The sequence below is a fragment of the Rhizobium sp. BK060 genome, assembly GCF_014193145.1.
Taxonomy (GTDB): Bacteria; Pseudomonadota; Alphaproteobacteria; order Rhizobiales; family Rhizobiaceae; genus Rhizobium.
Genome location: NZ_JACHYW010000018.1, coordinates 1 through 57,366 on the forward strand (window position 1 = coordinate 1; position 57,366 = coordinate 57,366).

The 57,366-nt window shown below is 59.4% G+C and carries 52 protein-coding genes, 2 tRNA genes and 1 pseudogene (1 of these 55 only partly in view); 37 read left to right on the forward strand and 18 right to left on the reverse strand.

Features of this window, described 5'->3' with window-relative positions; all coding sequences use genetic code 11:
• Nucleotides 1-306: 306 nt before the first annotated feature.
• Nucleotides 307-945, forward strand: a complete 639-nt coding sequence (locus FHT71_RS19720) for a response regulator (protein WP_183721568.1) — start codon at nt 307-309, stop codon at nt 943-945.
• A gap of 68 nt (nt 946-1,013) precedes the next feature.
• On the opposite strand, the gene FHT71_RS19725 is transcribed toward FHT71_RS19720, so the two are convergent.
• Nucleotides 1,014-1,886 (reverse strand): alpha/beta hydrolase, encoded by an 873-nt coding sequence (locus FHT71_RS19725; protein ID WP_007788533.1) that lies wholly within the window; start codon nt 1,884-1,886, stop codon nt 1,014-1,016.
• 400 nt (nt 1,887-2,286) lie between these two features.
• On the opposite strand from FHT71_RS19725, the gene FHT71_RS19730 reads away from it, so the two are divergent.
• Complete coding sequence (locus FHT71_RS19730) at nt 2,287-4,503, forward strand: PAS domain-containing protein (protein ID WP_348649315.1); 2,217 nt, start codon at nt 2,287-2,289, stop codon at nt 4,501-4,503.
• 50 nt (nt 4,504-4,553) lie between these two features.
• Here the strand turns inward: FHT71_RS19730 and FHT71_RS19735 are convergent, their stop codons facing one another.
• The 4 genes from FHT71_RS19735 to FHT71_RS19750 all read right to left on the reverse strand — a co-directional run bounded on the left by FHT71_RS19735 (nt 4,554) and on the right by FHT71_RS19750 (nt 7,525).
• On the reverse strand, nt 4,554-4,919 hold the full coding sequence (locus FHT71_RS19735; RefSeq protein ID WP_246718064.1) for a response regulator: 366 nt from the start codon (nt 4,917-4,919) through the stop codon (nt 4,554-4,556).
• A 215-nt stretch (nt 4,920-5,134) separates the two neighbouring features.
• Nucleotides 5,135-5,338: a hypothetical protein gene (locus FHT71_RS19740; protein WP_183721571.1), complete on the reverse strand. Its 204-nt coding sequence runs from the start codon at nt 5,336-5,338 to the stop codon at nt 5,135-5,137.
• A 66-nt stretch (nt 5,339-5,404) separates the two neighbouring features.
• A complete protein-coding gene (locus FHT71_RS19745; RefSeq protein WP_246718065.1) occupies nt 5,405-6,400 on the reverse strand; it encodes an adenylate/guanylate cyclase domain-containing protein in 996 nt (331 codons plus the stop codon).
• A 375-nt stretch (nt 6,401-6,775) separates the two neighbouring features.
• Nucleotides 6,776-7,525, reverse strand: coding sequence for a glucose 1-dehydrogenase (locus FHT71_RS19750; RefSeq protein ID WP_007788521.1), 750 nt, complete (start codon nt 7,523-7,525; stop codon nt 6,776-6,778).
• 94 nt (nt 7,526-7,619) lie between these two features.
• Between FHT71_RS19750 and FHT71_RS19755 the strand changes: the two genes are divergently transcribed.
• Both FHT71_RS19755 and FHT71_RS31235 read left to right on the forward strand, forming a co-directional pair.
• The gene (locus tag FHT71_RS19755; protein ID WP_183721577.1) at nt 7,620-8,552 is read left to right on the forward strand and encodes a LysR family transcriptional regulator; all 933 of its coding nucleotides are present in this window, start codon (nt 7,620-7,622) and stop codon (nt 8,550-8,552) included.
• 53 nt (nt 8,553-8,605) lie between these two features.
• Nucleotides 8,606-8,857, forward strand: a complete 252-nt coding sequence (locus tag FHT71_RS31235; protein ID WP_210294230.1) for a hypothetical protein — start codon at nt 8,606-8,608, stop codon at nt 8,855-8,857.
• On the opposite strand, the gene FHT71_RS19765 is transcribed toward FHT71_RS31235, so the two are convergent.
• The 3 genes from FHT71_RS19765 to FHT71_RS19775 form a co-directional block, all read right to left on the reverse strand.
• Entirely contained in the window at nt 8,841-9,257 is a 417-nt protein-coding gene (locus FHT71_RS19765; protein WP_007788514.1) for a hypothetical protein, read from the reverse strand. The two genes, FHT71_RS31235 and FHT71_RS19765, sit on opposite strands and share 17 nt — an antisense overlap.
• Nucleotides 9,250-9,507 (reverse strand): prevent-host-death protein, encoded by a 258-nt coding sequence (locus FHT71_RS19770; protein WP_007788512.1) that lies wholly within the window; start codon nt 9,505-9,507, stop codon nt 9,250-9,252. The genes FHT71_RS19765 and FHT71_RS19770 overlap by 8 nt, the downstream gene beginning before the upstream one ends.
• Before the next feature lie 890 nt (nt 9,508-10,397).
• Nucleotides 10,398-10,474: transfer RNA gene (locus FHT71_RS19775), tRNA-Pro, on the reverse strand.
• Nucleotides 10,475-10,811: 337 nt separating this feature from the next.
• Between FHT71_RS19775 and FHT71_RS19780 the strand changes: the two genes are divergently transcribed.
• The 3 genes from FHT71_RS19780 (at nt 10,812) to FHT71_RS19790 (ending at nt 13,361) form a co-directional block, all read left to right on the forward strand.
• Entirely contained in the window at nt 10,812-11,117 is a 306-nt protein-coding gene (locus FHT71_RS19780) for an ETC complex I subunit (protein ID WP_007788506.1), read from the forward strand.
• Nucleotides 11,118-11,167: 50 nt separating this feature from the next.
• Nucleotides 11,168-11,244 (forward strand) — tRNA-Arg (locus tag FHT71_RS19785).
• Between the two features lie 860 nt (nt 11,245-12,104).
• Nucleotides 12,105-13,361, forward strand: a complete 1,257-nt coding sequence (locus FHT71_RS19790; RefSeq protein WP_348649316.1) for an NAD(P)/FAD-dependent oxidoreductase — start codon at nt 12,105-12,107, stop codon at nt 13,359-13,361.
• 98 nt (nt 13,362-13,459) lie between these two features.
• Here the strand turns inward: FHT71_RS19790 and FHT71_RS19795 are convergent.
• The 6 genes and pseudogenes from FHT71_RS19795 to FHT71_RS31850 form a co-directional block, all read right to left on the reverse strand.
• Nucleotides 13,460-14,612 (reverse strand): annotated as a pseudogene (locus FHT71_RS19795) (aldo/keto reductase).
• A 448-nt stretch (nt 14,613-15,060) separates the two neighbouring features.
• Nucleotides 15,061-15,462 (reverse strand): FAD:protein FMN transferase, encoded by a 402-nt coding sequence (locus FHT71_RS31835; RefSeq protein ID WP_348649317.1) that lies wholly within the window; start codon nt 15,460-15,462, stop codon nt 15,061-15,063.
• A gap of 17 nt (nt 15,463-15,479) precedes the next feature.
• The gene (locus tag FHT71_RS31840; protein ID WP_246718073.1) at nt 15,480-15,938 is read right to left on the reverse strand and encodes an FAD:protein FMN transferase; all 459 of its coding nucleotides are present in this window, start codon (nt 15,936-15,938) and stop codon (nt 15,480-15,482) included.
• A gap of 14 nt (nt 15,939-15,952) precedes the next feature.
• Nucleotides 15,953-16,942: an aldo/keto reductase gene (locus FHT71_RS19805; protein WP_183721582.1), complete on the reverse strand. Its 990-nt coding sequence runs from the start codon at nt 16,940-16,942 to the stop codon at nt 15,953-15,955.
• Nucleotides 16,943-17,015: 73 nt separating this feature from the next.
• The gene (locus FHT71_RS31845; protein WP_246718076.1) at nt 17,016-17,759 is read right to left on the reverse strand and encodes an MFS transporter; all 744 of its coding nucleotides are present in this window, start codon (nt 17,757-17,759) and stop codon (nt 17,016-17,018) included.
• A gap of 8 nt (nt 17,760-17,767) precedes the next feature.
• On the reverse strand, nt 17,768-18,385 hold the full coding sequence (locus FHT71_RS31850; protein WP_246718077.1) for an MFS transporter: 618 nt from the start codon (nt 18,383-18,385) through the stop codon (nt 17,768-17,770).
• A gap of 132 nt (nt 18,386-18,517) precedes the next feature.
• On the opposite strand from FHT71_RS31850, the gene FHT71_RS19815 reads away from it, so the two are divergent.
• The 6 genes from FHT71_RS19815 (at nt 18,518) to FHT71_RS19840 (ending at nt 23,690) form a co-directional block, all read left to right on the forward strand.
• Nucleotides 18,518-19,411, forward strand: coding sequence for a LysR family transcriptional regulator (locus FHT71_RS19815; protein WP_183721585.1), 894 nt, complete (start codon nt 18,518-18,520; stop codon nt 19,409-19,411).
• 141 nt (nt 19,412-19,552) lie between these two features.
• Nucleotides 19,553-20,785: an NAD(P)/FAD-dependent oxidoreductase gene (locus FHT71_RS19820; protein WP_132592783.1), complete on the forward strand. Its 1,233-nt coding sequence runs from the start codon at nt 19,553-19,555 to the stop codon at nt 20,783-20,785.
• A 153-nt stretch (nt 20,786-20,938) separates the two neighbouring features.
• Nucleotides 20,939-22,021 carry an alpha/beta fold hydrolase gene (locus FHT71_RS19825; RefSeq protein ID WP_348649177.1) on the forward strand — a complete coding sequence of 361 codons (1,083 nt, stop codon included), beginning with the start codon at nt 20,939-20,941 and terminating at the stop codon, nt 22,019-22,021.
• A 48-nt stretch (nt 22,022-22,069) separates the two neighbouring features.
• Nucleotides 22,070-22,486, forward strand: a complete 417-nt coding sequence (locus FHT71_RS19830; protein ID WP_132592787.1) for a carboxymuconolactone decarboxylase family protein — start codon at nt 22,070-22,072, stop codon at nt 22,484-22,486.
• A 32-nt stretch (nt 22,487-22,518) separates the two neighbouring features.
• Nucleotides 22,519-22,992, forward strand: a complete 474-nt coding sequence (locus tag FHT71_RS19835; protein WP_007788481.1) for a cytochrome P460 family protein — start codon at nt 22,519-22,521, stop codon at nt 22,990-22,992.
• On the forward strand, nt 22,989-23,690 hold the full coding sequence (locus tag FHT71_RS19840) for a DUF4405 domain-containing protein (RefSeq protein WP_183721591.1): 702 nt from the start codon (nt 22,989-22,991) through the stop codon (nt 23,688-23,690). Before FHT71_RS19835 ends, FHT71_RS19840 begins: the two co-directional genes overlap by 4 nt.
• 231 nt (nt 23,691-23,921) lie before the next feature.
• On the opposite strand, the gene FHT71_RS19845 is transcribed toward FHT71_RS19840, so the two are convergent.
• On the reverse strand, nt 23,922-25,088 hold the full coding sequence (locus FHT71_RS19845; protein WP_132592793.1) for a dihydrodipicolinate synthase family protein: 1,167 nt from the start codon (nt 25,086-25,088) through the stop codon (nt 23,922-23,924).
• 259 nt (nt 25,089-25,347) lie between these two features.
• Here FHT71_RS19845 and FHT71_RS19850 point away from each other — a divergent pair, with 259 nt between their 5' ends.
• Genes FHT71_RS19850 through FHT71_RS19870 form a run of 5 tightly spaced genes read left to right on the forward strand, consistent with a single transcriptional unit; the run spans nt 25,348 to nt 31,295 of the window.
• Nucleotides 25,348-26,394, forward strand: coding sequence for a LacI family DNA-binding transcriptional regulator (locus tag FHT71_RS19850; protein WP_132592795.1), 1,047 nt, complete (start codon nt 25,348-25,350; stop codon nt 26,392-26,394).
• On the forward strand, nt 26,391-27,395 hold the full coding sequence (locus FHT71_RS19855; protein ID WP_132592797.1) for a Gfo/Idh/MocA family oxidoreductase: 1,005 nt from the start codon (nt 26,391-26,393) through the stop codon (nt 27,393-27,395). Before FHT71_RS19850 ends, FHT71_RS19855 begins: the two co-directional genes overlap by 4 nt.
• Before the next feature lie 9 nt (nt 27,396-27,404).
• Nucleotides 27,405-29,018, forward strand: a complete 1,614-nt coding sequence (locus FHT71_RS19860; protein WP_183721594.1) for an acyl CoA:acetate/3-ketoacid CoA transferase — start codon at nt 27,405-27,407, stop codon at nt 29,016-29,018.
• Nucleotides 29,011-29,790 carry an enoyl-CoA hydratase/isomerase family protein gene (locus tag FHT71_RS19865; RefSeq protein WP_007788471.1) on the forward strand — a complete coding sequence of 260 codons (780 nt, stop codon included), beginning with the start codon at nt 29,011-29,013 and terminating at the stop codon, nt 29,788-29,790. Before FHT71_RS19860 ends, FHT71_RS19865 begins: the two co-directional genes overlap by 8 nt.
• Nucleotides 29,784-31,295, forward strand: coding sequence for an aldehyde dehydrogenase family protein (locus tag FHT71_RS19870; RefSeq protein ID WP_183721597.1), 1,512 nt, complete (start codon nt 29,784-29,786; stop codon nt 31,293-31,295). Before FHT71_RS19865 ends, FHT71_RS19870 begins: the two co-directional genes overlap by 7 nt.
• A gap of 214 nt (nt 31,296-31,509) precedes the next feature.
• Here the strand turns inward: FHT71_RS19870 and FHT71_RS19875 are convergent, their stop codons facing one another.
• Nucleotides 31,510-32,553, reverse strand: a complete 1,044-nt coding sequence (locus FHT71_RS19875; protein ID WP_037081647.1) for a LacI family transcriptional regulator — start codon at nt 32,551-32,553, stop codon at nt 31,510-31,512.
• Nucleotides 32,554-32,900: 347 nt separating this feature from the next.
• Here FHT71_RS19875 and FHT71_RS19880 point away from each other — a divergent pair, with 347 nt between their 5' ends.
• The 9 genes from FHT71_RS19880 (at nt 32,901) to FHT71_RS19920 (ending at nt 43,691) form a co-directional block, all read left to right on the forward strand.
• Nucleotides 32,901-34,160: an ABC transporter substrate-binding protein gene (locus FHT71_RS19880; RefSeq protein ID WP_132592801.1), complete on the forward strand. Its 1,260-nt coding sequence runs from the start codon at nt 32,901-32,903 to the stop codon at nt 34,158-34,160.
• An 80-nt stretch (nt 34,161-34,240) separates the two neighbouring features.
• Nucleotides 34,241-35,194 carry a sugar ABC transporter permease gene (locus tag FHT71_RS19885; protein WP_007788465.1) on the forward strand — a complete coding sequence of 318 codons (954 nt, stop codon included), beginning with the start codon at nt 34,241-34,243 and terminating at the stop codon, nt 35,192-35,194.
• Entirely contained in the window at nt 35,191-36,135 is a 945-nt protein-coding gene (locus tag FHT71_RS19890; protein ID WP_132592803.1) for a carbohydrate ABC transporter permease, read from the forward strand. Before FHT71_RS19885 ends, FHT71_RS19890 begins: the two co-directional genes overlap by 4 nt.
• 4 nt (nt 36,136-36,139) lie before the next feature.
• The gene (locus tag FHT71_RS19895) at nt 36,140-37,255 is read left to right on the forward strand and encodes an ABC transporter ATP-binding protein (RefSeq protein ID WP_183721600.1); all 1,116 of its coding nucleotides are present in this window, start codon (nt 36,140-36,142) and stop codon (nt 37,253-37,255) included.
• Nucleotides 37,256-37,274: 19 nt separating this feature from the next.
• Complete coding sequence (locus FHT71_RS19900) at nt 37,275-38,780, forward strand: GMC family oxidoreductase (protein WP_183721603.1); 1,506 nt, start codon at nt 37,275-37,277, stop codon at nt 38,778-38,780.
• Nucleotides 38,777-39,556 (forward strand): 3-ketoacyl-ACP reductase, encoded by a 780-nt coding sequence (locus tag FHT71_RS19905; protein ID WP_132592807.1) that lies wholly within the window; start codon nt 38,777-38,779, stop codon nt 39,554-39,556. Before FHT71_RS19900 ends, FHT71_RS19905 begins: the two co-directional genes overlap by 4 nt.
• 12 nt (nt 39,557-39,568) lie before the next feature.
• Nucleotides 39,569-41,224, forward strand: coding sequence for a GMC family oxidoreductase N-terminal domain-containing protein (locus FHT71_RS19910; protein WP_132592809.1), 1,656 nt, complete (start codon nt 39,569-39,571; stop codon nt 41,222-41,224).
• 36 nt (nt 41,225-41,260) lie between these two features.
• Nucleotides 41,261-42,520 (forward strand): glycerate kinase, encoded by a 1,260-nt coding sequence (locus tag FHT71_RS19915; protein WP_132592811.1) that lies wholly within the window; start codon nt 41,261-41,263, stop codon nt 42,518-42,520.
• A 403-nt stretch (nt 42,521-42,923) separates the two neighbouring features.
• A complete protein-coding gene (locus FHT71_RS19920; protein WP_183721606.1) occupies nt 42,924-43,691 on the forward strand; it encodes an SDR family NAD(P)-dependent oxidoreductase in 768 nt (255 codons plus the stop codon).
• Between the two features lie 84 nt (nt 43,692-43,775).
• Here FHT71_RS19920 and FHT71_RS19925 read toward each other — a convergent pair whose 3' ends face one another.
• Nucleotides 43,776-44,987, reverse strand: a complete 1,212-nt coding sequence (locus FHT71_RS19925) for an MFS transporter (RefSeq protein ID WP_037081644.1) — start codon at nt 44,985-44,987, stop codon at nt 43,776-43,778.
• A 109-nt stretch (nt 44,988-45,096) separates the two neighbouring features.
• Here FHT71_RS19925 and FHT71_RS19930 point away from each other — a divergent pair, with 109 nt between their 5' ends.
• The 10 genes from FHT71_RS19930 to FHT71_RS19975 all read left to right on the forward strand — a co-directional run bounded on the left by FHT71_RS19930 (nt 45,097) and on the right by FHT71_RS19975 (nt 57,156).
• Nucleotides 45,097-45,915, forward strand: coding sequence for a helix-turn-helix transcriptional regulator (locus FHT71_RS19930; protein ID WP_132592815.1), 819 nt, complete (start codon nt 45,097-45,099; stop codon nt 45,913-45,915).
• Between the two features lie 212 nt (nt 45,916-46,127).
• Nucleotides 46,128-47,645, forward strand: a complete 1,518-nt coding sequence (gene glpD, locus FHT71_RS19935; protein ID WP_132592817.1) for a glycerol-3-phosphate dehydrogenase — start codon at nt 46,128-46,130, stop codon at nt 47,643-47,645.
• Between the two features lie 41 nt (nt 47,646-47,686).
• Complete coding sequence (locus FHT71_RS19940) at nt 47,687-48,763, forward strand: ABC transporter ATP-binding protein (protein WP_007788441.1); 1,077 nt, start codon at nt 47,687-47,689, stop codon at nt 48,761-48,763.
• An 11-nt stretch (nt 48,764-48,774) separates the two neighbouring features.
• Nucleotides 48,775-49,845 (forward strand): ABC transporter ATP-binding protein, encoded by a 1,071-nt coding sequence (locus tag FHT71_RS19945; protein ID WP_007788439.1) that lies wholly within the window; start codon nt 48,775-48,777, stop codon nt 49,843-49,845.
• Nucleotides 49,846-49,847: 2 nt separating this feature from the next.
• A complete protein-coding gene (locus tag FHT71_RS19950) occupies nt 49,848-50,714 on the forward strand; it encodes a sugar ABC transporter permease (protein ID WP_007788437.1) in 867 nt (288 codons plus the stop codon).
• Between the two features lie 26 nt (nt 50,715-50,740).
• A complete protein-coding gene (locus tag FHT71_RS19955) occupies nt 50,741-51,556 on the forward strand; it encodes a carbohydrate ABC transporter permease (protein WP_338009955.1) in 816 nt (271 codons plus the stop codon).
• Between the two features lie 16 nt (nt 51,557-51,572).
• Complete coding sequence (locus tag FHT71_RS19960; RefSeq protein ID WP_183721609.1) at nt 51,573-51,854, forward strand: DUF2160 domain-containing protein; 282 nt, start codon at nt 51,573-51,575, stop codon at nt 51,852-51,854.
• A gap of 78 nt (nt 51,855-51,932) precedes the next feature.
• The gene (locus FHT71_RS19965) at nt 51,933-53,657 is read left to right on the forward strand and encodes an ABC transporter substrate-binding protein (protein WP_183721612.1); all 1,725 of its coding nucleotides are present in this window, start codon (nt 51,933-51,935) and stop codon (nt 53,655-53,657) included.
• Between the two features lie 150 nt (nt 53,658-53,807).
• Nucleotides 53,808-55,322 carry a glycerol kinase GlpK gene (gene glpK / locus FHT71_RS19970; RefSeq protein WP_132592821.1) on the forward strand — a complete coding sequence of 505 codons (1,515 nt, stop codon included), beginning with the start codon at nt 53,808-53,810 and terminating at the stop codon, nt 55,320-55,322.
• 172 nt (nt 55,323-55,494) lie between these two features.
• Entirely contained in the window at nt 55,495-57,156 is a 1,662-nt protein-coding gene (locus tag FHT71_RS19975) for a phosphoethanolamine--lipid A transferase (protein WP_132592823.1), read from the forward strand.
• 87 nt (nt 57,157-57,243) lie between these two features.
• Here FHT71_RS19975 and FHT71_RS19980 read toward each other — a convergent pair whose 3' ends face one another.
• Nucleotides 57,244-57,366: the end of a response regulator gene (locus FHT71_RS19980; protein WP_007788424.1), read on the reverse strand. It continues 237 nt past the right edge of the window; 123 of the gene's 360 nt are visible here — the last part of the coding sequence; its start codon lies off the right edge, out of view; the stop codon is at nt 57,244-57,246.

Genomic DNA, 57,366 nt, shown 5'->3' on the forward strand with positions numbered 1-57,366 from the left:
CACCGTCACAACATCCGATAGGAGCCGTATGCGGTAGTGCCGCACGTACGGATCTGGCCGGGGGGCGATGGGTAACCATCGTCCCTACCGGGACCCCTTTTTCGGAGTTGGTCGGGTGATGAACAGTTCCGCTGTCGCTGCCGCTGCACGCATGCATGGGTCAGGCGCTGGAGAGCAAGTAAACCAAGGTTCATCATCACTAGGCTTGGCGTTCGTGATAATCAGACCCAGCGGCGGCACCCACTTGGCATCGACGTCATTCCGCCCCTCATAAGAGAGGGCGCCGCAGCGAGTGGAGGATCGATCATGGAAAAGCTAGATACGAAACAGGATTTATCCGCCGAACCTATTGTCTATGTCATCGATGATGACAAGCACATGCGAGACGCTCTTCTCGACCTCTTCATGGTAACGAATAGGCGGGCTTCCGCTTACTCCAGTGGACCTGAGTTCATGAGCACGGCCGATACGACCGCCCCTGGCTGTATCGTTGTCGACCTTCGAATGCCCGGAGGCACCGGCCTCGATGTCCAGAGCCAGTTGATCTCGCTCGGAAGTAAGATGCCGGTCATTTTCCTGACGGCCCATGCCGACGTTCCGGCCAGCGTCAGGGCGATGAAAGCCGGCGCTACCGATTTCCTCACCAAACCGTTCGTTACGCGGGATCTGCTCGACGCTGTAGACCACGCCATTCGCCTGGACGGCGAGAGACGCAAAGTTGAAACCGAACGCGAGCAGATTCGGAGGCTGGTCGATAAGCTGACCCCGCGAGAGCAGCAAGTGATGCTCGGCGTCGTCAGCGGGCTTATGAACAAGCAGGTCGCCTATCAGCTCGGGATCAGCGAAATGACCGTGAAGCTGCATCGGATGAGCGTGATGCGCAAAATGCAGAGCCGTTCCATTGCCGATCTGGTTCGCAAGGCCGAAAAACTGCAAAGGAACTGAGGGCGCCCGCAGAGCGCGGGCTGAACCGAATGGCGCGGAGGATGCATGAAGCACCCTCCGCATTATTTTTATACGGCAATGAATCTCAGCAGATCGAGATTGATGATATCTGCATGGGTCGTCACCATCCCGTGCGGCAGTCCCTTGTAGATCTTCAGTGTCGCGTTCTTCAGAAGTTTGGCGGAGAGAGGGGCGGAATCTTCAATCGGGACGACCTGATCGTCATCACCATGGAGAACGAGAGTCGGAACCTCGATCGTTTTCAGATCTTCCGTAAAGTCGGTTTCCGAGAAAGCCTTGATACCCAGGTAGTGAGCGTTTGCCGCGCCCATCATGCCTTGTCTCACCCAATTCTGGATAATCGGCTCAGAGGCAACGGTGGCGGGCCGATTGAAACCGTAGAAAGGCCCGCTGGCTACGTCGTAATAGAACTGGGCTCTGTTCGACGCCAGCGCAGCACGGTATCCGTCGAATGCCTCGGTCGGAAGTCCGCCTGGATTGTCGGGTGTCTTCACCATGATGGGCGGCACTGCGCCGATGAGTACCAGCTTCAGAACGCGGCCTTTGCCATAGCGGGCGACATAGCGGGTAGCTTCGCCTCCGCCCGTCGAATGACCGATGTGAACAGCGTTCCGCAAGTCCAGATGTTCCACGACGGCGGCAACATCGGCAGCGTAATGATCCATATCATGGCCGCCGCCGACCTGTTCCGATCGGCCGTGTCCGCGACGATCGTGGGCGATAACACGGTAGCCTTTTCCCAGAAAGAAGAGCATCTGGGCGTCCCAGTCGTCGCCGCTGAGGGGCCACCCATGATGGAACACGATCGGCTGCGCCTCCTTCGGCCCCCAGTCCTTGTAGAAGATGCGGGTTCCGTCCATCGATGTCACGTAGCCATGCCCGGCCTTTTCGGATGTCGTGGTTATTGAGTTGACGTTCATTCCGAACTCCTATTGCTAGTCCTGTTCCAGTGCCGAAACACCGGCCGCAACGCTAGCATCTCCACGTTGGCGCAAAAGCTATACGTACGTTTGATCGGTGACAGCCGCCTCGATGCCCCCTTGCGATCCCATCGTTTCCTGTCCTGGACCTGTCGAAGGATGCCCGCGGTCGATGGCCTTCCGTTGCGGAAGGAACTTGTGCGTCGTCAGCCAATCGTGTGCCTACGTTGGACTGACGCGCGGCGCGGGCGTAAAACATGTCGAGCGATCACAGCGAAGCTCCGGATGGAGAGCAACCGATGACGCCTGATACTGTCACAGCTGGCAATTCGCCTATCGAGGCCGCAAAGACCGTCGAAAACTTGACCGGCGTCGGTTGGGCATTCGATGCGAGCGGCAGGTGGATTTACCTCTCACCTGTCTTACAAGCCGCTCTAGTCTAGGCAAGACGCCAGACGAGTTGAACGCTTGGTGGAGCGAGGGAGAGGTCGCTTGGAAGCAACTGCTCTATCCCGATGACTATGAACGCGTTGCCGGAGAATGGCGTCACTCCATTCATTCCGGACAACCCTTCGACAGTGAGTTTCGTATCCGACGCCGGGCCGGCTACGGTTGGGTTCGAAGCTCCGGAAGGGCTGTGCGGGATCGCACCGGCGAGATTCTCGGATGGTATGGCACGTCAATCGACATCGAGAGCTTCCGGGCAACCGTTGAGACGTTGCACGGCCGGGAGCTTGAACTTTCGCAACTCGTCGACACGGTTCCCGGCCACTTGTGGCGTCTGACACCTGAGGGCGAGCCGATCTTCTTCAACCGGAGAATGATCGACTATCTCGGCCGAAACGTCACAGACATCGAAAGGCCCGGTCTGAGCCGACTGGACGCCATGATCGAGATGGCAATTCATCCCGACGACGCGGCTGAATTCGGAAGCACTCTGAATCAGAGCCTTGTCACGGGAGAAAGCTTCTTCATGAGATACCGCCTGCGTCGTTTTGACGGGGTTTACAGATGGATGTCCAGCCGAGCGGAATCCATGCGGGACCACGACGGCCGCATCGTCCAGTGGTGCGGCCTCTGTCACGACGTCAACGACCAGGTTCGTACAGAGGAAGCTCTCAAGCGATCCGAATGGCACTTGCAACGACTGATCGACGCGCTGCCGGTAAACATCTGCAGTTGGACGCCTGAAGGAGCACTCTCCTACGTCAGCAAGCGATTTCTGGAACAAGCAGGATTGACGAAGACGGACCTCGCTGAGTTCGCCAAAGCGGCATTGGATTTAATCCATCCCGACGATGTCGGGCAAGTGAGAGATCAGGCAATTCGGTGCATTCGGTCAGGCGAAGCATTTTCTATGAGATATCGCCGACGCGGAAAGGATGGCTTATTTCGGTGGACGGACGATCGGTTTGAGGCGCTGCGCGATGCCGATGATGCGATAGTGGAATGGTATGGCCTATCCATCGATGTCGATGACGAGATGCGAACTCAACAGTCGTTGCGTGATAGTGAGCATTCGCTCCATGAACTCGTCGAGACGCTGCCGGCGTTGATCTACTGCCTAGCGCCTGACGGTGCGCCGATCTATCGTAGTCACAAGCTGAGCGAGTATCTGGGATTCGAAATCGAAGATAAGGACGAGATCGGCAAGCACCGCCTGGATGTGACCCTGGACGCCATTATCCATCCGGACGAGCTAGCCGCCGTCAAACACAAATACAGCCAGTCGCTCCCGACCGGCGAGCCGTACACGATGAGGCATCGATTGCGCCGGTTCGACGGCGAGTACCGATGGATGGAGACGCGGGCCTTGGCGATGCGCAACGCCGACGGCGATATCGTGCAGTGGAACGGCGTATGTATCGACATAGACGATTGGCTTCGCGCACAAGAGGAGCTTAGGGTCGCACAAAGAAATCTCGCAAAGGCCAGTGAAGCGGCGAGCTTGGCCGAACTCACCGCATCGATCGCGCACGAAATAGGCCAACCTCTGGCGGCCATGGTATCGAGTTCAGATGCCTGCCAGCAATGGCTCAGCGGCGACCCTCCAAACGTAGAACGGGCACAGAAAGCCCTCGAACGCGTCGTTCGCAGCGCAAATACCGCAACAGAGGTGGTCGGTCGAATCCGTGCCCTTTTCAAGCATACCCCGGAGGCGCGCAGGACACAGGCGCTTGACGCTGTGGCGGTGGAGGCCCGCGATCTGATGGCTGAAGAAGCCACGCGACGGGGCGTACGGATGGAATGCCGAATTGAGCAAGATCTTCCGCCGTTGTTCTTCGATCCTATCCAGATACAACAGGTCTTCGTCAATCTCATCCGGAATGCATTGGAAGCAATGGACCTTGCTGCAGATCGCGGGATGCTCCAATTGAGCGTACGACGCGACAGCGAGCGGATTTACACGGAAATATCCGACACCGGGCCGGGCGTCGAAGATCCAGAGCGAATATTCGAACCATTCTACACCACAAAGGGGCAGGGGATGGGGATGGGTCTGGCAATATGCCGATCAATCGTCGAAGCGCACGGCGGCAGGCTCTGGGTGGAGAAGAATGATCCGACCGGAGCGAAGTTCATCTTTGATTTGCCGGTCGAGGGCCAAGAAGCTTAAGGATCCGTCGTGCAGATTACGCCGCCCACATTTGAAGCTTCGTGCATGCGCTAGATCTCAATAGCGGTTTCGATCGCCCTTCGAAGTTCCGCGCCAGCAAAAGGCTTGAACAAGCAGATTCCTGCCCGTTTCGCTTCGTTGATCAGCGCCTCTTGTGCATGGCCTGTCATGAATACGACGGGTATCGCGATCTTTCGCCGGTTCAGTTCCTTATAGAGGTCGATGCCGCTCATGCCTGGCATTGAAATGTCGAGGAGAAGACATCGCATTTCGGGGATCCGGGGCGATTCCAGAAAATCGGCAGCAGACGCGAATGTCACGACGGAATAACCGGACACGTCGAGCAGATCGAGCAATGATTCCCGAACCACTGCGTCGTCGTCTACGATGGCAACCAGCATTTGAAGCATTTCCATGTGATGTAGAGCTTCTTTGCTCTATTGGAGGCATGCTCACCGGCCAAAGGCAAAATCGCACTTGCCGAACCAAGCACAGGTAGTCGGGCCGAGACCGCGCCTTCGATCCCTACGTTCAAGAGGAACGATCATCGACCTATGGGAGTATTGGCGTCAATCCAAACCTAAGTATGCTACCGGCGTTTCCAGCGCGCTCTTACTGCTCGCGGCGGTCATCAGCGGGGAAGGGAATTGGCGGAAACGTGGAATTCATCGCTGTCGCGAGCAAGACCGACAGGATCTGCATCCGACGGTCCTGCAAGAGCCGCATCCGCGATTTCCATCGCGACCAACCTTCGAAGTTGGCGTTCTTCTGAGACCAGGCTAACTTTGATCGAGTTTGCGGCGAGGACGTCCGCTATCTTCGTCCGGGTCGTCATGTCGTGATCCAGAACAAAGACGTGTTTTCTGGCTGCCCCAGCGTTCCTCAAGGAGTACCGTTGGGATCAGCAAGGCATTTGAGAGGCGTTCAACCGCAACGCGTGAACACCGATCGGAACATAGAAGCCGGAGACCCTTTGCGGACCCAGGTAGTCGGTTTGATCAAAGCATGCGGCTGCTTGTACGAAATCTCCCGAGAGCAGGACTGGACGATCTAGTGTTTTGGTGAGCGCCTCGAGTTTGAAGGCCAGATTCACCGCGGATCCGATCACGGTGAAATCGAGACGCTTTTTGGAGCCGATGTTCCCGTACATGACTTCACCGAGGTGGATGCCGGTGCCAAAGCGGACCAGTTCGGCAGTTCGTCGCAAGCAGGACGCGCTTTGATATCCTTCCTGCACCGCCGCGAGCAGATGCTGGCAGGCATCCGTGCCATCCATTGGAAATACCGCTAGGAGGCCGTCTCCGATGAATTTCAGTATCTCGCCGCCGTGACGTTCAATCGGCTCCGCGACGACATCGAAGTACCTGTTTAAGATTTCGATCAGTTCGTCACGCGGAAGACTGTCAGACAGACGAGTGAAGTTTCGCAGATCACAGATCAGGATGGCTGCAATGATCGTCTCTCGACTGCCACGCGTTATGGCGCCGTGCAGTATCTCGTCGGAGGCGTGCGCACCCACGTAAGTCTCCAACAGCGTTCGAGCCAGTTGGTCCTTTACCCGTACTTCGGTGACGAGCGAGTACCACGGCACCAGCGTGTCGAGGAGCGCCAATTCCTGATCCGAAAAACCATCGGGACGATCGGTAGCGAAGGTAATGAGGTGGCGGCGACCTTGCGTGTGATTGAGGGGCCAAGCCACGTAGTCGGTATGGCCGTCGTGTTTCAGCTCCTCGTATATTGCAAAAATATGCGGGCCGTTGATCTGGAGCTTCTGCCGAACACGCTTTCCGCTATCGATCGCCACCCGAAATGGGCTGCGTAGAAATACGTCGGTTGCCTCGACGTCATGGGCGATCGTCTGAACGCTGGCATCGGGCTGGCCGCGCATCCAGGTCATCCGCGTGCCCAGCCACTGCGGATGGTGGACCCGAAGATGCAGCGTCGCTCTGCTAAGAGGAATCCCACATGCAACGATGCGGGCACAGAGCTCCGCGAAGACCTTTTCCCCCCGCGGCTGGTACCGAATCCCGGCCGCGAGCCAGTCCAGAATCTGCACTCGAAATCTAAGGTCTAGTTCGACACCCATAGTCTCCAGCATTTACGCGGACGCTATTGCAGCGGTAGATATACGAGCGTTCTAGTTGGGCACATCATAATCTCACCCGCAACAAGGGACTTTGAAGCCGGTGCTGCCCCTGAGCGACAGGGTTCGCACACCAGCTTCTCGAAGTAGGGCAGAACTCAGGATCGGATCGCGTTCACTGCCTTGTTGTCACACGAGCCCCATCCCACCATCGACGTGGAGCTCGACACCATTTACGAAGCTTGCTGCATCAGAGGCGAGAAACAGAGCTGCTTTTGCCAGTTCGTCGGGGCGACCCAAACGGCCGGCTGGTATTGCTTTCGATAGCTGGTCGATCATCTCCGGCCGATTTTCTTCCGACACGCCTAGTTTGCCTAGAATTTCAGTTTCTACGGGCCCCGGACTGAGGACGTTCACGCGGATCTTTCGGGACTTGAACTCGACAGCCCAGTTGCGAGCGAACGCTGCGATCGCCGCCTTCGTACCTGCATACAACGTGTGATTTGGAAGTATCCTCGTCGCCGCGAGCGAACTTGTCAGGATAATGGTGCCCCCGATCCGAATAAGCGGCGAGATGGCCTGAACGCCGAAGAATACGCCGCGGGTGTTAATCGCAAAGTGTTGGTCGTACTCGTCCTCCGTGACTTCGTCGGAGGGCAAGAGATTGATCACTCCGGCGTTCGCCATGTAGATATCAAGTGCGCCAAAACGCCGGCGGATGTCTTCTGCAAGGTCATGATGATGGCCCCTGCTCGCTACGTCACCGATGACGCCAATGGCTCCATTGCCGATATCCTTGGCTGCCTGATCGACGACATCCTTCCTTCTCCCTGTAATGATGACTTGAGCGCCTTCTTGGGCGAAGAGCATGGCAGTCGCTTTGCCGATGCCACTATTGCCGCCGGTAATGACCGCGATCTTATCTTTGAGACTAGGCATTTTCGTTCTCCATGTTGACAGGGCGAACGTATGCTGCTGCCTGTATGGATTTTAGCCGTGTCGTCGGCACAAAACCTTTTCCTCGGAGATTCAGGTGACCCATTTGCTGAATGAGATGTCGGGATTGATCGCGTTCGTGCGCACGGTCGAAGTTGGATCGTTCAGTGCGGCTGCTCGGGATCTGAAAACATCACCCTCCGCCATTTCGAAGAGCGTCGGTCGGTTGGAAAAGCTGGTCGGATCCCGTCTTTTTCTCAGGTCGACACGCGCCCTTACGCTGACCCCCGACGGGCAGATGCTGTTCGAGCGGATCGGTCCACTGCTGCGGGAACTCGATGCATCGGACGATGGGCTATCAAGTAGCAGCGGACTAACCGGACGATTGCGATTCAGTATGCCCGTCGAAATGTCAGAGCTGTTTCTCGGGGCGATCTTCACCAAGTTTGCCGAGGAATACCCTGACCTAACGCTGGACATCGGGTTGACAGACAGGTTCGTCGACATCATCCGGGACGATTACGATGTCGTCTTCAGGGTCGGGGAGGTCGTGCAACCCGATCTGGTTGTTCGGCATCTCGCGGATCTCGACATGGTTCTGGTTGCAGCTCCGTCGCTTCTATCAAAATGGGGCGTGCCGAGGACAATTCATGACTTTCAGAGCATGCCCTTTGCGCGGTACTCCGTTGGCGGCCGAACGGCACACATCGCCTTTGCCGACGGGTCCAAGATCCTCCCAACCGGGCGAATAGACTGCGACAGCGGCATCGCTCTACATTCGGCAGCGCGGCACGGCCTCGGAGTAGCCTTGCTCTTGCGTTGTGTGGTGGCAGACGACTTGGATTCGGGAATATTGATTGATGTGACACCCTCGGGCGCGCTCAAGCCGATGCGCTTCAGTGCTGTTCACGCGCTTGGTCGGACCGTGCCGTCACGTGTCAAGCTGCTTTCCGATTTCGTAGCGCTTGAGGCCCAGAAACTCTCGATTCGTGCTCAGTCACCTGGAGATGCCGCTGCAGCGAGGGATTGACGCTGCGCGACAATCACAGCCCGACCAAGTGATCCCATACCTAGGAACCTTTCTTGCCGACGGCACACGAGCGCGTCACCACAATGGTCGTCGCGGGGAACGTTCCTTTGGAGTTTAGGATTCGTGCAATTCACACGAATGAGTTCGATTGCATCTTCAAGGCGCTGAAGAGCCAGTCAGCGCTCACGTCGATCAATCCTAAACTCGTCCGTGCGCTCGCTGCTCGGACGATGAAGCTTATCCGTCACGACATCCCATGGAAGGCATCGCAAAAGGGCGGACCTCCCCTCAATCGGTTCGACTGACCCGCGCACTCGGCTGAGCAAGGAAGGGCTTGAAAGCGGCTGCGATCTTCGCAAGAAATCCCTTGCTGAACGATCCCAAAACCTCTGCACTCGGGTCGTAGTAAAAGGACTGCTCGGCTATGTCATGATTGAATTCAGAGACGGTAATCCACGCATCCTTCCACTCACGGATTCCAGCGCGGCGGCATTCAAGCTGGGGAATCTCCAAGGCGGTTTGATCGGAGCGGGGCGGGGTGCCTGAGATAGCCAATAAGATCAGGTTTGTCTGATTGCCTTTCGGGATTGCCAGAACCATGCAAACCGGGCGTGCCTTCCGCCCCTCAGTTTCTCCCTTGTCGCGCTGCCATGTCCAGAGATAAGGATAGCGGATGATCGAACCATTGGCCGGAGTATCAGCCATTGGTCTCGCTTCCTTCCTCTATCAGTCGGTCCAGTTCCGGACCGATCAACGCTGCCAGTTCAGGGGGGGCCTCATTGGGGCCATAAGCCCTGCGCGGATCGCCTTTTTGCTTCATGGCCTCAAAATCGTCGTAGGTCATGAGGACGTAGCGGGCCTTGCGATGTTGAGTAATAGCGACCGGCTGGCGATCTGCCGCCATGGTCACGGTCTTAATATCGCGCAGCAATTCTACCGTGGAGAATTTTTCCATCGTGGCGCTCCTTCAAATTATACGAAATATACAATTCATTTGATTATTTGACAAGGGTAACGCCACGGGCAGCCGCCTGTCCGCTTGGCCCAAGCCGCAGGGCGTAGAGAGCCGTACAGTCGATGTGCATATCGGACGGTTGCGTTGTCGCCAGGTCGAGGAGCGTCCTGCTGCGCGGACGCAGGTAGGCGCCGCCGTCGTCGTCCGCTTGGAAAAGTGCGAGGGCAAGGTCCTGGGGGAGTCGCGTCGCGGGTGCGGGCCGCCCTGGAGGGGCACGGTGTTGTGTTCATCGAGGCGACGTCGGATGGTGGGCCGGGAGTCGCTCTCGCCAAAACTCGCGCTGCCGACCCCGCCGGTCACGCCTAAGAGAGTCGCCGGTTCGTCGAAACAAGTGAGAGAGCTCGTGTTGAGTGCGATTTCATTTCGGAGTGCCGGGGGTCTCGAGACGTCTACAGTCGATGACCATGCCTCGACATTTAAGAATATCTAGTGCTTGCTCCTTCCATAGGAGCAAACCATCCGGACCGCGTTCCACGTGGCGACCTCGAGATCACCCCCACGAAAGCCCGAGAAACCAATCGACCGCCCGACCAGCAACGTTTCCTTGGCTCCGAAGCTCCTTGCCGGTAACAATGTCCTCCACGTCTTCTTCGGAGCGCGTCGCGCCATGCGCAATAACATTTGTGTCGAATATCCGCTAGCTCTTTCGCATCGACAGTTCGATCCGCTGTGACGGCGACAGCGCGTGCGCCGCGACTGCGTGCCCGGCCTCGTGCATGGATATCCATCTCGGCGCGTACCATGCCGGAGAAATTGGCCGGAAACGGTGGCGGATCCGGTGGCGCCAATGAGCGCCGTCATGGACTAGCCCGTGGAATAATGGGGAAAAATGGTCGGAGTGGAGAGATTCGAACTCCCGACCCTCTGGTCCCAAACCAGATGCGCTACCAGACTGCGCTACACTCCGTGCCGACGAGGGAGGGCAATACACGGTTCGCCTCGCGCCCGCAATACATAAATCGCGTATCCCCATGCTTGGTTTAAGCACCCCATCGTTCAGCTTGCTGTGCGGAGTGATTGATATGAGCACGAGTTATCGAGTGATCGCGAAAAGAGGAGGGCTGCCGGAAAACGATCGGAGATCCAGCGCTCCGCCGCCTTGGCTTTTTTCTTGAAAAGAAAGGGATTCGTCGGTAAGCAAAACTCATCTCTTTGTGCGATGGTTTGGATGAAGAGAAGCCTCGGATATGGGGCAGAGTGAAGTTTCGAGTGCGAAAGCCCGCTAATTCGGAGGCGTTGCAGCAATGTCTGCCAAGATCTACCGCCCAGCCAAGACCGCGATGCAGTCCGGCAAGGCAAAGACAAATATTTGGGTTCTTGAGTTCGATCAGGAGACGCCGCGTACCATCGATCCGATCATGGGTTACACGTCTTCCTCGGACATGCGCCAGCAGCTGAAGCTGACCTTCGAAACGCAGGAACTCGCTGAAGCTTACGCGAAGCGCAACGGCATCGAGTATCGGGTCATCGCCCCGAAGGATCCGCAACGCCAGACTGTGGCTTACCCTGATAATTTCCGCTATACGCGGACTCAGCCTTGGACGCATTGATCCGCTTTCATACGCGATGATTTGACCAGGGCATGAAGCCCGGGTCACGCGGCCCCTTAGCTCAGCTGGATAGAGCACCTGCCTTCTAAGCAGGTTGTCGCAGGTTCGATTCCTGCAGGGGTCGCCACTCTCTTCAGGGACTTGCGACGCCGCGGTTGCGACTCGAACAGCTTCCGCTGACAATTCGCTCCCGGTCCTCCGCCGCCTTCCTCTGCACGGATATCGGAGAGGGAATTTGACTTCACCTCGAAAGTCCTGAGCAACGTTGCAAGTTACTCTGTGGACACGGGTCACAGCCGCAATTAGGGCACCTGCAGACAAGATACCGTCAAGGACGCCGCGATCCATGCCGTGTTCTCTTCGTCCGCAAAATCCCGCTCGTGACCAGATGTGCCGGTTTACCGCAAGCGACTTGGCTGGCAGAATTTTGCAAGGCTGGTAGCGCGGACACGAAACACTTGATTCCTGCAATGGATTGAGAGAGCTATTCCGCGATTGAGGGAGAGTCTCTATTTACCAACCCCGATTTGCGTCACAAAGCCGGCCGCCCGTGATGAAATTGAAACGTAGCACAGATAAGAGTTTCAATGACCGGAATTGGGCGCTTGCCGGCCAAGGCCTCTTCCGCTATCGGGCCCGAAGCCGCCGTTGAACCCGGCGCACCAGTCAGACCCGACCACCCAATGCTAGCCGAGAGGCCAATCCTGCAAAGGCGGTGGCGAGGAAATAATTGGGTAGTCGAGCAAACTTCGGCGCGAGTTTCACATCGCTTTTTGCACGGCCATCCGCACCAGCGACGAAGTGAACTGCCTCGCATCAGGCGACCTTGCCTTCCGGTTTGGCGAGCGCGCTGTGGCGCAGTTTCATGCGGTGACTGGGGCTGGCGAAATCGAGTGCGCTCGGCCAGTCGGGTGGAGATCCGCCACGCTGGACTAATTGTCGTGAACAAGGCTTGATGCCGCGCGGGGATGGCTGGGGATGCCGATCATGAGATCACCGCGGCAAATGAATGGTAGTGCCGATGTTCTCGATGCTGTCGTCGTCGGAGCCGGCTGGGCGGGCCTCGGCGTCAGCTATTGGCTGGCACGAAGGGGCTTGCGCCATAGCGTCCTGGAGCGGGGCCGCATAGGAGAGACCTGGCGCACGCAGCGATGGGATTCCTTTCGGATGAACACCCCAAACGTGCAGACCGTCATGCCGGGCGACTGCTATGACGGTGAGGATCCATCCGGTGCCCTGACGCGCGACCAGTTCGTCGCTCTCCTCGAGGACTTCGCCAGGCGCAACGCGCTCCCGATCGAACCGGATACTGCGGTGAGCGAACTCAGGCACGAGAATGACGCGTATCGGCTGACCACTTCACGCGGCATGCTTTTAGCGCGGAACGTGATCGTTGCAAGCGGCAGCCTGAATTGTCCGGTGCGCCCAGTTTGGGCCGCTGCGTTACCGCCCGTCCTTCGCCAGATCGACGCCTCCGGCTACCGCAGCGCTGCGGATCTTGCCGACGGCGCGGTGCTGGTGGTCGGAAGTGGCCAGTCGGGTGTCCAGATCGCGGAGGAGTTGGCGGAAGCAGGCCGAACAGTCTTCCTTGCCACCAGTCGTGTCGGACGGCTCCCGCGGCGCTACCGAGGCCGCGACATCATGGTCTGGCTCCTCGAATGTGGGTTTCTCGACGTGCGACGGGAGGAGGTCATTCGACTTGCGGGACGCATCCCGCCTCGAGGTGTGCTTGGGTCGGTGCACACGATAAGCCTTCAAGCGCTCAGCGCCCAAGGTGTCGTGCTTCTTGGGCGATTGACTGGCGTCGAGGATGGCGACCGCCTCTCGTTCGCCGACGATCTCGAAGCGAATGTTCGCTTTGCGGATGAAGCCTCCAATCACATCAAACGCCATATCGACGAATATGTCAGCCGCGCTGGAATCGATGCACCCGTTTCGGAACCCGACCCGGCGGAGACGGTCGCGATGCAACAGCCGAACCCGACGGTCGCTTCGCTTGATCTCTCCCGGTCCGGCATAACGACCGTGGTGTGGTGCACAGGCTTCAAGGGCGATTTCAGTTGGATGAGGCTTCCCGGTGCGCTCGATGCCGCGGGACAGCCGGTCCACGAGGATGGCGTGGCCACCCTGCCGGGCCTTTACTTCGCCGGGTTGGATTTCGCCTCTACGCGCAAGTCAGGCATAATATTGGCGATCGCCGAGGAAGCGCCCCGCCTTGTCGAACACATCGTAGGGCCTTCGTGACGCCTTTGGCGCTCTGCGGACGAGGCTGTTGTCGCCTTCGGGCCCAAAGCTGACAAAGGGCTTCGGGCGGGATGGTCGTAATCCGAAGGTTCCGAGGACTAGGACTTCGCAGGAGCTTCGACATCCGAGAATGCCTGAACGGCGTCCGGAAGCCTCGCACCCTTGATTTGGATGGCCGCGAGGGAGGCATTCAACTCCGCGATCTCGTAGGATGTAAAGGTGATGCCAGTCGCGTCGATGTTCTCCGTCATGTGAGCCATCTGCGTCGTGCCGGGGATCGGGACGATCCACGGTTTCTGAGCCAGCAGCCCAGCGAGCGCGATCTGTCCGAGGCGTGATTGTTTCCGGTGCGCCCACGTCTTTAGGAGTCCCACGAGCGCAAGGTTGGTCGGCAGGTTCGCAGGCGCGAAGCGCCCTTCGATGCCGCGGATATCACCCTGAGCGAACCGTGTACGAGCGTCGATCGCGCCGTTGAGGAAACCAACGCCGAGAGGGCTCCAAGGGACGAATCCGACGCCCAGTTCCTCGCACACTGGGATCGCGCCCTTTTCAGGCCCCCGCCACAGCATCGAGTATTCGCTCTGAACCGCGGTCAGAGGCAGCGCTGCGTGGGCGCGCCTAAGCGTGTTGAGACCCATCTCGGAAAGGCCCCAGTGCACGACTTTCCCCTGCTTCATCAAGTCATTCACCGCTCCTGCCACATCTTCAATCGGCTTCCTGCGGGTCGACGCGGTGTTGATAGAGATCAATGCGGTCGGTTTGCAGGCGCTTGAGCATTCCCTCGACGGCCGACTTGATATGTTCGGGACGGCTGTTGAGGCCCGGAAGCCGTTCTCCAGTCTCGAGATCGATGTTCCAGCCGAATTTGGACGCGATAACAACCTGATCCCGGAACGGTTGAACGCCTTCGCCGAGTATCCTTTCGACCTCATGTGGGCCATAGGCCTCTGCTGCATCGTAGAAAGTCAGGCCCCGGTCGAAAGCGGCCCTTATGATGTTATGCATTTCGGCACGCGTTGGAATTGTTTGCTGGTAGGTCCGGCTCATGTTTTGAACGCCAAGACCCACGCTGGATACCTCCAGGGAGCCGAGCTTTCGCCGTCCGATTTCGGTGACGGACGTTGTGTCTGAGGCATTTTGCTTGGTCGTCGCCTGAGCATTGGCTACCCCGAGATTGGCGGCCACGGCCAACGTACCCGCTGTCAGCAGCAAGCCTCTGCGGTTGAGTTCAATTCCGTGCCTCGTAGTCATCTTTACACTCCTCTGATTTTCTTGACTGCGGGGGTGCTAAGCGGAGGGCCGTCACCGACGAGCCGCCTGGCGCTTGATCTGGCCTATGGCGTCGTTGAATCCGCGCGAAGTTCCGCTTGAACCCGCCAACTTGCCAACGTTCACTTGATCGATCGGGCGCCCTATGACGACCTTTGGAACCGCCGCCGCAAAGCGTCGCTGGAGTTCCAGCGATTCCGGCACATATGCATGGGGGAGTGACCTCCACCGCGGTGATCACGCCATCAGTCAGGGTCACCTTTAAGGTTATATGCGACGGTTGGCCGCCGTATGTCCCGGTCGCTGTGTAGACGCCGTCTGCATACTGACGGGGCTTGCCGCCTTGGGCCTCTGCCGTCGAGGACACCATCAGGGTTAGCGCCGAAGCGACGAGCGCGTTTCTGATCTCGCGGGGCATTTTGTTCCTTTCTCAGGTGAAGGCTTCGCCGTCGAAATTGTCGGACACCTCAGCACGGCCATCGGCGAACATCCGAACGAAGGAGAAGTCGAAGCTTGGCACCAGCCGGGAGGCAGGAACAACGAAAAGCGCCGTGGCCAGCCCGTCTGCCGTCGCGGCATCCTTCGCAACGACCCATGTAGCAACCACGTCCTTCACGGGCCTTCCGGTCCTGGCATCCAAGATATGATGAAGGTTGTCTCCCCATTTCCGGCGATTGACCGCCGAGGCGCAAAGCGAGGCGTCTCGGAGGTGGGCGACGCCCACCACCTTCGTAGGATCAAACGGATGCTCAAGTCCGACACCGAGCGCCGCTTCTCCGCGATGCAGCATGTCGCCGCTGCCATCGACGACAAAGTCTTCGAGGCCTCTCACCCCCAAAACACCTGAGATCAGGTCGACGAGATGGCCTTGCCTACCGCGCCAAGGTCGATCAAAAGCGGACTTCGAGTGATCAGCGTCGAGCCCTGGCGGAAAACGTCGCTGCCCCAGCTCGTGCGCTTGCTTGCATAAGTCGACACTTCCGCTGGCTGCGGCACAAGCGAGTATCGACGATCGTAGCCCAGAAGCTCCAGATCGCGTCGGACGAGGGGATCGAGACCGCCTCCGGTTATCTTGTGAAGCCGGTCGTAGAGGTCGAACATCTGCGCGGCCCCAGCCGGAAAAACGAACGTGCCGCCGTGCTCAGCCTCGGCGATCTTCGTGATCAACGAGTCGTCGCGGAACCTCGAATAGATCCTGTCGAACCGTTCGACGAGTTCGAGGATTTGCCGCCGGGTCTGGTGACACAGCGGCGTCGGCGTGTCGATTTCCCAGGAGGTGCCGATCGCATCGAATTCGAACCGGGACATCGGAAACTCCAACTTTAGAGACCGGTCATCTTGAGGACGGCTTCGGGCAGCCGCTCGCCGACGACTTCAATCTTGGACAGCGCGGCCTCGATTTCATGGAGATCGGTCGCATCGAGTTCGAGTTCGACTGCGCCAAGGTTTTCCTCAAGCCGATGCTGTTTCGTCGTCCCCGGGATGGGGACGATCCAGGACTTCTGAGCAAGCAGCCAAGCCAGTGCGATCTGGGCTGGCGTTCCATTCTTCCTGTCCGCAATTGCTTTGAGCAGGTCTACGAGAGCGAGGTTCGCCTTGCGAGCCTCCGGCGTGAAGCGCGGCACGAGGTTGCGGAAGTCGCTGGCATCGAACTTAGTGTTCTCGTCGATCTTGCCGGTCAGGAAACCAGCACCCAGCGGGCTGAACGGCACGAAGCCTATTCCAAGTTCTTCGAGTGCCGGAAGCAACTCTGCTTCGGGGCCTCGCCAGAACAAGGAATACTCGCTCTGGACTGCCGTCACCGGATGAACAGCGTGTGCGCGGCGAATGGTGTTGACGCCTGCCTCGGAGAGGCCGAAGTGCTTCACCTTGCCGACGGCGACGAGGTCCTTGATCGCTCCTGCGACGTCCTCGATCGGGACGGCCGGGTCAACGCGATGCTGGTAGAAGAGGTCGATCCGGTCTGTCTTGAGCCTTTTGAGGCTTGCCTCGGCGACGGCCCTGATGTGCTCGGGACGACTATTTGTACCCCCGCTACGCTCGCCCGTTTCCATGTTGATATCGAAACCGAATTTCGTCGCCACGACGACCTGTTCCCGGATCGGCGCGATCGCTTCTCCGACCAGCTCTTCGTTGACGAACGGTCCATAGGCTTCGGCGGTATCGAAAAGGGTGACGCCTCGTTCGTGGGAGAAACGGATCAACTTGATCATCTCGGCCTTGTCAGCGGGCGGACCGTAAGCCGAACTCATGCTCATGCAGCCGAGCCCGAGGGCGGAAACTTCGAGGTCTCCAATCTTCCTGATCTTCATGTTCATCTCCTATGGTTGCTTGCCGACACGGGCGGCCAGATGTGCGGGAAATTCATTCGCTTATCTCCTTGAGTTATGCCGCGCTCTCGGCGGCCAAGGATTCAGCTTCGTGGGCGTCAGACTGTTGACGAGATGCGGCCGGCACCATGGTGGTCACAGCCACGACCAGCGCGAATATTAGCATCACCGTACCGGCGTCGAACGCATGAGAAGCCCGGTATGCGGTTAGCTCGGTACCTGTCAGGCCGACCGACCCCACCGCGGCAATCGCGATCAGAACGCTCAGGCCGACCGAGCTTCCCATTTGGTGAGCGACGTTGACAGCGCCGGACGCAGCACCTGCATCTTCGGTGGAAACCCTGGCGACGCCCGACGATGTCAACGGGCTGAGAGTGAGGCCCTGGCTCACGCCGATCAGCACCATTGGCAACGCCACTGTCGTCCAGTAGTTCGATCCGACGCCCGCACGGCTGAGCCATGCCATCGCGACGATCCCGATGACCATTCCGACAAGGAGGATCGCATTGCGGCCGAAGCGGCGTATGAGGCGAGGCACGACGATGGCAACGGGAACGTGAAGCATCGTCGCCGGCACGAAGGCGAGGCCGGTGAGCGCAGGGCGGAAGCCCGCGACTTCCTGAAGGTACAGCGTCGTGAAGAAGAAAAAGCCGACCATCGCTCCGAGGTAAAGGACACGCGCCGCGTAAGCTCCCGAGCGCTCCGCGTCGGCAAACAGGCGGAGCGGCAGGATCGGCTGCGCGGCGCGGTTTTCGATGCGGACGAAGAGCGTCAGCAATACGGTAGCTGCGATAATCAAAGCGAACGTTACCAGGTCCCAACCAGTTTGCCGGGACGTTGCTCTGTCTCAGTGATGTAGGTGCGCGAAGCGAAGATCATTGCGATCCCGATCGGCAGGTTGATCAAAAAGCCCACGCGCCAGGACAGCCAATCGGCCAGCAGGCCGCCCGCAATGAGGCCGACCGTTGCGGAAACTCCTGCGGCCGCGCTGTAATAGGATACCGCGCGTGTCCGTTCCTCGCCATCCTCGAAGTTCGTTTGCAGCAGCGCAAGTGTGGAGGGAGCGAGGATTGAAGAGCCTAGTCCCTGGATCGCACGCCAGGACAACATCCATGGGGACGACTGCGAGGCACCGATGGCAACCGAGGCGACCGTAAAGATCGCCATCCCGACAATGAACATGCGGCGTCGGCCAAGAATATCGCCAGCTCGTGCCCCAAGGAGGAGGAAGCCACCGAACGCCAGGGTATAGGCGCTCTGCACCCACGCGAGGCTTGCATCCGAGAAACCGACTTCGTGATGAATTTTGGGCAGGCCCGTGAGCACCACGGAGATATCCAGGACAATCATCACGTAGCTAATCAATATGATCGCGAGAATGGCGGATTTATTTGGATTGGAGGCGGCTGGTCGAACGTCTGGCATGGCTGTTTCCATCTGGCGATTTGCAGAGCCGTCCTCCCGGCGAGGCTGCGCGTTGATGATGGAAACTTAGCCCTTGTCGATCCTTCCGATTAGATGCAGTAATCGGGATGAAGCTATAAGGACCGCTAATGAATGCCGCAGGAAAACTTCAACGACCTCGTTGCCTTCGTCACCGTCGCCCGTGAGGAAAGCTTTACGAAAGCCGCTGTCAAACTCGGCGTTTCCCAGTCAGCATTGAGCCAAACCATCCGCGGACTGGAGGAGAGGCTGGGCATCAGACTTTTGACAAGAACCACGCGGCGTGTGTCGCCCACAGAGGCAGGGCAGCGTCTTCTGGAGACAGCAGGCCCACGTTTCGAGGAAATTCAGGCTGAGATCGCGGCATTGGGCGAAATGCGCGATAGGCCGACGGGCACCATCCGTATCACCACCGGCGAGCATGCAGCGATCTCGGTTCTTGCGCCCGCACTGGAGAAAATTCTGCCTGATAACCCCGATGTTACGGTCGAAATCATCGTGGACTACGGCCTCACTGACATCGTCGCAGAACGTTTCGACGCGGGCGTTCGCTTGGGAGAGCAGGTCGCCAAGGATATGATCGCCGTCCGCATCAGCCCGGAAATGCGAATGGCGGTCGTCGGGGCCCCTTCTTACTTCCGGGAGCACCTCTGGCCGGAAACGCCTCAGGACCTGACGGAACACAACTGCATCAACATGCGGCTCCCGACACATGGCAACATATTCGCATGGGAGTTCGAAAAGGACGGGCGCGAACTCCGGGTGCGGGTGGAGGGGCAGCTGGTATTCAACAATCTCGCGATGCGGCGGGACGCGGCACTGCGCGGCCTCGGCCTTACGTACATTCCTGAAGACCAGGTCGTGGACCATCTCGAAAAGGGCGAGTTGATCAGGGTGCTAGAGGACTGGTGTCCGCCGTTTCCAGGATACCACCTGTACTATCCGAACCGACGCCATGCCTCTCCCGCTTTCGCATTGGTGGTGGACGCGCTTCGTTTCAAAGGCTGAGCCGGGCGAACCACATTCATGAATTCCAGACATGGCCACAAGCACTATTCGATACCTAAACGAATGCCTGGTGTTCTAGAATGCCTTCATTGAATTGAGGCGGTACCCTGATGCTGCGCCGCTGACGCGGAAGGATAGAGCATGGTTCAAGACGCCGACGTGATTATTTTGGGTGCCGGAGCGGCAGGAATCGCAGCCGCTCGAAGACTTTCAGGGGCTGGTCTGTCGGTCACTATCCTGGAGGCTCTGCCTCGAAGCGGAGGACGGGCTTACACAAGTTTGGCCGCAGGGCTACGGCTTGATCTGGGATGCGGATGGCTCCATTCGGCGGATCGAAACCCGTGGACCGAGATCGCGGTGGAGGCAGGACTATCTGTTGATCGGAGCCCTCCCGCTTGGGGAACTCAGTTTCGCAACCTCGGCTTTTCTCCACCTGAGCAACAGGCCGCGCGGGGTGCCTACGCGGCTTGGTACCAACGCATTTCCGAGCGCTCGCCCGAAAGTGACTCTGCTTCAGACGCTTTGGAAGACGGCGAATGGACCGGCTATATTGAGGCTCTGAGCGGCTTCACGAGCGGCGACGGGTTGGAACGTATTTCCGTCCGCGACTACCTCTCCTACGATGAAGCGTCCAGCCACATCGACTACCGGATCCGCGAAGGGTATGGCACTCTGGTCAGTTCTGCTATTCCCGCTAAGGCCGAACTCTTTCTCGCGACACCCGTGGAGGCGGTTTCGGTTGCCGATCGCAAAGTCGGTTTGACAACGGCATTCGGGACCATCAATGCGGAACGGGTCGTGGTGACTTGTTCGACAAACATTCTCGCGGGCGACACCATCAGGTGGCCCTCGGGCCTCGATCCGTGGCGGAACGCTGCGGCGTCCCTTCCGCTCGGCTACAACGAAAAACTGTTTCTCGAAGTCTCAGGCAGCAGCCCATTCGAGGCAGAAACGCTCGTGCTAGGTGATCCGCGAGACGCAAGGACCGGAGCCTACTACATCCGACCTTTCGGCTGGCCTGTTATCGAATGCTTCCTCGGCGGAGCCTCTGCCAAGGAGGCGGTGGATGCTGGGCCAGACATTGCGTTTGCTGGTGCGATCGGCGAACTCGCGCATCTCTTTGGTTTTGAAGTAAGGAATAACCTTCGCCCGCTTGTGTGTTCGAACTGGACATCCACTCCATCGGTCGGCGGTGCCTACAGCCACGCGCTCCCTGGTCAGAGCGATGCTCGTCGCCAGTTAGCCCGTTCATTCGATGGACGGATTTTCTTCGCAGGCGAGGCCACCGATCCGAGGGACTTTTCTACGGCGCATGGAGCGTTTCAAAGCGGCTTGAGAGCTGCAGACGAAGTACTTTCAAGCGTTCATGCATGACATCCGCCTCGAAAATCGCGAGTTTCAGATCACATTCCGATAAACGATTTTTGATTAATAAGCCTTGCTAATGGCTTCATGCGATTTTCGCCACCTAATCAGCCCATGGTTGCTGGCGTACCCTTCCCATATAGCGCCATGGGGATGGATATCGTGAAAACACGTCTTACTAAGCTCGCTCTACTTCTGCTGCTGTCGTTGCAAGTCGGCATCACCGGAGCATTGAGCCAGACAGCGGATCAGGCTGGTCCTCTTATCATACACAGACAGGGCAGCTTTGCGGTGGGCGGCAAGGTCGCGGCTATGCCCGGAACCTACAACAACAACGCGCCGACCGCGGAAGGCCAGAGCCTGCACGGGGATCACCTCTACGCTTTCTACCAGATACCGGAGAACGCGAGGCCGATGCCGATCGTCATGCTGCACGGTGCCTACCAATCAGCGCGAAGCTGGGAGACGACGCCGGACGGCCGCGAGGGCTTTCAAAACATATTCCTGCGCCGCGGCTTTCCCGTATATCTCGTCGATCAGCCCCGGCGTGGTCGGGCTGGCAACAGCACCGTCGCGACGACCATCGAGCCGACGCCTTACGACCAGCTCTATTTCGATCAGTTCCGGCTGGGCAAATGGCCGAACTTCTTCGAGGGCGTTCAGTTCGACCGGAACCCGGCGGCTCTCGACCAATTCTTCCGATTCGTCACGCCGAATACCGGGCCCTACGACGCAGGAGTGATTTCGGATGCAATGGCGGCACTCTTCGACAAGATCGGACCCGGCATCCTCGTCACGCATTCGCAAGGCGGCGGACCCGGCTGGCTGACGGCGATCAAGACCCAAAACGTCAAAGGTATCGTCGCTTTCGAGCCAGGCAGCGGTTTCATATTCCCGGAGGGCGAGGTGCCTGCGCCGATGCCAAGTGCAGCGGGCACGTTGTCGCCAGAGACGGTGTCTATCGCGGACTTCGAGAAGCTGACCCGCTTGCCGATCATCATCTACTACGGGGACAACTTCCCGACAGAGCCCACAACGGAGCGCGGTCGGGACAACTGGCGGGTCCGACTCGCGATGGCCAAACTCTGGGTCGCTGCCGTCAACAAGCTCGGGGGAGACGCCAAGCTCGTCCATCTCCCCGAAATCGGCATCCGCGGGAACACGCACTTCATGTTTTCCGATCTGAACAACGTCGAAATCGCCGACCAGGTGTGGGCATTCCTCAAGGAAAAGAAGCTCGACTGAACGTTGCCGCTTGACCGCGACCCGACATCTCAATCCCGGAGACCCAACATGAGGCATCTACTCGTCAACGCGTGCCTGACGTTAGCCATTGTCGTGACGGCACTCCCGGGCGTGGTTTGCGCCCAATCCCCAAGCGAAAAAGAGGACAGGACCATGCCGACAAGAGCACAACAACTGATGGGTGCGACCGCGCCCAAGCTGGCGGAACTAACGGACAACGTCCTGTACGGCGACATATGGGAACGGCCTGAACTTTCGAAGCGGGACCGCAGCCTCATAACCGTCGCGGCGCTGGTAGCGATGAACCGCCCGGATCAGCTTAGGTCCCACCTTGCGATCGCACGCACGAACGGCGTCACCGAACAGGAGTTGACCGAGGCGATCACCCATCTTGCGTTCTATGCCGGCTGGCCGAACGCAGTCTCGGCGGTTGCCGTCGCAAAAGAAGTCTTCGCGGCCGATTAACCGTCGCTCTAACCAGCAAGGGCTCCTCACTCGTGCGCAAATTCATCCTTCGTCTTCCGCTTCTCGCCTCGGTGGTGGGTGCCATCGTTCTTGCCGGCTGGCAGGTCGATGCCGAACCAAATCGAGCGACGATGCCGGACATCGACAGTCTCGTGCACTATACGACCGTGACCCGGGGCGAAGTCACCGAACACATCATGACAACACGGGAGGCAATCGAAGCCGTGAAGAACGGACAGGCCATACCCGACGGCACTCATTTCGTGCTGGTCGACTACCGCGACGGGGACATCTACCGCTATTTCGTCATGGAGAAGCGTTCCGGCTGGGGTAACGACTACGGCGAAGAGCGCAGAACTGGCGATTGGCAGTTCCAATGGTTCAAGCCCGACGGGACCATTAACATGGCCGAGAACACGGCGCGCTGCCAGCGATGCCATAGCTCCAGGTCTGACAGGGACTTCCTGTACACCTTCAATGACATCCGCAGATTCGAGTTCGAATGAATCTGATGTTGCGTTTCCGCCTGCTCCTCGATTTTGTTGCGTTGTCGCTGATTATCGCGTGCCTGGCCTACTGGTGGCTGGAGAACTTCGCGCACGAGGTATTCGGCACGGTGCTATTCACGCTCGTGATCGGCCATAACGTCTTCAACCGGCTCTGGTACGGGCGCGTCGCTAGAGGGAAGTACGATGGCGTGCGGTGGCTCAACATCATCACGATCGCGGTTCTCAAGCTGGTGATGACGATCATGATGGTTACAAGCGTGCTGATCTCCTGTGACTTGTTCACCTTCCTGGCGCTTGATGGAGCCTTCGCCATGCGTGACGTGCATATGTTCGCGGCATACTGGCTGTTGTTCATTGTCTCTGTCCACCTTGGGACACGATGGGGCGTAATCATGAACACCTGTCGCGCGGTGTTTGGTATCAGGGATGCCAACCCGGTCTGCACAAGGTCGCTCCGCCTTGCGGCTACGGCGGTTTCACTCTGGGGGATCAAAAGCTGGGCTGAGATGACATTCGGATCGAAGCTGGTGCTGACCTACAGCCTTGATATGTGGGACTTCAACGAGTCCACACTGGGTTTCTTCTTGAACTACGGAGCGATCGTCGGTCTGCTTGCCGCAGCGACCCATTACACGCTTGCGTTCATTCGTGGTGGAGCGAGGCCGACTGTGAAGACGACAACATCCAGCAAATGAGGCTATAGCGCTGCTTATACTTCAGCCAGCCCGGTTCCGTTCTACCTGACGGGCCACCAGGACGCACTAATTTTTCAGTTTGTTTCAATCACCGGCCCTGCAGCTACTAGGCACAACGACGCGCTCACAGGCAGTTGAGCTGCTTCGATGGATGCTTGAGCCGCCTCGGAGAAGACTTGCCCCGAGGCGACATGAGCCGCAGGTCAAAACGTGCTCGCCTTCCTCGGCGGTTCATTCAATGCCGAATACGCCCATAAAATGCCTCATGCGTGTGGTGGCAAGCTTTGGCTTGTCGAGGACGTTTGCCTTGTCGGCAAGCCGGAAAATATCGGCATAGTGATTGATGCCGCGCGCCGATTGCAATCCAGCAGGAAGGCTGAAATGGCTCTGGTGGCCGTTCAACCAGGCGAGGAAGACGACGCCGGCCTTATAGTACTGCGTCGGCGCCTCGAAGATCTTGCGGGAGAGCGGAACGGTCGGCTCGATCACCGAGCGGAAGGTAGCGGCATCACCTGTTGCAAGTGAGGCCAATGCCTTCGACGCTGATGGTGCAACGGCATCGAAGATGCCGAGCAGGGCATGGCTATAGCGGCGGCCATCGCCTTCGATCAGTTCCGCATAGTTGAAGTCGTCGCCGGTGAAGCAAAGGATGCCTTCCGGAAGCCGATTGCGCAGTTGTATTTCCTTGGCGTTATCGAGCAGCGAAATCTTGATCCCCTCGACCTTTTCCTTGTTCTCATTGATGATCCTGAGAACGCACTCGAGCGCCGGTTCAAACTGCGCGCTGCCCCAGTAGCCTGCTAAGTTCGGATCGAACATGTCTCCGAGCCAGTGTAAGACGACCTTGTCTTTGGCCTGGGAGAGAATTCTGCCATAAACCTTGGTGTAGTCGTCAGGAGAGGACGCCACGCGGGCGAGGGCGCGGCTGGCCATCATGATGGCGCGACCGCCATTCTTTTCCACGAATTCGATCTGCGTCTCATACGCCTTGATGACATCGTCGATCGATCGCGCATCGGATGCAGCGAGATGATCGGTGCCGGCGCCGCATGCAAGGTCAGCCCCCGGAACGGTGCGAGCCTCCTCCAACGATCGCCGGATCAGTTCCCGCGCGCCGTCCCAATCAAGGCCCATGCCGCGCTGGGAGGTATCCATCGCTTCGGCGATCTTGAAGCCGAGGCTCCACAGGTGCCGGCGAAAGGCGATTGTTGTGTCCCAGTCAATCGCCGGACGACCCCAGGGGTCGAAGTCCTTTCGCGGGTCGGACACAACGTGAGCGGCCGCATAGGCAATCCGGTTGAACTTGGGCGGTGCGGACGGGCGCTCGATCGGCGTCCCGACAAGACGGTATTCGCTGGCGGAACCGTCGGTGTTCGGCAGATTTAAAGACAAGCTCATTGTGATCCTCCTCGACAGCTAACGACGCAATAATTTGGATCGTTCCAAATTGCAATAGTGTTTTTCTGATTCTTTAGTTTCGGTAGATGGCAAGCGTAATGAGGTTGTTTCTAATATAGAACATGTAGTAGAATCAAAATGATAATGGCCTTTTCGACTCGATTTTCGCCGTCGTGGCCAGATGAAGATTGCGCTTGACATATTTGGAACGTTCCAATTATGTAGCGTCCAAGTTGGCGAGATCGCTGGGAGGAATTTCATGACCAAGGGGCGGGTGACCGTCATTGACATCGCCAAGGCCGCCGGCGTCTCCAAGTCGACGGTGTCTCTGGTGCTGCAAGGGTCGCCGCTCGTGAATGAGGGGACGCGATCCAAGGTCAATGCAGCGATGCGTGAGCTTGGCTACGTCTATAACCGTGGGGCAGCGAATCTGCGCCAAGCAAGTGCGAAATCGAAGATCATCGGTGTTGTCGTGAACGACCTCACCAACAGCTTCTTTGCCGAACTTGCGGTTGGCGTGGATATGGTCGTCCAGTCCGCCGGCTTCGTACAGTTCCTCTCCAATACCAGCGAGAGCATCGACCGGCAGCGGGAAGTCGTTGCCTCGATGAGAGAACATGGAATCTCGGGCCTTATCGTCTCTCCGGCGCGCGCTACCGAAGCGGCCGATCTCAAGCCGCTCGTTGCTGCCGATATTCCGGTCGTTGTCGTTGTTCGCAGCCTGCCTGGTGCGAAGGTCTCGTCAATTGTTTCCGATAATCAGGGCGGGACTTCAGCGGCGGTCGAGCACCTGGCATCCCTAGGGCACGCGCGAATTGCGTTTCTCGGCGGATTTCCCGATACGGCGGTCTTCGAAGAGCGTCTGGCGGGCTATGCGGGCGGCATGAAGGCGGCGGGCCTCGGCTTTCATGAAGAGCTGGTAGTCTCGTCAGCGCCCTCAAGGGCGGGCGGTGTCGACGCGATCGGACGGGCGATGGCGATGGCCGATCGGCCAACGGCGGCGGTTTGCTTCAATGATGCCGTCGCCTTCGGTGTGTGCGATGGCTTGCGCGCGCGTCACATGGAGCCCGGTCGGGACTTCGCTGTCGTCGGCTTCGACGACGTGATCGAGGCGCAAACGGCAGTCCCGGCTCTCACGACCATTTCCGTTGATCCTCAGAGTATGGGTAGACGCGCAGCGCAGCTTCTCCTCAAGCAGATCAATGCCGGCAAAGCGGAGCCCGAAAGCATCACGACCGCTGTCCGGCTTGTTGTTCGCGAGAGCTGTGGTGCCGCGCAGAAGAAGGCAGGGAGAAAGATGGCATGACAGTTCGTTGGGGGCTGATTGGCGCGAGCACCATCGCGCGCGAATGGGTGATTAGTGCTATCCGTGAGACCGGCGGCGATATCGTCTCCGTCATGAGTTCGAGCGCGGAGCGCGGCCGGTCCTATGCGACGGAAAACGGGATCCCGAGGCATGTCGCAGATGTCGATGCCCTTGTGAACGATCCGGATGTCCATGCGGTCTACATTTCGACGACCAACGAGCTTCATCGTGACCAGGCGATCGCTGCGGCCCGCGCCGGCAAGCATATTCTTTGCGAGAAGCCATTGGCGATGTCCTTGCAAGATGCGCACGCCATGGCGAAGGCGGCGAAGGAGGCCGGCGTCGTGCTCGCCACCAATCACCATCTTCGCAATGCCTCCACTCACATTGCCATGCGAGACGCGATTGCCGCCGGAAAAATCGGCAAGCCACTGGCCGCCCGCGTCTTTCATGCCGTCTACCTGCCGGTCCACTTGCAGGGCTGGCGGCTCGATAAGCCCGAAGCCGGTGCCGGCGTCATTTTGGATATCACGGTCCATGACACCGACACGCTGCGGTTTGTTCTCGGGCGTGATCCGGTGGAGGTGGTCGCGTTTTCGCAGGCGGCGGGCATGGGAAAGCCCGGCGTCGAAGATGGCGTCATGGGCGTGATGCGTTTCGAGGACGGTATCCTCGCGCAGTTTCACGATGCCTTCACCACCAAATACGCAGAGACCGGGTTTGAGGTGCACGGCACCGAAGGTTCGCTCGTCGGCCGCAACGTTATGACGCAGCGTCCGGATGGGACGGTGACGCTGAGGAATGCGGATGGCGAGCAGCAACTGCCGACCAACGCGAGCAATCTCTACGAAAGCGCACTGAAAGCCTTCCACGCTGCGGTGGCCGGCAAGGGCCGTCCTTCTGCGACGGCGGAGGATGGCATCTGGTCGGTCGCGACAGGTCTTGCCGTTGTCGAGGCGACCAAAAGCGGGTCTGCCGTGAAAATCGAAACAGGACTTTGAGTCATCCCAATGAGCAAGCACATCACCCCGGCCGAAGCTGCCGCACTGATCCCCGACGGAGCCGTCGTATCTGTGTCGTCATCGAGCGGCCTTGGCTGCCCCGACCTGATGTTGAAGGCGATTGGCGAGCGCTTCGACACCACCGGTCATCCGCGGGATATCACAACGCTGCATCCGATCGCGGCAGGTGACATGAGCGGCATCAAGGGCGTCGACCACATCGCCAAGAAGGGGCTGTTGAAGAAGATCGTCGGCGGTTCCTATCCATCGGGTCCATCCAGCGCGGAGCCACCGCTGATCTGGCAGATGATCACGAACAATGAGATTCCGGCCTACAATATTCCTTCGGGCATCATGTTCGATATTCATCGGGAGGCTGCTGCCAAACGCCCCGGCGTTCTGACAAAGGTTGGTATCGACACGTTCGTCGACCCGAAGAGGCAGGGCTGCGCGATGAACGACCTTGGGGCAGAGGAGCCCGTAGTCAAGCGTGTCTTGTTCGAAGGAGAGGACTGGCTGTTCTTCCCGTCGATCGTGCCGCAGGTCGCCATCATCCGTGCGACAACCGCGGACGAGCGCGGCAACCTTACGTATGAGCACGAAGGCGCCTATCTCGGCGGCTTAGATCAGGCGCTTGCTGCCCGCAACAATGGCGGCATCGTCATCGCCCAGGTCAAGCGGATTACCAAGGAAGGTTCGCTGAAGCCGCATGACGTGCGTGTACCTGGCATGTTGGTCGACTATGTCATCGTCGATCCGGACCAGAAGCAAACCACACAGACACTCTACGATCCGGCCATATCAGGCGAAATCTTTCGGCCGCTGGACAGTTTTCGCGTTCCGGAATTCAATATCCAGAAGGTCATCGCGCGCCGCGTTGCGCAGGAGCTGCAGGCGGGCAGCTGCGTCAATCTGGGCTTCGGCATTTCTGCCAACGTGCCGCGCATCCTGCTTGAGGAGGGGCTGCACGGCGCAGTCACCTGGGTCATCGAGCAGGGAGCCGTCGGCGGCGTCCCTTTGCTGGACTTCGCGTTTGGCTGCGCATCGAACGCCGATGCCTATATGCCGTCGCCATATCAGTTCACCTACTTTCAGGGCGCTGGTTTCGATGCGTCGCTGCTGTCTTTCCTTGAGATCGACAAGAATGGTTCCGTGAACGTCTCTAAGCTCTCGTTCCGTCCCCACGTGACAGCGGGGGCCGGCGGCTTCGTCGATATCACAGCGCGGGCGAAGAAGATCGTATTCTCCGGCATGTTCAACGCGGGGGCGAAGCTTGCCATCATCGACGGCAAGTTGGTGATCGAGAAGGAAGGCAAGCTGAAGAAGCTCGTCAACGAAGTCGAGCATGTCACCTTCTCTGGTAAGCGGGCGATCGAGCAAGGCCAAGACATCACTTATGTCACCGAGCGGTGCGTGATGAAGTTAATGCCAGAAGGCGTCGTTCTGACGGAGATCGCACCGGGCATCGACCTGCAGAGCCACATCCTCGATCAATCCGAATTCCCGCTGATCGTAGAGAAGGACCTCAAGGTTATGGATGCGAAGCTCTTTGGCGAAGCAAACATAGGCCTGTCTTTGCCGAAGAAGAGCACCGGCGTTCTGGAGGGTGTCTTTAATGGCTAGCGGCACGGTCAGGATCCAGGTCGAGGATCACGTCGCGATTATGACGGTATCGCGGCCGGAGAAGCTGAACGCGCTCGATCTGGACATGCTAAAGGCGCTCGCGGATGCCGCCGACGATGTCGAGGCTAACGCCGACGTGCGAGTGGCAATCCTGACAGGTGAGGGCAAGGGCTTCTCGGCTGGTGGCGATATCAAGGCGTGGGGCGGTATGCAGCCGCAGGAGTTCGGCCATGCCTGGGTGCGTCACGGCCATCGAGTGTTCGAGAGACTTGCGACCCTCAGGGTGCCGCTGATCGCGGCCCTAAATGGCCACGCTCTCGGTGGCGGGCTGGAGCTTGCCGGTGTCGCCGACATTCGTATCGCCGAAGAGCACATCAAGATCGGGCTGCCCGAAACGGGCCTCGGCATGGTCCCCGGCTGGTCCGGCACGCAACGCCTTGTGAAGCGCTTCGGCGCGCAGGTGGTTCGCCGCATGGCGCTGGGTGGTGAGATATTCACCGCCGAGGAAGCCCGTGTGCTCGGGGTTGTGGATGCGGTCACATCGAGCGGCAACGCAGTCAATGCCGCGAAGGAATATGCGCAACGGGTTGCGTCGAGAGGGCCTGCCGCGCTGGAGATCGTGAAGCTGATGATCGCTTCGGCAAATGGCGAGGACAACGGCACTGCCGTCGAAGCGCTGGGTTCGATCCTGGTCGCGAAGACCGCCGATCTCAAGGAGGGCGTCGCGTCTTTCAGCGAAAAGCGCCCGGCCAAATTCAAGGGAGAATGGTAATGACGGTTCTGGTCAATCCAAAGGCGCTTAGCGACCACAAGATCCGCGACTTCAAGATGCTGGTCGATGGCAAGTGGGAAGCGGGGTCCGCCCAGTCGATCGAGCGCGTTGCGCCGAGCCATGGCGTCGTTGTGAGCCGTTTCCCGACTGGCAGCAAAGCGGATGCCGAGCGCGCGATCCTCGCCGCTCGCAAGGCCTTCGATCATGGGCCGTGGCCGCGAATGACCGCTTCCGAGCGGTCTGCCATTTTGCTCAAGGCGGCTGATTTAATCGCTGCTCGTGCAGAAGAGCTCGCCTTCCTGGACGCGATCGAGGCCGGCAAGCCGATCTCCCAGGTGCGCGGCGAGATCGCGGGCTCGGTTGACATTTGGCGCTACGCGGCGGCCCTTGCGCGCGATTTGCACGGCGAGAGCTACAACACGCTTGGAGACGGCACGCTTGGCGTTGTCTTGCGCGAAGCGATCGGTGTGGTGTCGATTATCACTCCCTGGAACTTTCCGTTCCTGATCGTCGGCCAGAAGCTTCCCTTTGCCCTAGCAGCCGGATGCACGACCGTCGTCAAGCCGTCGGAGTTGACCTCGGGGTCGACGCTTGTGCTTGGCGAAATCCTCCAGGAAGCGGGCGTTCCGGACGGCGTTGTCAACATTGTCACCGGTACGGGACCAGAGGTCGGAGCAGTCCTGACGTCCCATCCGGAGGTCGACATGGTGTCTTTCACCGGCTCCACCGGTGTCGGCAAACTCACCATGGCGAATGCCGCGCAGACACTCAAAAAGGTCTCGCTGGAACTGGGCGGCAAGAACCCGCAGATCGTATTCCCCGATGCGGATCTCGATGCGTTCATCGATGCGGCCGTTTTCGGTGCTTATTTTAATGCCGGTGAGTGCTGCAATGCAGGCTCCCGTCTCATCCTGCACAAGAGCATCGCTTCCGATGTCGTCAGGCGCGTTGCTGACCTCTCGAAGGACGTCAAAGTTGGCGATCCGCTCGATCCAACCACGCAAGTTGGTGCTATCATCACGCCGCAGCACCTGGACAAGATTGCCGGTTACGTGGCCGGCGCAACCAGCAGCGGCGCGCAAGTCGCGCATGGAGGCGAAAAACTTGACCTGGGTATGGGCCAATACATGGCGCCGACCATCCTCGAGGCGGTGACGCCCGGTATGGCGGTTGCGCGCGAGGAGGTCTTCGGTCCTGTCCTGTCCGTTCTCGCGTTCGAAACCACGGCGGAGGCAATCCAGGTCGCCAACGCCATCGACTACGGTCTTTCGGCAGGGGTCTGGAGCCGTGACTTCGATACCTGCCTGACTGTCGGGCGCAAGGTGCGAGCCGGGACGATCTGGATGAACACCTTCATGGACGGGGCTTCCGAGCTGCCGTTTGGAGGATACAAGCAATCGGGGCTCGGTCGTGAACTCGGCCGTCACGCGGTGGAGGATTACACCGAAACCAAGACGCTCAACATGCATATCGGCGGCCGCACTGGCTGGTGGATGCCGCGGTAAGATTGCCGAGGGAGCTTAAGTGGGAGAAGGGAGGGAGCAGATGGCTGGATCGACGTTCGCTAGTCGCACGTTCGCTTGCGGCAACTGGCGTGCCTTTCGCTTTCTCATTCCCGCGCTCCAGGACCGGGCCAAATTGGGTCTCTGCCGGATGGGTGGGGATGCGGGCTGGCGTTTGACCGGCGCCACTTCTGGTCGGAGTTCAAGAACGCAGCTGTCAGCTGCTTCCAGCTTCTGCGGAAAGGGGTGGCTGCGGCGTCAGCAGTACCTGCAACTGGTCCATATCCGTCTCGCCGCCGATCCGTTTCTTCAGAATGCGGCCGATCTGCTCGCCGGTGGCCGTCAGGTCTTCATAGATGGTCTCCACCTTCGGTTGGATGGCGGAGAGGAGCTGGGACGTCTGCTTGGCGACGATGTCGTATTCAACGCCGAGTGTGAGACCGCAGTCGCTCATGCCGGTGACGGTGGCGAGCGCGCAGACTTCGCCGCCGCAGGTGAAGGCATCGGGTGGGTCGGGTTCCCGATGGCGTCGGGCGATACGGTCGCGAATGGCGCCTGCCGGATGATCGAGGTCGATCCCGGAGATGACCTCATAGGCGCAGCCGGCTTCGCGAACGGCGGTCATGAAGCCATGCAGGATATGGCTGCCGAAGCTGAACTGCATCGGGCCGCTGATCAGAGCCGGCTTGCGGCGCCCCTTGACGATCAGCCGCTTGGTTGCCTCGTAGGCGAACGTGAAATTGTCGTAGTCGACATAAGGATGCGGGGTCGAAAGTTCGGTGCGGCCATGGGTGACGAACGGAAAATCGTGCTCCATCAGCAACCGCACGCGTGGGTCGAAAGGTTCGGTGCGCGACATGACCAGGCCGTCGGCCATGTGGTTGCGCATGATGTAGTTGACCGCCTCGATGTTGGTTGTGTGCGGCAGGTTGGGCATGACGATCAGATGGTAGGCGGTGCCCTGCAGCGCCTTGGCGATGCCGGACATGATCGAGGTGCCATAGCCGAGGATTTCCTCGTGCGGCTCAAGCAGGATGGCGATGACATTTGTGCGGCCGGTCTTCAAGCGCTGGGCGGCGCGATCGGGGGAATAGCCGACCTGAATCGCGATCTCGCGGACACGCTTGCGGGTTTCGTGATTGATCACCGGGTCGTCCGACAGCGCCCTCGACACCGTGGTTACGGCAAGGCCAGCCATATCCGCGATGGTACGCAGCGTTGGTTTGCCGGTCCTGCGGGTCGATCTGGTCGTGGGCGGCATTGCGATGCGAGACACGCTCGGCTTTCCTCCAAAGGGGTCGGATGGCCGGACACTAACGCGACAGCCAAGCCGACGCAATGCCGGACTGGAAACGTTTTAAATTTGCGGCTCAGTTTCGCTTGTGCTGCAGTGCATGCTAAAAAACAAACAAAAACATACGGTAACTTGTGTTTTCTCGAACGTGGAAAGGCAACGCGTGTGACTTGACTTGGTTAAGTTTATAACGTTTTAAATTAACGCAAGCGGCGTTTTCGCCGTGATAACCAGGGCCTTTGTGCGGGGAGTGTGCACGGGCTTTTGAACGCGGATTTTCCGCTTTTGTGAACTTGCAAACCGGGAGGAAAACGATGCGCAAGTTTTTGATGACGACTGCTTTGGTGACAATGACGGTAGCTGGCCTCGGCGCCGCCAAGGCCGCCGACGTGAAAGAAGTGCAGATGCTGCATTGGTGGACGTCGGGCGGCGAGGCCGCGGCCCTCAATGTCCTGAAGGAGGATCTGGCGAAGCAAGGGTTTGCCTGGAAGGACGTGCCGGTCGCTGGCGGTGGTGGTGACGCGGCAATGACCGCGCTCAAGGCCATGGTTGCTGCGGGCACCTATCCGACGGCGTCTCAGATGCTCGGCTATACCGTTCTCGACTACGCACAGGCCGGTGTCATGGGCGACCTTACTGAGACGGCGGTGAAAGAGGGCTGGGACAAGTCGGTCCCGGCTGCTTTGCAGAAGTTCTCGATGTATGACGGCAAGTGGGTTGCCGCTCCGGTCAACGTTCACTCGGTCAATTGGCTGTGGATCAACAAGGCCGTCATGGACAAGATCGGCGGTACCGAGCCGAAGACCTTCGACGACCTGATTGCACTGCTCGACAAGGCCAAGGCGGCAGGTGTCACCCCGCTTGCGCTCGGAGGCCAGAACTGGCAGGAGGCGACGATGTTCGACTCCATCGTGCTGTCGACAGGTGGGCCCGAGTTCTACAAGAAGGCCATGAACGATCTCGACGAGGGGTCTCTGAAGTCGGACACGATGAAGAAGTCGTTCGACAATCTCCAGAAGATGGTCACCTATGTCGATCCGAACTTCTCCGGACGTGACTGGAACCTCGCAACGGCCATGGTCATCAAGGGCGATGCACTCGTTCAGGTCATGGGCGACTGGGCGAAGGGCGAATTCGTAGCGGCGAAGAAGACGCCGAATACGGACTTCCTGTGCTACCGCTTCCCGGGCACTGACGGCAGCGTGATCTACAACTCCGACATGTTTGGCATGTTCAATGTGCCGGACGATCGCAAGGCGGCCCAGGTCGCGCTTGCAACGGCAACTCTTTCCAAGAGCTTCCAGTCGGCATTCAACGTCGTCAAGGGCTCGGTTCCTGCCCGTACCGACGTGCCGGATACCGACTTCGATGCTTGTGGCAAGAAGGGTATCGCCGACCTGAAGAAGGCGAACGAAGGCGGCACGCTGTTCGGCTCGCTGGCGCAGGGCTATGGCGCTCCTCCGGCAGTCGCCAATGCTTACAAGGACGTCGTCTCCAAATTCGTGCATGGCCAGATCAAGACCTCCGATCAGGCGGTCGAAGAACTCGTCAAGGCAATTGAGGACGCCAAGTAATCAAGGCCTCCCGCGGTCTTCCCCGCCCTCGTGGCGGGGAAGGCTCCGCAACGGACGACATCGTCGGAGGAGATGAACCCATGAGCACCATCACTACAGATAAAACCGTTCTTACGCCACACCGGGGAACGCCAATTTCAATCCGCGCGCGCCTGCAAGACGCGCTGCCGAAGATCGTGCTCGCGCCGAGTTTCGCCATCACGCTTGTTTTCGTCTACGGCTTCATCATCTGGACGGTCTATCTGTCCTTTACCAATTCCAAGACCTTTCCGTCTTACGCCCTGACCGGGCCGCGCGCCTATCAACGGCTCTGGCGCTGGACGTTTGAAAGCGATCCGCCCTCCAGTTGGTACACCTCGATCACCAACATGGGCATTTTCGGCGTCCTTTATATCGGCATATGCCTGGCGCTCGGTCTGTTTCTGGCGATTTTGCTGGATCAGAAAATCCGCGGCGAGGGGATACTGCGGCCGATCTTCCTGTACCCGATGGCGCTTTCCTTCATCGTCACTGGTGTTGCCTGGAAATGGTTCCTCGATCCGGGCCTTGGCCTTGAGCAGACACTGCATCAGTTCGGCTGGACGAGCTTCCACTTCGACTGGATCAAGAACAAGGATTTCGTGATCTACACGGTCGTAATCGCCGGCGTTTGGCAGGCCTCAGGCTTCGTGATGGCGATGTTCCTTGCCGGCCTTCGCGGCATCGACAGCGAGATCATGAAGGCGGCGCAGATCGACGGCGCAACCACGGTGCAGCTCTATCGGCGCATCATTATTCCGCTGCTCAGACCCATCTTCCTGTCGGCCTTCATCGTGCTGGCCCACATGGCGATCAAGTCCTACGACCTTGTCGTGGCGCTGACATCGGGCGGACCGGGTGGCTCGGCCTGGCTGCCGTCGAACTTCATGTACGAATACACGTTCAAGCGGAACGAGATGGCGGTCGGTTCGGCCAGTGCGGTGATCATGCTGATGACGATCTCGGCGATCATCGTTCCCTATCTCTATTCCGAGCTCCGGGAGAAATCGCGATGAGCGCTATCACCTCGACCATGTCCGACGCGGCCAATGCGGCGCGCTCCAGAATGTTCAGTCGGATTTTCATCTACGGCCTGCTGGTGATATTCGCGATCATCTATCTGATGCCGTTGTTCGTCATGCTTGTGACTTCGTTCAAGACGATGGACGAAATCCAGAGTGGCAATATGCTGGCCTTGCCGCAGTCGCCGACGATCGATCCCTGGTTCAAGGCCTGGGGCGAGGCCTGCGTCGGTCTGACCTGCGCCGGCATCAAGGGTTACTTCTGGAACTCGATCAAGATGGTCGTCCCGGCTGTGGCGATCTCGACGATCATGGGGGCGCTCAACGGCTACATCCTGACCAAGTGGCGCTTCCCCGGCCACACGCTGGTATTCGGCCTGATGCTGTTTGCCTGCTTCATTCCGTTCCAGTCGGTGCTTCTGCCCATGGCGACCATCCTTGGCAGTCTCGGCCGGTTCGGGGCGACGTTGCGCAACGAAATTGGCGTATCGCTGGGTTTCGGCAATCCGACCGTCAATCTCGTCACCGTTCACGTCATCTATGGTCTCGGCTTCACGACGCTTTTCTTCCGTAACTATTACGAGGCCTTTCCGACCGAATTGGTGAAGGCGGCGCAGGTCGATGGCGCAAGCTTCTTCCAGATTTTCCGCCGCATCATGCTCCCCAATTCGCTGCCGATCATCGTCGTCACGGTCATCTACCAGTTCACCAATATTTGGAACGACTTCCTGTTTGCCTCGGCCTATGCGGGAACGGGCGATTCCATGCCGATGACCGTGGCGCTCAACAACGTCGTGAACACCTCCACGGGTGTCGTCGAATACAACGTCAACATGGCGGCAGCGATGATCGCAGCCTTGCCCACACTCCTCGTCTACATTCTCGCCGGCCGCTACTTCGTGCGTGGCCTGATGGCGGGCGCTGTCAAAGGATAATCCAATGGCCTTCCTCGAAATATCCGGTCTCAAGAAGCGTTTCGGCTCGTTGGAGATCCTCAAGGGTATCGACCTTGAACTGGAGAAGGGCGGCTTCCTCGTGTTGGTCGGCCCCTCCGGTTGCGGCAAGTCGACATTGCTCAACACCATCGCCGGCCTGGAATCGATTACCGCGGGCGACATCCGCGTCGAGGGTCGAAGCATCGCCGACCTGCATCCCTCGAAGCGCGATATCGCGATGGTGTTCCAGAGCTACGCGCTCTATCCCAACATGACGGTTGCCGGAAATATATCCTTCGGCATGGAAATGCGCGGCGTACCTGTCGAGGAGCGCAACAAGGCGATCGACAAGGTCGCCAAGGTGCTTCAGATCGGCCATCTGCTCAATCGCAAGCCGAGCCAGCTGTCGGGTGGGCAGCGCCAGCGCGTTGCCATGGGGCGAGCGCTCGTCCGCGATCCCAAGCTCTTCCTGTTCGACGAGCCGCTTTCAAACTTGGACGCCAAGCTGCGTGTCGACATGCGTATCGAAATCAAGCGGCTTCATCAGGCGACCGGCACGACGATCGTCTACGTGACCCACGACCAGATCGAGGCAATGACGCTCGCCACCAAAATCGCCGTCATGCGGGATGGCGAGGTGCAGCAATTTGGAACGCCTGCTGAGATCTACAACAACCCCGCCAACATGTTCGTGGCTGATTTCATGGGGTCGCCGGCCATGAATCTTCTCGCGGGAACGATCGAGAAGGGGGCCGCGGGATTGACAGTATCGCTGGCGCGTCCGCACGGAGAACCGGTCCGGCTCCCGGTCACATCAAGCAACGGCGCGCTTGAGGCGCATGCCGGCCGGGAGATCGTCTTCGGCATCCGACCGGAGGCGCTGACCGACCCGGATGGCGCGGACCGCAACGCCAAGGCCCTCGCCGAAAGCGACTGCCTGATCGAGGTGGTGGAACCGGCGGGATCGGATACGTTCGCAGTGACGAAGCTCGGTGGGAAGGAAGTCGTGGCCCGTCTGCGCGCGGATGCCCGAATTCAACCGGGGCAGAGCGCCCGCCTGGCGTTCAATCTCGACAAGGCGGTGTTCTTCGATCCTCAAAGCCAGACGCGTATAGTGTAGTCTGGTCTGGATATTCGAAATGAGCAGCACACCTGATATCATCATCATAGGATCGGGCGTGGGTGGTTCCACCGTTGCCGCCGGACTGGCGGCAACCGGTGCCGAGATCCTGATCCTCGAGGCTGGCGACTTCATTGCCGATCGCCCGGAGAACCGCGACCAACGGGCCATTTTCCAGCGCGGGCATTTTCGTCCGAAGGAGGTGTGGTACGAGGCGGACGGTACGGCCTTCAATCCCGGCAATTACTACAATGTTGGCGGCAATTCGAAGTTCTACGGTGCGGTGCTATCGCGCTATCGCCGGGAAGATTTCGAGGAGATCCGCCACAGGGAAGGCGTCTCGCCCGCATGGCCGTTTCCCTATGAGGTTCTGGAGCCCTGGTATAGCCGCGCAGAACGGATGTACGAGGTTCGGGGAAACCTCGGAGATGATCCCACGGAGCCTGCCCATTCGAGCAACTACGACTATCCGGCTGTTCCCGACGAGCCCCCTATTGCTGATGTCAGAGCGCGACTGAAGGCGAAAGGCCTGCACCCGTTTTCGCTGCCGTTGGGGGTGAATATCGACGCTTGGCTGTCGAAGGCCAAGACACCCTGGGATGCGCATCCGAATTCGCGCGACGGGAAGATGGATGCGGAGACCGCTGCTCTCCTCAAGGCCTTGGAATATCCGAACGTCCGCCTCGAGACGAACGCGAAGGTGATGAAGCTCGAGGCTGATGGAAACGGCAGGATCGAGCGCGTCCGCTACCGCAAGAACGGCGAGGACCTGGCTGTCGGTCCGAAGCTGGTCATTCTATCGGCCGGCGCCGTTCAATCCGCCGTGCTGCTGTTGCGTTCGGCTGATATGCGCCATCCGAACGGGCTTGCAAATTCCTCCAATCAGGTCGGGAGGAATTTCATGAACCATAATTCGTCGGCGGTGATCGCTGTTTCGCCGACCTATCGAAATGGGTCGATCTACCAGAAAACCTTCGGTTTCAATGATTTCTATTTGTCTGATGGAAACGGCGGCCCGCCGCTCGGGAACGTTCAGCTGCTGGGCAGAATCTCGGCAAAGGTACTCAAGGGCTCGCTGCCCTGGGCACCGGAATGGCTGCTCCAGAACATTACGGGCCATGCGATCGACTTCTATGCAATGAGCGAGGATATACCTCACCCGGAAAGCCGCGTGACGGTGGATGGGGAGCGCATCGTTCTGCAGTGGCAGAGGACGAACTGGGATGCGCATCTCGAACTGGTCGGGAAGCTGAAGGCGGTCCTCAAGTCGATCGGATTCCCGATCGTTCTTTCAAAGCCGTTCGACAAGCGCACGCCGTCTCACCAGTGCGGCACCGTCAGGATCGGCAACGACCCCGCGAGCGCGCCGCTGGATCCTTATTGCCGTTCCTACGATCACCAGAACCTCTTTGTAGTGGACGCCAGCTTCCTGCCGACCTCGGCTGCGGTGAATCCCGCTCTGACGGTCGCCAGTCAGGCGCTGCGGGTCGCCGACCACATCGCATCGAAGGATTTACGCGCATGACACAGCAGGTTGAAAGGCCAGTCGCCATAGTCACCGGCGGACGCCGCGGCATCGGTCTCGGGATCGCGATCGCGCTGGCGAAGGCCGGTTACAACATCGTGATCACCGGTGTCGGGGCGGCGCAGGAGAGCCGGGACGTCGTCGACGAGCTTCGGGGCTTGGGAGTGGATGCGGTCTATCTGCAAGCGGATGTTTCCGACGTCTCCAGGCATGACAAGACCGTGCGTGCGGTCCTGTCGAGCTTTGGGCGCATCGATTGCCTCGTCAACAATGCCGGAATGGCGGCTGTGGTTCGCGGCGATTTCCTAGGCTTGCTTCCAGAAAACTTCGACACGATCATGGCGACGAACCTCAAGGGCACGGTGTTTTTCACGCAGGCCGTCGTGAAGGCGATGCTCGTGACAGATGCGGCTCATCGTCCGAGATCGATCATCAACATCACGTCTGTCTCCGCCGAGGCAAGCTCGCCGGAACGACTGGATTATTGCATCAGCAAGGCCGGGCTTGCCGCCTTTTCGCAGGGGCTTGCTTTGCGGCTGGCGGATTCAGGAATCGCGGTGTTCGAAGTGCGGCCTGGGATCATCCGGACCGACATGACTGTCGGCGTGACATCGAAATATGACGCCCTCATCGAAAGTGGCCTGGTGCCGATGAGGCGATGGGGCGAGGCCGAAGACCTCGGAAAGATCTGCGCAGCGCTTGCTTCCGGCGACTTCGGCTTTGCCACCGGCACGGTGATTAACGCCGATGGCGGCCTGTCCATTCCTCGCTTGTAACAGGATAGAGAAATGCGTTTCGACTACATTATTACCGGAGCAGGCCCCGCGGGATGCGTGTTGGCCAGCCGGCTGAGTGAAGATCCCGACGTTAATGTGCTGCTGCTTGAAGCCGGTGGAGGCGACTGGAACCCATTGTTCCATATGCCCGCGGGTTTCGCGAAGATGACGAAGGGCGTTGCGAGCTGGGGCTGGGAGACAGTTCCGCAGAAGCACATGAAGGGCAGGGTGCTGCGCTATACGCAGGCTAAGGTGATCGGCGGCGGCTCATCGATCAATGCCCAGCTCTATACCCGCGGTAACGCGGCAGACTATGACCTGTGGGCAAGCGAGGATGGATGTGAGGGCTGGGACTATCGCTCCATACTGCCGTACTTCAAGCGCGCCGAAGACAATCAGCGCTTTGCTGACGATTATCACTCCTACGGGGGGCCCCTTGGTGTCTCGATGCCTGCCTCTCCCTTGCCGATTTGCGATGCCTACATACGGGCCGGCCAGGAACTCGGCATTCCGTATAATCATGATTTCAATGGTCGGCAGCAGGCGGGTGTCGGCTTCTATCAGCTGACGCAACGCGACCGTCGCCGTTCGTCGGCATCGCTGGCATACCTCTCCCCAATTAAAGGACGGAAGAACCTGGTGGTCCGGACGGGCGCGAGGGTGGCGCGCATTGTCCTGGAGGGCCATCGCGCCGTCGGCGTCGAGATAGCGACCGACCGTGGCTCCGAGATCGTTCGCGCCGAACGCGAAGTTCTTGTATCGTCGGGTGCGATCGGATCCCCGAAGCTCCTCCTTCAGTCGGGGATCGGTCCTGCTGACCATCTTCGATCGGTAGGGCTCAAGGTGCACCACGATCTTCCAGGCGTTGGTGGCAACCTGCAGGATCATCTCGATCTCTTTGTCATCTCCGAATGCACCGGCGATCACACCTACGATGGCGTCGCGAAGCTCCACAGGACGATCTGGGCCGGCGTTCAGTATGTCCTGTTTAGAACGGGTCCGGTTGCCTCCTCCCTCTTTGAGACCGGAGGCTTCTGGTATGCCGACCCGGATGCGCGGTCGCCCGATATTCAGTTCCACCTTGGCCTTGGATCCGGGATCGAGGCGGGGGTCGAGCGTCTGAAGAATGCCGGTGTGACCCTGAACTCGGCCTACCTGCACCCACGTTCACGCGGAACGGTGCGGCTTTCCGCAGCTGATCCGGGTGCTGCACCTCTGATCGATCCGAACTACTGGTCCGACCCGCATGATAAGGTCATGTCACTGGAAGGATTGAAGATCGCCCGCGAGATCATGCAGCAGGCAGCGCTCAAGCCCTATATTCTGGCCGAGCGATTGCCGGGCCCGAAGGTCATGACCGACGAGCAGCTGTTCGATTACGGCTGCGCCAACGCGAAAACCGACCACCACCCGGTTGGCACCTGCAAGATGGGGACGGGGCCGGAAGCTGTTGTCGGTCTCGATCTCAAGGTCCATGGTCTCGAGGGGCTTCGGGTGTGCGATTCGTCGGTCATGCCGCGGGTTCCATCGTGCAACACCAACGCACCGACCATAATGATTGGCGAACGAGGCTCTGACCTTATCCGGGGATTGCCGCCACTGCCTGCAGCGATCTTTGCTCACGAGCGCAACGAAACGCGACCGAGGGCGAGGGCGATCGTCAGCTAAGTGTTCGGACAGCGAAGTTTAAAAATGGAGTAGGGTTTGATTTCCGATTCACGAGCTTTCCTGCAAACCCTGTTTCATGAGGCGGTCAAGGCTGCCGACCCCTACGAGGCATTGGTCCGCCACCTGCCAGATCCGCCGAAAGGCCGGACAATTGTTATCGGAGCCGGGAAGGCAGCGAGCCAAATGGCGGCTGCATTCGAGCGTGCCTGGTCTTATCCGTTCGAAGGTCTCGCTGTTGCCAGGCATGGGCCAATCGCGGACTGCCGGTCGACCAAAATTCTGCAGGCGGCTCATCCCGTCCCGGACAGGGCTGGCCTCGTTGCGGCAGAGGCGCTGATAAACCATGTGCATGGGCTGACCTCCGACGATCTGGTCATTGCGCTGATATCCGGCGGCGGCTCAGCCCTCCTGCCTGCACCGCCGAGTGGCTTTACCCTCGCCGACGAAAGCGCCTTGAACGAAGCACTGCTGGCCTCGGGGGCTCCCATCTCAGGCATGAATGTCGTGCGGAAGCATTTCTCTCGCATCAAGGGAGGACGGCTTGCCGCCCTTGCCTACCCGGCCAGGGTAGTCAGCCTCGTTGTGTCAGATGTTCCGGGAGACAATCCGGCCTTCGTTGCGTCAGGGCCTACGGTTCCAGACAACAGCGATGCGGAGGAGGCGCTCCGAGTGATTCGGGACTATCGGATCGATCTCCCGGCGCGCGTAATCGACTGCATCCGGAATACGAGAGCGCCAGCCGCCGGCGACAACGTATTCGCCAACAACGAGGTTCATGTGATTGCCTCGGCGCGCGTGTCCTTGGAGGCGGCTGCCGATCGGGCGAGATCCCTTGGCGTGCACCCCCTCATTCTTTCGGATTCGATCGAAGGAGAGGCGAAGGATATCGGCCGGATGCATGCGGCGCTCGCTCGTGAGTTCTCCGCAAGGCCTCCGGCTCCAAAGCCTCTCGTGCTGCTTTCTGGCGGGGAGACCACCGTCAGTATCGGAGTTGGAACGTACGGCAAGGGCGGACGAAATTCCGAGCTTCTTCTCTCGGCCGCGATCGATCTTCAAGGTGTCGACGGCGTTGTGGCAATGGCTGCGGATACCGACGGCATCGACGGCTCCGAAGACAATGCCGGCGCCTTTTGCGACGGCGGGACGGTGGCGCGCATCAGGAGCGCCGGCGGCGATGCGCGCGCGTTCCTTGCGGGTCATGATGCGTGGTCGGCCTTCAACCTCGCCGGCGATCTCTTTGTACCCGGACCGACGGGTACCAACGTGAATGATTTCCGCGCTTTTCTTGTAACGTAGGGCTGCAGCGGGAGGCCGATCAGCCTTAGCGTGTGCCAGTTGGCGGCGTCATGCGTGAAGTGCCGCAGCGCCAAGTCAGTATGCTGCAAGTCTGTACGGCACGATCCGGCGACGCTTATGTCTTTGTTGTGTTTGAGGAAGCCCGCCCCAGGCCCCTCGGGGCGGGCTCTATCGATCCGGACCCCTTCCGGACCGCGGCTGATGGTGAGCCGCTGGAAATACCAATGCCGGGTGTCGCGCGTTGAGACAACCGAAAGCTGTTCTGTTGGTTATTTGGTAAGGTTAACGACCCCGCGTGCCGTATGTCTGGACATTGGAAGGGACTCCCTTCAACACTGGATGCTTGGGCGTTCGCTCAAGCTAGAGTGAGCGACGGCGGAACAAAAAAACAAGGGGATTGGTCATGGTCGACCGGCTGAAGGGGAAAGTTGCAATCATTTCCGGTGGCGCGACGGGCATGGGTAGGGCAGCCTCCCGTCTCTTTGCCGCCGAGGGCGCCAAGGTGGCGATCATTGACCGGAATGAAGCGGCAGCGCGCCAAACGGCGGAGGAAATCCGCGCTGCTGGTCATGTTGCGGAGTACTGGGTAGCCGACGTATCCGACGAAGCGGCAGTCATCCAGGCGGTCAAGGGAGTGGAGGAAAGCTTCGGCGCTGTTACCGTGCTTTTCAACCACGCCGGGACGATCGTCATCAAGCCGTTCCTGGAAACGACACTTCAGGAGTGGGAATGGCTGCATGCGGTGAACGTTCGGTCCATGTTCCTGATGACACGAGCCGTGCTGCCGGGGATGATTGCCGCCGGCGGCGGTTCCATCGTCTGCACGTCGTCAATCTCGGCAGTGGCCGCAACGCCGATGGAGGTGCTTTACGACACGACGAAGGGCGCCGTGCATATGTTTGCGCGGGCAATCGGCGTGGAGTTCAGGGATCGCAACATTCGCTGCAATGCCGTCTGCCCCGGCTTTATCCGCACGCCGCATGGGTTACGCGAGGTGAGCGAATTGCAGGCCCTTGGCGTCGATGTGTCGGATGCTGCTATTGCCGCTCAGCAGGGTCGGATCGGCGAGCCGGAGGATGTGGCGCGCGCCGCGCTCTATCTCGCCAGCGACGAGTCGATGTTCGTCAATGGCGCACATCTCTTCGTCGACAACGGGTTCACCGCCATCTAGGTCCGGTTCGACTTGCCAAGCTTAAATTAAAAGGGCCGAGATCGTGATCTCGGCCCTTGTCGTTTCGTATCCTGCGGTACGGGCTTAACTGCCGGTTTTCGCAGCATGGCGGCGGCCCTTGCCGATATCGGGCAGGAAGATGGTCAGCAGGCCAAGCAGCGGCAGATACGAGCAGATGCGATAAACGAATTCGATGCCCATGTGGTCGGCCACCATGCCGAGGCCCGCTGCGCCGATACCGCCGATACCGAAGGCAAAGCCGAAGAACAAGCCGGCAATCATGCCGACGCGTCCCGGAACCAGCTCCTGGGCGAAGACGACAATCGCCGAGAAGGCGGAGGCGAGAATGACGCCGATCAGGAAGGTCAGGAAGACCGTCCAGCTGTAGTCGGCATAAGGCAGGGCAAGCGTGAAGGGCAAGGCGCCGAGGATCGAGAACCAGATCACGAATTTGGTGCCGAACCAGTCGACAACAGGACCGCCGGCGACCGTGCCGATGGCAACGGCGCCGAGGAATACGAACAGCAGAATCTGCGCGTGCTGTACCGACACGCCGAAGCGCTCCATCATGTAGAAGGTGTAGTAGCTCGAAAGGCTTGTCATGTAGACGTACTTCGAGAACACCAGCAGTGCCAGGACGCCGATCGACGCAATGACCTCCGCGCGCGGGACATGTACGGCAGGTACCACTGCCTTGCGACCGGCATTGTTCTTGCGGTGGTCCGCATACCAGGCACCGACGCGCCACAGGATGATCATGCCGGTCAGCGCTGCAAGCGAGAACCATGCAACGCTATGCTGGCCACGCGGCAGCACGATGAAGGCTGCCAACAGCGGACCGATCGCCGAGCCGAAATTGCCGCCAACCTGAAACAGCGATTGGGCAAGGCCATGGCGTCCGCCCGAAGCCAGCCGGGCAACGCGTGAGGATTCCGGATGGAACACGGCCGAGCCGAGGCCGACGACGCCGGCGCCAATGAGCAGCACCCAATAGGCGTGCGCGTAGGCAAGCAGCACCAGGCCGATCAGCGTGAAGCCCATGCCGACAGTCAACGAGTAAGGCAACGGGCGCTTGTCAGTATAGATGCCGATCAGCGGCTGTAGAAGCGATGCAGTAACTTGGAACACGAGGCCAAGGAAGCCGATCTGCGTGAAGTCGAGACCGTAGCCGTCCTTGATCATCGGATAAAGAGCAGGGATCAGCGACTGCATTGTGTCGTTGAGGAGGTGGCAGAAGCTCACGGCCATGATGATGCCGAAAACCGTCTGTTCCGCAGAGTGCCTCTCTGCCGTCATTGCGCTGTTTGTCACGATTCTACTCCGTCCTTTGACGATCCGGAGATAGCCGACTTGCTGCTGTCCCGCTTTCGTGTTTTGGTCTTGCTGTTTCGCGAGTGGGCCAAAAATGACAAAATCCGGACAGCGGTTGGCGGCGAGCGAGCTGGCCAAGCTCCATGTGGAGCGACTTGCTGCCATCGAGGCTGCCTCCGAGCCGGTCTATGCCATCCCCGCGGAATATCCGGCCGGCTATCATGTAAAACCGCATAGCCATAGTCGTGCGCAGTTCGTCTATGCCCGCGCCGGTGTCGTCATGGTGTCGTCAGTACAGGGGCGGTGGATGGTGCCGCCACAGCATGCGCTATGGATACCGGCCGGGCTTGTCCATACCGTCGATATGCTGGGCGACGTTGCCATGCTGTCCGCCTATGTCGCGCCTCATGCTCTGGCCGACCCGCCAACGGCCGTCCGCGTCGTTGCGCTGACCGACCTTGCCAGGGCACTGATCATCGAGGCCGTCGCGCTGCCGGAGGCCAAAAGCGGCCGGCATGATCTCGTCATGGCCCTGCTGCTCGAGGAAGTCCTGCGGCTTCCCGACAGGCCGTTGGGATTGCCGTTTCCGTCCGACATACGCCTGGCCGGCCTCTGCCGCGGCTTCATGGAAAATCCAAGTGCCCGGCTGGTTATCGACGACTGGGCTGAGCGGCTCGCTATGAGCCGGCGCGCCTTTACCCGATTCTTCCGAAAGGAAACGGGAATCAGTCTCTCGACGTGGCGCCAGCAGGCAGCGGTATTTACTGCCTTGCCACGCCTTGCAGCCGGGGAGGCTGTTACAGCCGTTGCCCTTGACCTCGGCTATGACAGCGTCGCCGCCTTTACCACGATGTTCAGGCGGATGCTGGGGGCGGCTCCGCGCGCCTATTTCAGAGCACCCGAACAATATTGAGGGTTTTCCGGAGGAAGGATTCGCGGTTTGGCAGACGGCGCGATATCCGCGCCGGACACCGATATGACGTTGACGTTCACGGCAGACCTGTGGGTTTCAAAAATTCGAAAAACATTCGTTTGACATTCGAATAATCTTCGTTTTAACTGCTTTTACTTTCGCAACTGCGCAAGCTTTTTGCGATGCGGTATATTCTGGCTCGGAGGGGGAACGTGAGCCGTCAGATTCACGATCTTTTCATCATCGGCGGTGGCATCAACGGCTGCGGGATTGCGCGTGACGCGGTCGGACGTGGCTATTCGGTCGCGCTTGCAGAGATGAACGATTTCGCTTCGGGCACGTCCTCCGGCGCGACTAAGCTCATTCATGGCGGCTTGCGATATCTCGAGCACTACGAGTTTCGTCTGGTGCGCGAATCGCTGATGGAGCGCGAAGTGCTTTGGGCGATGGCGCCGCACATCATCTGGCCGATGCGCTTCGTGTTGCCCTATCACAAGGGCGGCATCCGACCGGCATGGCTCATCCGCCTCGGGCTGTTTCTCTATGATCATCTCGGCGGTCGCAAACTTTTGCCGCCGACCGCGGTTCTCGACATGCGCCGGGATGCGGCCGCCAAGCCGTTGAAGGCGCTCTTCACAAAGGCATTCGAATATTCGGACGGTTGGGTCGACGATGCGCGCATGGTCGTCCTCAACGCGCGGGACGCCGCCGACCGCGGCGCGCTGATCATGCCGAGGACGAAGGTCGTTTCGGCGCGACGTGAGAATGGGATGTGGTTGATCGAAACGATCGACACCGTCAGCGGGCACGGGAACAGTTTTCAGGCGCGGATGCTGGTGAATGCAGCCGGTCCCTGGGTCGATCACGTTATTCGCGCGGCTTTCGGGCAAAACGAGGCTCACCATGTGCGCCTCGTGCAGGGCAGCCACATCGTGGTGAAGAAGAAGTTCGACGATGCACGAGCCTACTTCTTCCAGAATCCGGACAACCGCATCATCTTCGCGATCCCCTACGAGCAGGACTTCACGCTGATCGGTACGACTGACCGCGACTACTCGGCCGATCCGAAGGATGTGAAGATATCCGAGGAAGAAACGACGTATCTCTGCAACGCGGCGAGCGAGTATTTCAAGGAGCCGGTGCGGCCGGACGACATCGTGTGGACCTACTCGGCCGTGCGGCCGCTGTTTGACGACGGCGCTTCCAAGGCGCAGGAGGCAACCCGCGACTACGTGCTGAAAATCGAAGGCGAGGGGGAAAGCGCGCCGCTGCTCAACGTATTCGGCGGCAAGCTCACGACCTATCGGCGGCTTTCCGAGCATGCGCTGGAAAAGATTGCTGCGGCGATCGGCGCCAAAGGTGCGCCGTGGACAGCGAAAAGCCATCTGCCGGGCGGCGATTTCGCAGCAACCGGCTATGAGGCTGAAGTCGCGAAGCTGAAGGGCCGCTATCTGTTCCTGGCCGACCGGCATGCGCGCCGACTGGTGCGCCGCTACGGCACGAAGGCGTCGGTTCTGCTTGGACGGGCGGCCAGCACCGACGACCTGGGGCACTGTTTCGGTGGCGATCTCTACGAGGCAGAGGTTCGCTATCTCATCAATCACGAATGGGCCAGAAGCGCGGACGATGTGCTTTGGCGAAGAACGAAGGACGGCCTGCGTCTGACCAAGGAACAGGCTGCACTGTTGGAGGAGTACATGGCCGCGCGACCGGCACAGATGGCTGGTTGAAGCGGTAATGTCCCCGCTGTTGAGGAGGCACGGGAACCGGAATGCTTGAATTGCGCAACGCCGCAAAGATGGTGGGTGGGGAAAATCATATCCACGCGACCAATCTTGCGTTTGAAAAAGGCACGCTGAATGTGCTGCTGGGGCCGACGCTGTCCGGCAAGACGTCGCTGATGCGGCTGATGGCCGGGCTCGATCGTCCGACGGGTGGTTCGGTCCATTTCGACGGCGTGGATGTGACCGGCATGCCGGTGCAGAAGCGCAATGTCGCGATGGTCTACCAGCAGTTCATCAACTATCCGGCGCTGACGGTATACGAAAACATTGCCTCGCCGATGCGCATTGCTGGCAAGGATGCGGCGACGATCGACCGGGAAGTGCGCAAGGCCGCCGATCTGTTGCGCCTCACGCCCTATCTGGACCGGACGCCACTCAATCTCTCCGGCGGCCAGCAGCAGCGCACGGCGCTTGCGCGTGCGCTCGTTAAGAATGCCAGCCTGGTGCTGATGGACGAGCCGCTCGCCAACCTCGACTACAAGCTGCGCGAAGAATTGCGGGCTGAGCTGCCGAAGATCTTTGCGCAATCTGGCGCGATCTTCGTCTATGCCACAACGGAACCCTCCGAAGCGCTTCTGCTCGGCGGCAACACGGCGACCCTTTCGGAGGGCCGCGTGACCCAGTTCGGACCGACCATTTCAGTCTATCGAAGCCCGTTCGATCTTGTCACAGCAAAGACCTTTGCCGATCCGCCGCTCAATTTCATTGATGTCGTAAAGGCTGGTGGAGTATTCCAAAGGCAGGATGCGACGATGCTGCCGGTGCCTGCACATCTGGCCGGAATGGCCGATGGCCCGGTCACAATTGCCTTCCATCCGCACCACCTCGGTCTTTCGCCGCAGACCCCGGCCGCAGCAAGGCTCCAGGCTCGCACACAGATCTCGGAAATCACCGGCTCCGAGAGCTTCGTGCACCTGGATTTCGATGGTGTGCGCTGGGTCATGCTCGCGCATGGCATTCACAACATCGATCCGGACACCGAGGTCGACGTCTATCTCGACACGCGTCACGTCATGGCTTTTGGCACCGACGGTCGCGCTATTGCAACTGGCGCAAAGGCGTAAGGGAGAAGGACATGGCACGCATCACGCTCGACCACATCCGCCACGCCTACGGGCCGAACCCGAAGTCGGACACGGACTACGCGCTTCGCGAAGTCGATCACGAATGGAGGGACGGCGGCGCCTACGCGCTTCTTGGACCGTCCGGCTGCGGAAAGACGACGCTGCTCAACATCATTTCCGGCCTGCTGCAGCCGTCCCATGGCCGCATCCTATTCGATGGATACGATGTGACGAACCTTTCGACACAGGCGCGCAACATCGCGCAGGTGTTCCAGTTCCCGGTTATTTACGACACCATGACCGTCTACGACAATCTGGCCTTTCCGTTGCGCAACCGCGGTGTTGCCGAGCTGGAAGTCGATCGCCGCGTTCGCGACATTCTCGAAATGATCGATCTCGGCGGCATGGCCAAGCGCAAGGCGCAGGGCCTGACGGCCGACCAGAAGCAGAAGATCTCGCTCGGTCGCGGGCTGGTGCGCAACGACGTCAACGCAATCCTGTTCGACGAGCCGTTGACCGTTATCGACCCGCACATGAAATGGGTGCTGCGTTCGCAGTTGAAGCGCCTGCACAAGCAGTTCGGTTTCACCATGGTCTACGTGACCCACGACCAGACGGAGGCGCTGACCTTCGCTGACAAGGTTGTCGTCATGTATGAGGGGGAAATCGTCCAGATCGGCACGCCGGCAGAACTTTTCGAACGGCCGAGCCACACATTCGTCGGCTACTTCATCGGCTCGCCGGGCATGAACGTTCTGCCGGTCCAGCTGCAGGGTAACGCGGTCCGCATCGGCAGCGAAACACTGTCATTGGACTATGCGCCGCAAACGGCCGCTGGTGCAAAGATTGAGCTGGGCATCCGTCCGGAATTCATCGATCTCGGCCGCGAGGGGATGCCGGTTACTGTCAACAGGGTCGAGGACATTGGACGGCAAAAGGTCGTACGGGCGACGTTTGCCGGTCAGCCGATCGCCATCGTCGTCACGGAGGACTCTGAAATCCCGGCCGATGCACGCGTGACCTTCGATCCGGCTGCGATCAACATCTACGCCAATTCCTGGCGCGTCGGCAGGGAGGGCTGAGCATGGAAAAGACCTGGAACAACAAAGCCTGGTTTCTGGTTCTGCCGGTTCTGGTGCTGGTTGCCTTCTCGGCCGTCATTCCGCTGATGACCGTCGTCAACTACTCGGTGCAGGACACGTTCGGCAACAACGAGTTCTTCTGGGCGGGTACGGACTGGTTCGTGCAGACGCTTCACTCCGACCGCTTCTGGGCGGCGTTGCAGCGCAATCTCGCTTTCTCGCTGATCATTCTGGCGTTGCAAATCCCGCTCGGCATCTTCATCGCGCTGAACATGCCGAAGAAGGGGCTCGGCGTGCCGGTCTGCCTCGTGCTGATGGCGCTGCCGCTGCTCATTCCATGGAACGTGGTCGGCACCATCTGGCAGGTTTTCGGTCGTGTCGACATCGGCCTGCTTGGCCATACGCTTGAGGCTATGGGGTTTGACTACAACTATGTCCGCGATCCCCTTGATGCGTGGATCACCATCATCGTCATGGACGTCTGGCATTGGACAAGCCTCGTCGTGCTGCTCTGCTATGCCGGCCTCGTGTCAATCCCCGATGCCTACTATCAGGCGGCAAAGATCGACGGCGCGTCGCGCTGGTCCGTCTTCCGCTACATCCAGCTGCCGAAGATGAAACGCGTCTTGCTCATCGCCGTGCTGCTGCGCTTCATGGACAGCTTCATGATCTACACCGAGCCTTTTGTCGTCACCGGCGGCGGTCCCGGCAACTCGACGACGTTCCTGTCGATCGACTTGGTGAAGATGGCCGTCGGCCAGTTCGACCTCGGTCCCGCAGCGGCAATGTCGATCATCTACTTCCTGATCATCTTGTTGCTGTCGTGGATCTTCTACACCGTCATGACCAGCAGCGACGCGAACGCCTGAGAAAGGAGAGGACCATGGCTCAGACAATGAAATACAAGCCTGCGGGCAACTTCTCCTGGGTCGTTTCGACGATCTACATCATCTTCCTGCTGCTGCCGATCTACTGGCTGATCAATATGAGCTTCAAGGAGAACGCCGAGATTACCGGCGCCTTTTCGCTCTGGCCGCAGAACCCGACGCTGCGCAACTACAGCGTGATCTTCACCGATCCGTCCTGGTACAATGGCTACATTAATTCGATCATCTACGTCGTGATGAATACGGTGATCTCAGTGCTGGCGGCGCTGCCGGCGGCCTACGCCTTCTCGCGCTATCGGTTTCTGGGCGACAAGCATCTGTTCTTCTGGCTGCTGACGAACCGTATGGCACCACCGGCGGTCTTCGCGCTGCCGTTCTTCCAGCTCTACTCCGCCTTCGGCCTTATCGACACGCACATCGCCGTGGCGCTCGCCCACTGCCTGTTCAACGTGCCGCTGGCGGTCTGGATCCTGGAAGGCTTCATGTCGGGCGTGCCGAAGGAGATCGACGAGACGGCCTATATTGACGGCTATTCCTTCCCGCGTTTCTTCGTGAAGATCTTCATGCCGTTGATTGCCTCAGGCATCGGTGTCGCGGCCTTCTTCTGCTTCATGTTCTCGTGGGTGGAACTGCTGCTTGCCCGCACGCTGACAACCACTGCCGCAAAGCCGATTTCCGCGATCATGACGCGCACCGTCTCGGCTGCAGGGATGGATTGGGGAGTGCTCGCGGCAGCCGGTGTGCTGACTATCATTCCTGGCGCGCTCGTCATCTACTTCGTACGCAACTACATCGCCAAGGGCTTCGCGCTCGGCCGCGTCTGACAAGGAAGGACCACTCATGAACTTTTCCTGGATGGCATGGACGCTGCCGATCGCATTGTTTTTCCTGACGATTCTCATGCTGCTGGTTGGCATGAGTGTCTGGGAGTATTTCGCGCCGGGCGGTTCGCCGCGGGTGGGCATCCTCAGGTTCGAAACCACGCGAGGAGACCGGCTCTTCGTATCGCTGCTTGGCGCGGCATTCATTCATCTCGCATGGCTGGGTCTTGTCGGACCCAACCTGTGGTGGGCTCTTGCCCTCTCCGTAGTCTACGCCATTGGCGTCTTTCGCTACGTGTGACGGCAAGGAAAGACAGATGGCCGGGGGTACTGGCCGCCTGAAACGTGAAGACTGCAATCGCAACCCTGGGAGGATATTATGCGAAAGCATTTACTAGCGACAACAGCAGGCATGTTGCTGGCCATGGCGGGCTCCGCCTATGCCGGCATGGACGAGGCGAAAGCCTTTTTGGACAAGGAGGTCGGCGAGCTCTCGACGCTTCCCCGCGCCGACCAGGAAAAGGAAATGCAATGGTTCGTCGATGCGGCGAAACCGTTCGCCGGCATGGATATCAAGGTGGTTTCCGAAACCATCACCACGCATGAGTATGAATCGAAGGTCCTGGCGCCGGCCTTTACGGCCATCACCGGTATCAAAGTCACGCATGACCTGATCGGCGAAGGCGACGTCGTCGAAAAGCTGCAGACGCAGATGCAGTCGGGCGAGAACATCTACGACGCCTACATCAATGACTCGGATCTGATCGGTACGCATTGGCGCTACCAGCAGGCACGCAGCCTGACGGACTGGATGGCCAACGAAGGCAAGGACGTCACCAACCCGAACCTCGACATCGACGACTTCATTGGGAAGTCCTTCACCACGGCTCCGGACGGCAAGCTCTATCAGCTGCCGGATCAGCAGTTCGCGAACCTCTATTGGTTCCGCTATGACTGGTTCAACGACGAGAAGAACAAGGCCGACTTCAAGGCGAAGTACGGTTACGAGCTCGGCGTTCCGGTCAACTGGTCTGCCTATGAGGACATCGCCGAGTTCTTTACCGGCCGCGACGTTGGTGGCAAGAAGGTCTACGGCCATATGGACTATGGCAAGAAAGACCCGTCGCTCGGTTGGCGTTTCACTGATGCCTGGCTCTCCATGGCCGGCAATGGTGACAAGGGTATCCCGAACGGCAAGCCGGTCGACGAGTGGGGCATCAAGGTCGATGAGAACTCACGCCCGGTCGGCTCGTGTGTTGCACGCGGCGGCGACACCAACGGCCCGGCAGCGGTCTATTCCATCCAGAAATACCTGGATTGGATGAAGGCCTACGCTCCGGCAGCGGCCCAGGGCATGACTTTCTCGGAGTCCGGCCCGGTCCCGTCTCAGGGTGAGATCGCACAGCAGATCTTCACCTACACGGCCTTTACCGCCGATTTCGTCAAGCCGGGTCTGCCTGTTGTGAACGAGGACGGCACGCCGAAGTGGCGCTTCGCCCCGTCGCCGCATGGCGTCTATTGGAAGGACGGCATGAAGCTTGGCTATCAGGATGCCGGCTCCTGGACGCTGATGAAGTCCACGCCTGACGATCGCGCCAAGGCTGCATGGCTCTATGCGCAGTTCGTCACTTCGAAGACGGTCGACGTCAAGAAGAGCCACGTCGGTCTGACGTTCATTCGCGAATCCACCATTCGCGACAAGAGCTTCACCGAACGCGCTCCGAAGCTCGGCGGTCTGGTCGAGTTCTACCGCTCGCCGGCCCGCGTGCAGTGGTCGCCGACCGGCACGAACGTTCCTGACTATCCGAAGCTTGCTCAGCTTTGGTGGCAGGCGATCGGCGATGCGTCGTCAGGCGCGAAGACCCCGCAGGAAGCCATGGATTCGCTTTGCGCCGAGCAGGAAAAGGTCCTGCAACGCCTGGAGCGCGCCAAGGTTCAGGGCGATATCGGACCGAAGCTCGCCGAAGAGCATGATCTCGAATACTGGAACAAGGACGCAGTCGCCAAGGGCAACCTCGCTCCCCAGCTGAAGATCGAGAACGAGAAGGAAAAGCCGGTTACCGTCAACTACGACGAACTGGTCAAGAGCTGGCAGTCGAACTGATCGGCTACTTTTGGTCGGGTACGAGGCCCGGCCAACAGCAATGCCGCCGGCGCAAAGTCGCCGTCGGCACCAACCGCCTCTAGGGAACGACTTATCGCATGAGCTGGCGCATTCGCGGCGGCTGGGCGAACTATTGCGCCGGAGAAGACAATGAGCGGCCATATTCTCGCGATCGACCAGGGCACGACGTCCTCGCGCGCGATCGTCTTCGACGCCGGGATGAAGATGATTTCGTCTGCACAGGAGGAGATCAAGCAATCCTATCCCCAACCAGGTTGGGTCGAGCATGACCCGGATGAGATCTTTACCACGGTGGTCAATACGGCACGGAAAGCTTTGGCAAACGCCAACGTTCCAGTGGCCGATATCGCCGCAATCGGTATCACCAACCAGCGCGAGACGACCGTTGTCTGGGAGCGAAAGTCAGGCAGGGCGCTCTACAAGGCGATCGTATGGCAGGACCGGCGCACGGCTGAAGTCTGCGACAGTCTCAAGGCTGACGGTTACGAGAAGCTCTTCAGCGCTAAGACGGGTCTGCTACTGGATCCTTATTTTTCCGGAACGAAACTGCGCTGGCTGCTCGATAATGTCGACGGATTGCGGGAGCGTGCCGAGGCTGGTGAAGTGTGTTTCGGCACTGTCGACAGCTGGCTGATCTTCAATCTGACCGGCGGACGCGTTCATGCCACGGACGCCACCAACGCTTCGCGAACGCTGCTTTTCAATATAACGGAGGGTCGGTGGGACGAGGAGCTTCTTGGCCTTCTCAGGATTCCGGCAGCTATGCTTCCGCAGGTCAAGGACTGCGCGGACGATTTCGGCGTCACCGATCGGGAAATCTTTGGCGCGGCCATCCCAATCCTCGGTGTTGCCGGCGACCAGCAGGCCGCCACCATCGGCAATGCCTGCTTCAAGCCCGGCATGATGAAATCGACCTATGGGACAGGCTGCTTTGCCCTCCTGAACACAGGGCGGGACTGCGTGGTATCCAGCAACCGGATGATTACGACGATCGCCTATCGGCTCGGCGGCAAGACGACCTATGCGTTGGAAGGCTCGATTTTCATCGCCGGTGCAGCCGTGCAATGGCTCCGCGACGGGCTTGGCCTTATTTCACAGGCATCGGAGAGCGGCACGCTGGCGATGCGGGCCGATCCCAATCAGCAAGTCTATGTGGTGCCGGCGTTTACGGGGCTCGGGGCTCCTTATTGGGATCCGGAGGCGCGGGGTGCAATTTTCGGCTTGACCCGAAACAGCGGCCCGGCCGAATTGGCGCATGCGGTGCTCGAATCCGTGGCCTACCAGACGCTCGATCTGCTGATCGCGATGCGGAAGGATTGGGGCGGCCATCACATCGAGACGGTGCTGCGCGTCGATGGCGGCATGGCCAGCTCTGACTGGACGATGCAGCGCCTTTCCGATGTGGTCGGCAATCCGGTGGACCGGTCCGCTGTTCTGGAGACAACGGCGCTGGGCGCGGCCTGGCTCGCAGGTTCGAGAGCGGCGGTCTGGCCGGACCACGAGCAATTTGGAAAGGCCTGGGCTTGCAATAGGCGGTTCCAGCCGTCGATGGAGGAGGCCGAACGGCAGACGAAGATCGCCGGCTGGCGTAATGCCGTGTCGCGGACGCTGTCCGGCGCGCAATACGGCAATCCGCTGGCCTGAATCGCTCAATGTATGCCCGCCCTTTAGATGCGGCTGCGACGCTTCGCCTTCAAGCGTTCAGGTGACTGTCAGAAAACACGGCCATGGCTGGCGAATATTATCGGCGGCCATGAACTACCTATGATCCAATCCTGGTTCCGTCGACGCCAAATCTGGACGCGGAGACGACCAATTGAAAGATAGTGCCACCAAGGCCCGCCTGATCGACTGGCGGCCCGCAATCGGCAGCGTGACGCTTTGCCTTGTGACGACCCTCTACCTTCTTTCGGTGACAAATCATTCGTTCTGGAGCGCCGCATACAGTGATTTCGCTGCCGATCATCTGTCATTCGTGCTTTTTGTGATCGGCATTTCAGCGATCAGCACGGCAATTATCACGGCTTTCTCGGCCAAGTATGTCACCAAGCCGTTTTTAATCTTCTTTGTGCTCGCAGCAGCTGCCGGCTCCTGGTTTACCGATCAGTTCGGTGTGATCGTGGACAAGGAAATGATCCGCAACGCGGCAGTGTCGACGGGCGCGGAGGCGGGGCATCTGATAACCGCGCGCTTTGTGCTTCATATGCTGCTCACTGGGATATTGCCGTCGCTTCTTATCATGTGGCTGCGTATCCGGCATCGCCCCGTGCTGTCCAAGCTTGCTCACAATACGGGCGTGATTCTGGCTTGCCTGGCGGTCTTCGCCACAGTCGGATTCGGCGATTATCGGGCCTTTGCGGGCGTCGGGCGGGCTCATAGGGACATCCTCGAGAGGTTAAATCCGTTTGCGCCGATCAGCAGCACCATTGGCTTTGCCGTTTCGTCCGAGGAGGATGCGCATGTGGTCGCCGCACCGCTCGGCACGGATGCACACCGGGTTAACACTGCCGGCCTCAACAAGCCTCGCGTGACGATTATCGTCGCGGGCGAGACGGCGCGTGCCGATGACTTCTCCCTGGGCGGCTACCAACGCAAGACCAATCCGGAACTCGAAAAGCAGAACGTCATCTATTTCCCGAATACGACCAGCTGCGGTACAGCGACGGCAATCTCGATTCCTTGCATGTTTTCCATCTATCCGCGAACGGCCTATACCCATCGCAAGGGGCTCGCGACCGAGAACCTTCTCGATGTGTTGGGCCACGCCAAGGTTGACGTGGCCTGGCTGGACAACGATACCGGCAGCTATCACGTGACTGACCGCGTCGCCTATGCCTCGCTGCCGCAGTCTAACGATGCACGCTTTTGCAAGGAGGGTGAGTGCCTCGACGCCATCCTTCTCGACAAGGTCGACGATTGGCTCGATCACGTGAAGGGCGACAGCGTCTTGGTCCTGCACCAGCTCGGCAGTCACGGGCCGGCCTACTTCGCTCGTTACCCCGATGAGTACCGACGCTTCGTTCCCGACTGCAGGGCCAATGACTTTGGCAGTTGCACGGCCGAAGAGATCACCAACGCCTACGACAATACGATCCTCTATACGGATCACGTCGTTTCGACTGTCATCGACAAGCTCAAGCAGCATTCTGAGAAAGTCGCGGGTGCAGCGATCTACGTGTCGGATCACGGGGAATCGCTTGGTGAGAACGGCATCTACCTGCATGGTGCGCCCTATATCGTGGCGCCGTCGCAGCAGACGCATGTGCCGTTCCTTGTCTGGGTCGGTGAAGATCTCGCCAAGTCCGCCGGCTTCGAGATGAGCTGCATGGCCAAGCAAACGGATGACTCCCGTTCGCATGACAACCTCTTCCATAGTGTGCTTGGGCTGATGGACGTGGCGACCAAGGTGTATGATCCGCATCTGGATGTTTTCGCCGCGTGTCGGCGGAAGACGGATAAGGTCGCGAGCGTCCAGTGATGAGATAGCCGGGGTTCAGCAGTGCTGCCACAGTGGCTACCCGAGAGCGTTCTACCGGTCACCTCCTTCTGGCGGCCAAGTCAGCTCTCAGTGCTTGCGGTTTGCGGCTTTCATGCGCTCGGAGAGCTCGGAAAGCCCGAACGGCTTCACCAGGAAATCGTCTGCGCCACTTTGCAAGCCCTCGATCTGATCTGAGGTCTGATCGTGCGC

What these genes read in the sequence shown, in the direction of transcription:
- FHT71_RS19720 (WP_183721568.1), top strand. Translation starts at nt 307, where the DNA reads ATGGAAAAGCTAGATACGAAACAGGATTTATCCGCCGAACCTATTGTC.
- FHT71_RS19725 (WP_007788533.1), bottom strand. Translation starts at nt 1,886, where the DNA reads ATGAACGTCAACTCAATAACCACGACATCCGAAAAGGCCGGGCATGGC.
- FHT71_RS19735 (WP_246718064.1), bottom strand. Translation starts at nt 4,919, where the DNA reads ATGGAAATGCTTCAAATGCTGGTTGCCATCGTAGACGACGACGCAGTG.
- FHT71_RS19740 (WP_183721571.1), bottom strand. Translation starts at nt 5,338, where the DNA reads ATGACGACCCGGACGAAGATAGCGGACGTCCTCGCCGCAAACTCGATC.
- FHT71_RS19745 (WP_246718065.1), bottom strand. Translation starts at nt 6,400, where the DNA reads ATGACCTGGATGCGCGGCCAGCCCGATGCCAGCGTTCAGACGATCGCC.
- FHT71_RS19750 (WP_007788521.1), bottom strand. Translation starts at nt 7,525, where the DNA reads ATGCCTAGTCTCAAAGATAAGATCGCGGTCATTACCGGCGGCAATAGT.
- FHT71_RS19765 (WP_007788514.1), bottom strand. Translation starts at nt 9,257, where the DNA reads ATGGCTGATACTCCGGCCAATGGTTCGATCATCCGCTATCCTTATCTC.
- FHT71_RS19770 (WP_007788512.1), bottom strand. Translation starts at nt 9,507, where the DNA reads ATGGAAAAATTCTCCACGGTAGAATTGCTGCGCGATATTAAGACCGTG.
- FHT71_RS19780 (WP_007788506.1), top strand. Translation starts at nt 10,812, where the DNA reads ATGTCTGCCAAGATCTACCGCCCAGCCAAGACCGCGATGCAGTCCGGC.
- FHT71_RS19790 (WP_348649316.1), top strand. Translation starts at nt 12,105, where the DNA reads ATGAGATCACCGCGGCAAATGAATGGTAGTGCCGATGTTCTCGATGCT.
- FHT71_RS31840 (WP_246718073.1), bottom strand. Translation starts at nt 15,938, where the DNA reads ATGTCCCGGTTCGAATTCGATGCGATCGGCACCTCCTGGGAAATCGAC.
- FHT71_RS19805 (WP_183721582.1), bottom strand. Translation starts at nt 16,942, where the DNA reads ATGAAGATCAGGAAGATTGGAGACCTCGAAGTTTCCGCCCTCGGGCTC.
- FHT71_RS31850 (WP_246718077.1), bottom strand. Translation starts at nt 18,385, where the DNA reads ATGCCAGACGTTCGACCAGCCGCCTCCAATCCAAATAAATCCGCCATT.
- FHT71_RS19815 (WP_183721585.1), top strand. Translation starts at nt 18,518, where the DNA reads ATGCCGCAGGAAAACTTCAACGACCTCGTTGCCTTCGTCACCGTCGCC.
- FHT71_RS19820 (WP_132592783.1), top strand. Translation starts at nt 19,553, where the DNA reads ATGGTTCAAGACGCCGACGTGATTATTTTGGGTGCCGGAGCGGCAGGA.
- FHT71_RS19830 (WP_132592787.1), top strand. Translation starts at nt 22,070, where the DNA reads ATGAGGCATCTACTCGTCAACGCGTGCCTGACGTTAGCCATTGTCGTG.
- FHT71_RS19840 (WP_183721591.1), top strand. Translation starts at nt 22,989, where the DNA reads ATGAATCTGATGTTGCGTTTCCGCCTGCTCCTCGATTTTGTTGCGTTG.
- FHT71_RS19845 (WP_132592793.1), bottom strand. Translation starts at nt 25,088, where the DNA reads ATGAGCTTGTCTTTAAATCTGCCGAACACCGACGGTTCCGCCAGCGAA.
- FHT71_RS19850 (WP_132592795.1), top strand. Translation starts at nt 25,348, where the DNA reads ATGACCAAGGGGCGGGTGACCGTCATTGACATCGCCAAGGCCGCCGGC.
- FHT71_RS19855 (WP_132592797.1), top strand. Translation starts at nt 26,391, where the DNA reads ATGACAGTTCGTTGGGGGCTGATTGGCGCGAGCACCATCGCGCGCGAA.
- FHT71_RS19860 (WP_183721594.1), top strand. Translation starts at nt 27,405, where the DNA reads ATGAGCAAGCACATCACCCCGGCCGAAGCTGCCGCACTGATCCCCGAC.
- FHT71_RS19865 (WP_007788471.1), top strand. Translation starts at nt 29,011, where the DNA reads ATGGCTAGCGGCACGGTCAGGATCCAGGTCGAGGATCACGTCGCGATT.
- FHT71_RS19870 (WP_183721597.1), top strand. Translation starts at nt 29,784, where the DNA reads ATGGTAATGACGGTTCTGGTCAATCCAAAGGCGCTTAGCGACCACAAG.
- FHT71_RS19875 (WP_037081647.1), bottom strand. Translation starts at nt 32,553, where the DNA reads ATGCCGCCCACGACCAGATCGACCCGCAGGACCGGCAAACCAACGCTG.
- FHT71_RS19880 (WP_132592801.1), top strand. Translation starts at nt 32,901, where the DNA reads ATGCGCAAGTTTTTGATGACGACTGCTTTGGTGACAATGACGGTAGCT.
- FHT71_RS19885 (WP_007788465.1), top strand. Translation starts at nt 34,241, where the DNA reads ATGAGCACCATCACTACAGATAAAACCGTTCTTACGCCACACCGGGGA.
- FHT71_RS19890 (WP_132592803.1), top strand. Translation starts at nt 35,191, where the DNA reads ATGAGCGCTATCACCTCGACCATGTCCGACGCGGCCAATGCGGCGCGC.
- FHT71_RS19895 (WP_183721600.1), top strand. Translation starts at nt 36,140, where the DNA reads ATGGCCTTCCTCGAAATATCCGGTCTCAAGAAGCGTTTCGGCTCGTTG.
- FHT71_RS19900 (WP_183721603.1), top strand. Translation starts at nt 37,275, where the DNA reads ATGAGCAGCACACCTGATATCATCATCATAGGATCGGGCGTGGGTGGT.
- FHT71_RS19905 (WP_132592807.1), top strand. Translation starts at nt 38,777, where the DNA reads ATGACACAGCAGGTTGAAAGGCCAGTCGCCATAGTCACCGGCGGACGC.
- FHT71_RS19910 (WP_132592809.1), top strand. Translation starts at nt 39,569, where the DNA reads ATGCGTTTCGACTACATTATTACCGGAGCAGGCCCCGCGGGATGCGTG.
- FHT71_RS19920 (WP_183721606.1), top strand. Translation starts at nt 42,924, where the DNA reads ATGGTCGACCGGCTGAAGGGGAAAGTTGCAATCATTTCCGGTGGCGCG.
- FHT71_RS19925 (WP_037081644.1), bottom strand. Translation starts at nt 44,987, where the DNA reads ATGACGGCAGAGAGGCACTCTGCGGAACAGACGGTTTTCGGCATCATC.
- FHT71_RS19930 (WP_132592815.1), top strand. Translation starts at nt 45,097, where the DNA reads ATGACAAAATCCGGACAGCGGTTGGCGGCGAGCGAGCTGGCCAAGCTC.
- FHT71_RS19940 (WP_007788441.1), top strand. Translation starts at nt 47,687, where the DNA reads ATGCTTGAATTGCGCAACGCCGCAAAGATGGTGGGTGGGGAAAATCAT.
- FHT71_RS19945 (WP_007788439.1), top strand. Translation starts at nt 48,775, where the DNA reads ATGGCACGCATCACGCTCGACCACATCCGCCACGCCTACGGGCCGAAC.
- FHT71_RS19950 (WP_007788437.1), top strand. Translation starts at nt 49,848, where the DNA reads ATGGAAAAGACCTGGAACAACAAAGCCTGGTTTCTGGTTCTGCCGGTT.
- FHT71_RS19955 (WP_338009955.1), top strand. Translation starts at nt 50,741, where the DNA reads ATGAAATACAAGCCTGCGGGCAACTTCTCCTGGGTCGTTTCGACGATC.
- FHT71_RS19960 (WP_183721609.1), top strand. Translation starts at nt 51,573, where the DNA reads ATGAACTTTTCCTGGATGGCATGGACGCTGCCGATCGCATTGTTTTTC.
- FHT71_RS19965 (WP_183721612.1), top strand. Translation starts at nt 51,933, where the DNA reads ATGCGAAAGCATTTACTAGCGACAACAGCAGGCATGTTGCTGGCCATG.
- glpK (WP_132592821.1), top strand. Translation starts at nt 53,808, where the DNA reads ATGAGCGGCCATATTCTCGCGATCGACCAGGGCACGACGTCCTCGCGC.